47 protein-coding genes are annotated in these 52,995 nt (G+C 71.6%); 22 read left to right on the plus strand and 25 right to left on the minus strand.

Annotated elements, in window-relative coordinates:
- Positions 1-215: 215 nt before the first annotated feature.
- Both fabI and fabG read right to left on the minus strand, forming a co-directional pair.
- Positions 216-986: an enoyl-ACP reductase FabI gene (gene fabI, locus ABH928_RS33530; protein ID WP_370072483.1), complete on the minus strand. Its 771-nt coding sequence runs from the start codon at positions 984-986 to the stop codon at positions 216-218.
- A gap of 5 nt (positions 987-991) precedes the next feature.
- On the minus strand, positions 992-1,696 hold the full coding sequence (gene fabG / locus ABH928_RS33535) for a 3-oxoacyl-[acyl-carrier-protein] reductase (protein WP_370072484.1): 705 nt from the start codon (positions 1,694-1,696) through the stop codon (positions 992-994).
- A gap of 198 nt (positions 1,697-1,894) precedes the next feature.
- On the opposite strand from fabG, the gene ABH928_RS33540 reads away from it, so the two are divergent.
- From ABH928_RS33540 to ABH928_RS33555, 4 genes are all read left to right on the plus strand, one after another.
- Positions 1,895-3,418, plus strand: a complete 1,524-nt coding sequence (locus ABH928_RS33540) for a TldD/PmbA family protein (RefSeq protein WP_370072485.1) — start codon at positions 1,895-1,897, stop codon at positions 3,416-3,418.
- Positions 3,418-4,842, plus strand: coding sequence for a metallopeptidase TldD-related protein (locus tag ABH928_RS33545; RefSeq protein ID WP_370072486.1), 1,425 nt, complete (start codon positions 3,418-3,420; stop codon positions 4,840-4,842). The genes ABH928_RS33540 and ABH928_RS33545 overlap by 1 nt, the downstream gene beginning before the upstream one ends.
- A gap of 133 nt (positions 4,843-4,975) precedes the next feature.
- Positions 4,976-5,296: a DUF3099 domain-containing protein gene (locus tag ABH928_RS33550; RefSeq protein WP_370072487.1), complete on the plus strand. Its 321-nt coding sequence runs from the start codon at positions 4,976-4,978 to the stop codon at positions 5,294-5,296.
- 213 nt (positions 5,297-5,509) lie between these two features.
- On the plus strand, positions 5,510-5,722 hold the full coding sequence (locus ABH928_RS33555; RefSeq protein ID WP_370072488.1) for a hypothetical protein: 213 nt from the start codon (positions 5,510-5,512) through the stop codon (positions 5,720-5,722).
- Positions 5,723-5,768: 46 nt separating this feature from the next.
- Here ABH928_RS33555 and moaA read toward each other — a convergent pair whose 3' ends face one another.
- A complete protein-coding gene (gene moaA / locus ABH928_RS33560; RefSeq protein WP_370072489.1) occupies positions 5,769-6,776 on the minus strand; it encodes a GTP 3',8-cyclase MoaA in 1,008 nt (335 codons plus the stop codon).
- 236 nt (positions 6,777-7,012) lie between these two features.
- Between moaA and ABH928_RS33565 the strand changes: the two genes are divergently transcribed.
- Positions 7,013-8,197: a CaiB/BaiF CoA transferase family protein gene (locus ABH928_RS33565; protein WP_370072490.1), complete on the plus strand. Its 1,185-nt coding sequence runs from the start codon at positions 7,013-7,015 to the stop codon at positions 8,195-8,197.
- Entirely contained in the window at positions 8,194-9,381 is a 1,188-nt protein-coding gene (locus ABH928_RS33570) for an acyl-CoA dehydrogenase family protein (RefSeq protein ID WP_370072491.1), read from the plus strand. The genes ABH928_RS33565 and ABH928_RS33570 overlap by 4 nt, the downstream gene beginning before the upstream one ends.
- Positions 9,382-9,458: 77 nt before the next feature.
- On the opposite strand, the gene ABH928_RS33575 is transcribed toward ABH928_RS33570, so the two are convergent.
- Both ABH928_RS33575 and ABH928_RS33580 read right to left on the minus strand, forming a co-directional pair.
- Entirely contained in the window at positions 9,459-10,028 is a 570-nt protein-coding gene (locus tag ABH928_RS33575) for a Uma2 family endonuclease (RefSeq protein ID WP_370072492.1), read from the minus strand.
- 39 nt (positions 10,029-10,067) lie between these two features.
- Entirely contained in the window at positions 10,068-11,111 is a 1,044-nt protein-coding gene (locus ABH928_RS33580; RefSeq protein ID WP_370072493.1) for a zinc-dependent alcohol dehydrogenase family protein, read from the minus strand.
- Positions 11,112-11,208: 97 nt separating this feature from the next.
- On the opposite strand from ABH928_RS33580, the gene ABH928_RS33585 reads away from it, so the two are divergent.
- The 4 genes from ABH928_RS33585 to ABH928_RS33600 are packed head-to-tail and all read left to right on the plus strand — an operon-like array spanning position 11,209 to position 15,615.
- The gene (locus ABH928_RS33585) at positions 11,209-12,201 is read left to right on the plus strand and encodes a DEDDh family exonuclease (RefSeq protein ID WP_370072494.1); all 993 of its coding nucleotides are present in this window, start codon (positions 11,209-11,211) and stop codon (positions 12,199-12,201) included.
- A 25-nt stretch (positions 12,202-12,226) separates the two neighbouring features.
- Entirely contained in the window at positions 12,227-13,015 is a 789-nt protein-coding gene (locus ABH928_RS33590) for an SURF1 family protein (RefSeq protein WP_370072495.1), read from the plus strand.
- Between the two features lie 31 nt (positions 13,016-13,046).
- On the plus strand, positions 13,047-14,846 hold the full coding sequence (locus tag ABH928_RS33595) for a glycoside hydrolase family 15 protein (RefSeq protein WP_370072496.1): 1,800 nt from the start codon (positions 13,047-13,049) through the stop codon (positions 14,844-14,846).
- Between the two features lie 7 nt (positions 14,847-14,853).
- Positions 14,854-15,615 carry an SDR family oxidoreductase gene (locus tag ABH928_RS33600; RefSeq protein ID WP_370072497.1) on the plus strand — a complete coding sequence of 254 codons (762 nt, stop codon included), beginning with the start codon at positions 14,854-14,856 and terminating at the stop codon, positions 15,613-15,615.
- A 187-nt stretch (positions 15,616-15,802) separates the two neighbouring features.
- Here the strand turns inward: ABH928_RS33600 and ABH928_RS33605 are convergent, their stop codons facing one another.
- The 15 genes from ABH928_RS33605 to ABH928_RS33675 all read right to left on the minus strand — a co-directional run bounded on the left by ABH928_RS33605 (position 15,803) and on the right by ABH928_RS33675 (position 34,037).
- The gene (locus ABH928_RS33605) at positions 15,803-16,588 is read right to left on the minus strand and encodes an enoyl-CoA hydratase/isomerase family protein (protein ID WP_370072498.1); all 786 of its coding nucleotides are present in this window, start codon (positions 16,586-16,588) and stop codon (positions 15,803-15,805) included.
- Positions 16,589-16,735: 147 nt separating this feature from the next.
- Positions 16,736-16,963, minus strand: coding sequence for a helix-turn-helix domain-containing protein (locus ABH928_RS33610; RefSeq protein ID WP_370072499.1), 228 nt, complete (start codon positions 16,961-16,963; stop codon positions 16,736-16,738).
- 348 nt (positions 16,964-17,311) lie between these two features.
- Complete coding sequence (locus ABH928_RS33615; RefSeq protein WP_370072500.1) at positions 17,312-18,910, minus strand: ABC-F family ATP-binding cassette domain-containing protein; 1,599 nt, start codon at positions 18,908-18,910, stop codon at positions 17,312-17,314.
- A 93-nt stretch (positions 18,911-19,003) separates the two neighbouring features.
- Positions 19,004-19,867, minus strand: coding sequence for a hypothetical protein (locus tag ABH928_RS33620; protein ID WP_370072501.1), 864 nt, complete (start codon positions 19,865-19,867; stop codon positions 19,004-19,006).
- 36 nt (positions 19,868-19,903) lie between these two features.
- On the minus strand, positions 19,904-20,236 hold the full coding sequence (locus ABH928_RS33625) for a YnfA family protein (RefSeq protein WP_370072502.1): 333 nt from the start codon (positions 20,234-20,236) through the stop codon (positions 19,904-19,906).
- Positions 20,237-20,425: 189 nt separating this feature from the next.
- Positions 20,426-21,604 (minus strand): GNAT family N-acetyltransferase, encoded by a 1,179-nt coding sequence (locus tag ABH928_RS33630; RefSeq protein ID WP_370072503.1) that lies wholly within the window; start codon positions 21,602-21,604, stop codon positions 20,426-20,428.
- Positions 21,601-22,302 (minus strand): lipopolysaccharide biosynthesis protein, encoded by a 702-nt coding sequence (locus ABH928_RS33635; RefSeq protein ID WP_370072504.1) that lies wholly within the window; start codon positions 22,300-22,302, stop codon positions 21,601-21,603. Before ABH928_RS33635 ends, ABH928_RS33630 begins: the two co-directional genes overlap by 4 nt.
- Positions 22,295-23,695 carry a glycosyltransferase gene (locus ABH928_RS33640; protein ID WP_370072528.1) on the minus strand — a complete coding sequence of 467 codons (1,401 nt, stop codon included), beginning with the start codon at positions 23,693-23,695 and terminating at the stop codon, positions 22,295-22,297. The genes ABH928_RS33635 and ABH928_RS33640 overlap by 8 nt, the downstream gene beginning before the upstream one ends.
- 2 nt (positions 23,696-23,697) lie before the next feature.
- Positions 23,698-24,522, minus strand: coding sequence for a polysaccharide deacetylase family protein (locus ABH928_RS33645; protein WP_370072505.1), 825 nt, complete (start codon positions 24,520-24,522; stop codon positions 23,698-23,700).
- Positions 24,512-26,314: a murein biosynthesis integral membrane protein MurJ gene (gene murJ / locus ABH928_RS33650; protein WP_370072506.1), complete on the minus strand. Its 1,803-nt coding sequence runs from the start codon at positions 26,312-26,314 to the stop codon at positions 24,512-24,514. The genes ABH928_RS33645 and murJ overlap by 11 nt, the downstream gene beginning before the upstream one ends.
- The gene (locus ABH928_RS33655; RefSeq protein ID WP_370072507.1) at positions 26,311-27,624 is read right to left on the minus strand and encodes an O-antigen ligase family protein; all 1,314 of its coding nucleotides are present in this window, start codon (positions 27,622-27,624) and stop codon (positions 26,311-26,313) included. Before ABH928_RS33655 ends, murJ begins: the two co-directional genes overlap by 4 nt.
- Positions 27,625-27,734: 110 nt before the next feature.
- Complete coding sequence (locus ABH928_RS33660; protein ID WP_370072508.1) at positions 27,735-29,234, minus strand: sugar transferase; 1,500 nt, start codon at positions 29,232-29,234, stop codon at positions 27,735-27,737.
- A gap of 153 nt (positions 29,235-29,387) precedes the next feature.
- Entirely contained in the window at positions 29,388-30,578 is a 1,191-nt protein-coding gene (locus ABH928_RS33665; protein ID WP_370072509.1) for a glycosyltransferase, read from the minus strand.
- Between the two features lie 420 nt (positions 30,579-30,998).
- Positions 30,999-33,404, minus strand: a complete 2,406-nt coding sequence (locus tag ABH928_RS33670; RefSeq protein ID WP_370072510.1) for an MFS transporter — start codon at positions 33,402-33,404, stop codon at positions 30,999-31,001.
- A 195-nt stretch (positions 33,405-33,599) separates the two neighbouring features.
- Positions 33,600-34,037, minus strand: a complete 438-nt coding sequence (locus ABH928_RS33675) for an SRPBCC family protein (protein WP_370072511.1) — start codon at positions 34,035-34,037, stop codon at positions 33,600-33,602.
- A gap of 140 nt (positions 34,038-34,177) precedes the next feature.
- On the opposite strand from ABH928_RS33675, the gene ABH928_RS33680 reads away from it, so the two are divergent.
- Positions 34,178-35,245 (plus strand): acetamidase/formamidase family protein, encoded by a 1,068-nt coding sequence (locus ABH928_RS33680; RefSeq protein ID WP_370072512.1) that lies wholly within the window; start codon positions 34,178-34,180, stop codon positions 35,243-35,245.
- Between the two features lie 20 nt (positions 35,246-35,265).
- Positions 35,266-35,793 carry an NUDIX hydrolase gene (locus ABH928_RS33685; protein WP_370072513.1) on the plus strand — a complete coding sequence of 176 codons (528 nt, stop codon included), beginning with the start codon at positions 35,266-35,268 and terminating at the stop codon, positions 35,791-35,793.
- Positions 35,794-35,833: 40 nt separating this feature from the next.
- Here ABH928_RS33685 and ABH928_RS33690 read toward each other — a convergent pair whose 3' ends face one another.
- Positions 35,834-37,057 (minus strand): hypothetical protein, encoded by a 1,224-nt coding sequence (locus tag ABH928_RS33690; RefSeq protein WP_370072514.1) that lies wholly within the window; start codon positions 37,055-37,057, stop codon positions 35,834-35,836.
- 325 nt (positions 37,058-37,382) lie between these two features.
- Here ABH928_RS33690 and ABH928_RS33695 point away from each other — a divergent pair, with 325 nt between their 5' ends.
- The 9 genes from ABH928_RS33695 (at position 37,383) to pssA (ending at position 48,688) form a co-directional block, all read left to right on the plus strand.
- Entirely contained in the window at positions 37,383-39,179 is a 1,797-nt protein-coding gene (locus tag ABH928_RS33695; protein ID WP_370072515.1) for a 3-hydroxyacyl-CoA dehydrogenase family protein, read from the plus strand.
- A 20-nt stretch (positions 39,180-39,199) separates the two neighbouring features.
- Positions 39,200-40,042, plus strand: coding sequence for a TetR family transcriptional regulator (locus ABH928_RS33700; RefSeq protein ID WP_370072516.1), 843 nt, complete (start codon positions 39,200-39,202; stop codon positions 40,040-40,042).
- A 466-nt stretch (positions 40,043-40,508) separates the two neighbouring features.
- Positions 40,509-41,846 (plus strand): crotonyl-CoA carboxylase/reductase, encoded by a 1,338-nt coding sequence (ccrA, locus tag ABH928_RS33705; RefSeq protein WP_370072517.1) that lies wholly within the window; start codon positions 40,509-40,511, stop codon positions 41,844-41,846.
- An 11-nt stretch (positions 41,847-41,857) separates the two neighbouring features.
- A complete protein-coding gene (locus ABH928_RS33710) occupies positions 41,858-43,912 on the plus strand; it encodes a protein meaA (protein ID WP_370072518.1) in 2,055 nt (684 codons plus the stop codon).
- Positions 43,909-44,871 carry a CoA ester lyase gene (locus ABH928_RS33715; RefSeq protein ID WP_370072519.1) on the plus strand — a complete coding sequence of 321 codons (963 nt, stop codon included), beginning with the start codon at positions 43,909-43,911 and terminating at the stop codon, positions 44,869-44,871. The genes ABH928_RS33710 and ABH928_RS33715 overlap by 4 nt, the downstream gene beginning before the upstream one ends.
- A gap of 11 nt (positions 44,872-44,882) precedes the next feature.
- On the plus strand, positions 44,883-45,386 hold the full coding sequence (locus ABH928_RS33720; protein ID WP_370072520.1) for a MaoC family dehydratase: 504 nt from the start codon (positions 44,883-44,885) through the stop codon (positions 45,384-45,386).
- Positions 45,387-45,477: 91 nt separating this feature from the next.
- Positions 45,478-46,686: an acyl-CoA dehydrogenase family protein gene (locus tag ABH928_RS33725; protein WP_370072521.1), complete on the plus strand. Its 1,209-nt coding sequence runs from the start codon at positions 45,478-45,480 to the stop codon at positions 46,684-46,686.
- A 366-nt stretch (positions 46,687-47,052) separates the two neighbouring features.
- Positions 47,053-47,715 (plus strand): phosphatidylserine decarboxylase, encoded by a 663-nt coding sequence (locus tag ABH928_RS33730; protein WP_370072522.1) that lies wholly within the window; start codon positions 47,053-47,055, stop codon positions 47,713-47,715.
- Positions 47,716-47,902: 187 nt separating this feature from the next.
- Positions 47,903-48,688 (plus strand): CDP-diacylglycerol--serine O-phosphatidyltransferase, encoded by a 786-nt coding sequence (gene pssA / locus ABH928_RS33735; protein WP_370072529.1) that lies wholly within the window; start codon positions 47,903-47,905, stop codon positions 48,686-48,688.
- A gap of 114 nt (positions 48,689-48,802) precedes the next feature.
- On the opposite strand, the gene ABH928_RS33740 is transcribed toward pssA, so the two are convergent.
- Together ABH928_RS33740 and ABH928_RS33745 are read right to left on the minus strand one after the other, a co-directional pair.
- The gene (locus tag ABH928_RS33740) at positions 48,803-49,657 is read right to left on the minus strand and encodes an ABC transporter permease (RefSeq protein WP_370072523.1); all 855 of its coding nucleotides are present in this window, start codon (positions 49,655-49,657) and stop codon (positions 48,803-48,805) included.
- Complete coding sequence (locus tag ABH928_RS33745) at positions 49,654-50,643, minus strand: ATP-binding cassette domain-containing protein (RefSeq protein ID WP_370072524.1); 990 nt, start codon at positions 50,641-50,643, stop codon at positions 49,654-49,656. Before ABH928_RS33745 ends, ABH928_RS33740 begins: the two co-directional genes overlap by 4 nt.
- 125 nt (positions 50,644-50,768) lie before the next feature.
- Between ABH928_RS33745 and ABH928_RS33750 the strand changes: the two genes are divergently transcribed.
- On the plus strand, positions 50,769-51,512 hold the full coding sequence (locus ABH928_RS33750; RefSeq protein WP_370072525.1) for a TetR/AcrR family transcriptional regulator: 744 nt from the start codon (positions 50,769-50,771) through the stop codon (positions 51,510-51,512).
- A 41-nt stretch (positions 51,513-51,553) separates the two neighbouring features.
- On the opposite strand, the gene ABH928_RS33755 is transcribed toward ABH928_RS33750, so the two are convergent.
- Positions 51,554-52,042, minus strand: coding sequence for a MarR family winged helix-turn-helix transcriptional regulator (locus tag ABH928_RS33755; RefSeq protein WP_370072526.1), 489 nt, complete (start codon positions 52,040-52,042; stop codon positions 51,554-51,556).
- 69 nt (positions 52,043-52,111) lie between these two features.
- Entirely contained in the window at positions 52,112-52,765 is a 654-nt protein-coding gene (locus ABH928_RS33760; protein WP_370072527.1) for an NAD(P)-dependent oxidoreductase, read from the minus strand.
- Positions 52,766-52,995 lie beyond the last annotated feature (230 nt).

The following is a 52,995-nucleotide window of genomic DNA, read 5'->3' on the forward strand; positions in this document are numbered from 1 at the left end:
CGCGCCCCTTGGTAGTGCAGCTACCTGCGGCAGCACGGGCACGGCTTGTCGCGCCCACGCGGCGGAGCCGCAAATCGGCAGAGCCCCGCGCCCCTTGGTAGTGCAGCTACCTGCGGCAGCACGGGCACGGCTTGTCGCGCCCACGCGGCGGAGCCGCAAATCGGCAGAGCCCCGCGCCCCTAAAGTGCAACTACCTCGCGTGCCGAGCGCAGCGCTTACGCGCCGATGGCGTGGAGGCCGCCGTCGACGTGGATGATCTCGCCGGTGGTCTTCGGGAACCAGTCCGAGAGCAGGGCGACGATCCCGCGGCCGGCCGGCTCCGGGTCGGACATGTCCCAGGTCATCGGGGAGCGGGTGTCCCAGGTCTTCGCCAGGTCGGCGAAGCCGGGGATGGACTTCGCCGCCATCGAGCCGATCGGCCCGGCCGAGATCAGGTTGCAGCGGATGTCCTGCTTGCCGAGCTCCTTGGCCAGGTACCGCGAGGTCGCCTCGAGCGCGGCCTTCGCCGGGCCCATCCAGTCGTACTGCGGCCACGCGAACTGCGCGTCGAAGGTGAGGCCGACGACCGAGCCGCCCTCGGTCATCAGCGGAAGCAGCGCCGTGGTCAGCGACTTCAGCGAGAAGGCCGAGACCTGCATCGCGGTGGCGACGGACTCCCACGGCGTGTTCAGGAAGTTGCCGCCCAGGGCGTCCTGCGGCGCGAAGCCGATGGAGTGGACGACACCGTCCAGCCGGTCGCCGAGCTCGGCGCGGACCTTCTCGGCCAGGCCGGCCAGCTGCTCGTCGTTGGAGACGTCCAGCTCGAGGACCTTCGCCGGCTTCGGCAGCTTCTTGGCGATGCGCTCGGTCAGGCTGGGACGCGGGAACGCGGTCAGGATGATCTCGGCGCCCTGCTCCTGGGCCAACTTGGCGGCGTGAAACGCGATGGAGGACTCCATCAGCACGCCGGTGATCAGGATGCGCTTGCCGTCGAGGATTCCACTCATGGTGTTCAGTGACCCATTCCCAATCCACCGTCCACGGGGATGACGGCTCCGGTGATGTATGCGGCGTCGTCGGAGGAGAGGAAGCGCACCGCGGCGGCGATCTCCTCCGGCTGGGCGTAACGGGCCAGCGGCACCTGCGAGACGATCTCGGCGCGGCGTTCCTCGCCCAGCACCGCCGTCATGTCGGTGTCCACGAAGCCCGGGGCGACGACGTTGACAGTGATGTTGCGCGAGCCCAGCTCGCGGGCGAGCGAACGGGCGAAGCCGACCAGACCGGCCTTGGAGGCGGCGTAGTTGGCCTGGCCCGCCGAACCCAGCAGGCCGACGACCGAGGAGATCAGCACGACCCGGCCCTTGCGGGCGCGGAGCATGGCCCTGCTGGCGCGCTTCACCACCCGGAAGGTGCCGGTGAGGTTGGTGTCCAGGACGGAGGTGAAGTCGTCCTCGGACATGCGCAGCAGCAGCGTGTCGCGGGTGATGCCGGCGTTGGCGACCAGGACCTCGACCGGGCCGTGGGCGGCCTCGATCTCCTTGAACGCCTGGTCGACCTGCTCGCCGTCGGTGATGTCGCACTTGACGCCCAGCAGGCCCTCCGGCGGCTCGCCGGAGCGGTAGGTGACGGCGACCTTGTCGCCCGCCTCGGCGAAAGCCCGGGCGATGGCGAGGCCGATGCCCCGATTGCCTCCGGTGACCAGAACCGACCGGCTCACAGGCGTACCTCTCTCAACTGCGGGGACGTTCTCAGGGGCGGACAGTGCGACGCTATCCGCTGATCGCAGGCAGGAGCGAATCGACCCTCCACAGCACGGCGTGCGGGTATCTGTCGGCTTCTGACAGTTATGCGCGCACCCAGCGGGATTCAGGGCAGGATGCTGCCAGCGGATGATCCCACCTCACCGAGGAGACCCATGTCGCAAACTCCGACCCCGCCGGGCGTGGACGGCGCGTTCCTCTCGCTGCCTCTGCGGCGGCTCGCCGAGGCGGCCCTGACCAGGGCCCAGGCGCTGGGCGCCGCCCACGCGGACTTCCGCCTGGAGCGGGTCCGCAGCGCCTCGCTGCGGCTGCGGGACGCGCGGCCCGCGGGCGGCTCGGACGCGCTGCAGCTCGGCTACGCGGTGCGCGTGGTCGTCGACGGCGCCTGGGGCTTCGCGGCGGGCGTGGACCTGACGCCCGAGGCGGCGGCGCGGGTCGCGGAGCAGGCGGTCGCCGTGGCGCGGCTGTCGGGCGGGCTCAGCGAGGAGACCGTGGAGCTGGCCGAGGAGCCGTCCTACGGCGACGTCACCTGGGTCTCCTCCTACCAGGAGAACCCGTTCGACGTCCCGGACCCGGAGAAGTCGGCGCTGCTGGCCGACTGGAGCCGCAGGCTGCTGGACGCCAAGGGCGTCTCGCATGTGACGGCGTCTCTGCTGGCCGTCCAGGAGAACAAGTTCTACGCGGACACCGCCGGGACCACCACCACCCAGCAGCGCGTCCGGCTGCACCCCGAGCTGGAGGCGGTCTCGGTCGACGAGACCTCCGGAGCGTTCGACTCGATGCGGACGCTGGCCCCGCCGGTCGGCCGCGGCTTCGAGTACCTGCGCGGCACCGGCTGGGACTGGGACGCCGAACTCGCCCAACTGCCGGAGCTGCTGGCCGAGAAGATGAAGGCCCCGGGCATCGAGGCGGGCCGCTACGACCTGGTCGTCGACCCGTCCAACCTGTGGCTGACCATCCACGAGTCGATCGGCCACGCCACCGAGCTGGACCGGGCGCTCGGCTACGAGGCCGCCTACGCGGGCACCTCCTTCGCCACCTTCGACAAGCTCGGCTCGCTGCGCTACGGCTCCGACGTCATGCACGTCACCGGCGACCGCACCGTGGAGCACGGCCTGGCCACCGTCGGCTACGACGACGAGGGCGTGCGGACCCAGCAGTGGGACCTGGTCAAGGACGGCACCCTGGTCGGCTACCAGCTGGACCGGCGGATGGCGCTGATGAAGGGCCTCGGCCGGTCCAACGGCTGCGCCTTCGCCGACTCCCCCGCGCACGTCCCGGTGCAGCGGATGGCCAACGTCTCGCTCCGGCCCGCCGAGGGCGGCCCGGACACCGCGGGCCTGATCGCGGGCGTCGAGGACGGCATCTACATCGTCGGCGACCGCTCCTGGTCGATCGACATGCAGCGCTACAACTTCCAGTTCACCGGGCAGCGGTTCTTCAGGATCCGCGGCGGAAAGCTGGCCGGGCAGGTCAAGGACGTCGCCTACCAGGCCACCACCACCGACTTCTGGGGCTCGATGGAGGCCGTCGGCGGTCCGCAGACGTACGTCCTGGGCGGTGCCTTCAACTGCGGCAAGGCGCAGCCGGGCCAGGTGGCGGCGGTCTCGCACGGCTGCCCGTCCGCCCTGTTCCGCTCCGTCAACGTGCTCAACACCCAGCAGGAGGCCGGACGCTGATGCCCAGTCAGAACACTGTCCAGGCGGGCGCCGTCAAGCCGCACGAGCTGGTCGAGCGCGCGCTGGAGTTGTCCCGCGCCGACGGCTGCGTGGTCATCGCCGACGAGGAGTCCACCGCCAACCTGCGCTGGGCCGGGAACAGCCTGACCACCAACGGCGTCACCCGGGGCCGGACGGTCACCGTGATCGCCACCGTCGACGGCCGGGAGGGCACCGCCGCGGGCGTCGTCTCCCGCGAGGCGGTCACCGCCGACGAGCTGGAGCCGCTGGTCCGCGCCGCCGAGGACGCCGCGCGGGCGGCCGGTCCGGCCGAGGACGCGCAGCCACTGCTCGCACCGGCCGGTCCCGCGTCGGCCGACTTCACCGGGGCCCCGGCCGAGACGTCCATCGACGTCTTCGCCGAGTTCGCGCCCGCGCTCGGCGAGGCGTTCGCGCTCTCCCGCAAGAGCGGCCGGCTGCTGTACGGCTTCGCCCACCACACCGTCACTTCGACGTATCTGGGCACCTCCACCGGCATCCGGCTCCGTCACGACCAGCCGAGCGGCACGCTGGAGCTCAACGCCAAGACCGCCGACCTCTCGGCCTCCGCCTGGACCGGCGCGGCGACCCGGGACTTCCGCGACGTGGATGTGGAGGCCCTGGAGCAGCGCTTGGCGCAGCGGCTCGGCTGGGCCGAGCGGACCGTCGACCTTCCGGCGGGTCGCTACGAGACGCTGCTGCCGCCGTCTGCGCTGGCCGATCTGATGATCTATCTGACCTGGTCGGCGGGCGGTCGGGACGCCCACGAGGGCCGCACCGTCTTCTCCAAGCCGGGCGGGAAGACCCGCCTCGGCGAGCGGCTGTCCCGGCTGCCGCTGACCCTGCGCAGCGACCCGACCTACGCCGGGCTGGAGGCGGCGCCGTTCGTGGTCGCGCACGCCTCGGGCGGCGACACCTCGGCGTTCGACAACGGCCTGCCGCTGACGGCCACCGACTGGATCCGCGACGGCGAGCTGGCCAACCTGATCACCACCCGCCACTCGGCCGGTATGACGGGTCTTCCGGTCCGGCCCGCGATCGACAACCTGGTCTTCGAGGGCCCCGACCCGCGCGGCGGCGCGACGCTGGACGAGATGATCGCCCGCACCGAGCGTGGCCTGCTGCTCACCTGCCTCTGGTACATCCGCGAGGTGGACCCGGCGACGCTGCTGCTCACGGGCCTCACCCGGGACGGCGTCTACCTCGTCGAGAACGGCGAGGTGAAGGGGGCGGTGAACAACTTCCGCTTCAACGAGTCCCCGGTGGACCTGCTCGGCCGGATCACCGAGGTCGGCCGCACGGAGCAGTGCCTGCCGCGCGAGTGGAGCGACTGGTTCACGCGGGCGGCGATGCCGCCGGTGCGGGTCGGCGACTTCCACATGAGCTCGGTGAGCCAGGCGTCGTAGACCGTCCGGCCTCGCCCCTGGGCCGACACGCGACGTTTCGGGCACCCCCCTCTCCTCGGCGGGGTGCCCGAAGCGTACGGTGGACGGGAAGGGCCGCGAGAGGGGTCGGCCGGGCGTGGGCGGGTGAGTCAGGGTGGGTAAGTCGAAAGCGGTCCGTATCACCGGTGCGCGGTCGAGCCTGACCGAGGACGTCAAGGGCCGCCAGCGCAAGTACATGGTCTCGATGGCCGTCCGCACGATCTGCGTCATCCTTGCGGTCGTGCTCTGGTCCGAGTCGCGGATAGCGGCGATCATCGCGCTCGTCGGCGGCACGGTCATCCCCTACTTCGCCGTCCTGTTCGCCAACGCCGGTCGCGAGGGCCCGCCGAAGACGCCGGAGACGTTCGTGGGTTACCAGCCCCCGCCGATGCTGGGCGCCGGGTCGGCGGCTCCGACCGACGGTGAGGGGTCGTGAGGGCGTCCCTCGCGTCCGGGCTTGAGCGCGGGCTTGAGCGCGGGCTTGAGCGCGGACTCCGGCCCGGCTCAAGCGGAATGGCCTGATCCCGGGTCCGGAGCCCAGAGTTACGTGCCATACTGCTCACGCGCTCCGCGTCCCCCGTCGGAGCGACGGACCGATGCCGGGCGGCTCCCCCCGTGGCTGCCCGGCATCGCCATTAGGGTTTGGGGCATGAGCACCACCGACGCCCCCATCTGCTCCGCCAAGGGCTGCCGCGCCGCCGCGGTCTGGGTCCTGGCCTGGAACAACCCCAAGCTGCACACGCCCGACCGCAGGAAGACGTGGCTCGCGTGCGAGGAGCACCGCGAGCACCTGACGCAGTTCCTGGACCTCCGCGGGTTCCTCAAGGACGTTGTCCCGCTAGCGGAGTGGACTCAGGAGTGAGTTGCACGACCTAGTGCCGCGCCCCATGAGCACCGTGCAACCGGCCCTATCCGCCGATGGCCGACATCGGCCGCTCGGGCTGGTGGAAGGAGGGGTCGTCGATGCCGGCGGCAGCCTTCTTGCCCCACATCGCCTTGCGCCACAGCTCCGCGATCTCCGCGTTCCCCGCTCCCGCGCGCAGCGCGCCTCGCAGATCCGTTTCCTCCGTCGCGAACAGGCAGTTGCGGATCTGACCGTCGGCGGTGAGCCGCGTGCGGTCGCACGCCCGGCAGAACGGGCGGGTGACGCTGGCGATCACGCCGACGCGTGCCGGGCCGCCGTCGACCAGCCAGCGTTCGGCGGGGGCCGCACCGCGCCGCTCGTCCGGCTCGGGGGTCAGCGTGAAACGTGCGGACAGCCGCTCGAGGATCTCCTCCGCCGTGATCATCTTCGAGCGGTCCCAGCCGTGTTGGGCGTCCAGCGGCATCTGCTCGATGAAGCGCAACTCGTAGCCGTGCTCCAGCGCGTAGGCGAGCAGATCGGCTGCCTCGTGGTCGTTGACGCCGCGCATCAGCACCGCGTTGAGCTTGACCGGTCGCAGCCCCACCGCCTCCGCCGCGGCCAGGCCCGCGTGGACGTCGTCGAGGCGGTCGCGGCGGGTGAGCGTCTTGAAGGTGGCTGGGTCGAGGGTGTCGACGGAGACGTTGACCCGGTCCAGACCGGCGTCGCGCAGCGCCTGCGCGGTGCGCGACAAGGCGATGCCGTTGGTCGTCAGCGACAGCTCAGGGCGCGGCGTCAGCTGCGCGCAGGCCGCGACTATGCCGACGATCCCGGGACGCAGCAGCGGCTCACCGCCGGTGAAGCGGACCTCGCGCACGCCCAGCTCGCCGACGGCGATGCCGACCAGGCGGACGATCTCCTCGTCCGTCAGCAGCGTGTCCTTGGCGAGCCACTGCAGGCCCTCCTCGGGCATGCAGTAGGTGCAGCGCAGGTTGCAGCGGTCGGTCAACGAGACACGCAGGTCAACCGCGCGACGCCCGAAGGTGTCGAGCAGACCGGTTTCGACTGCGGTCACGATGCCACACACCTTTCTCTCCGCCTCACAGCCAGCGTAGTGCCCCGCACCGACACACGAGTCGACCGTCCACGGCTCCGCGTCCACCCGACCGGGCCGGAAGAGGCGCGTCCCCGGCCTGTCCCCGGCCTGCGCCCGTCCCATCCCCAGCTATGGACACGCAGGCGTGTCCAGGTGGCGCTTCTCACCACCCAGGCCTATTCCTCGGTCCGTTTGGATCTTGCAAGCATGGCCGCATGACAACGCCGACAGCACCCGCACCGCTCGACGGCGTGCTCGTGGCCGACTTCAGCCGGGTGCTGGCCGGTCCGCTCGCCGCAGCGACCCTCGCCGACCTGGGCGCGACCGTGGTCAAGGTGGAGCGCCCCGGCGCCGGGGACGACACCCGCGCCTGGGGACCGCCGTTCGTCGACGGCACCGCCGCCTACTTCGACGCCGCCAACCGCACCAAGCGCGGCATCACCCTGGACCTCGGCGACCCGGACGACGCCGCACTCGCCCGAGAGCTGGCGGCCCGCGCCGACATCCTGATCGAGAACTTCAAGCCCGGCTCCCTCGCCCGCTACGGGCTGGACCAGGCGTCCGCGCTGGCCGCCAACCCGGGGCTGGTCTACTGCTCGATCACCGGGTTCGGCACCGGCAGCCCGCTCCCCGGCTACGACTTCGTGGTCCAGGCCGTCGGCGGCCTGATGAGCATCACCGGCCCGGCCGACGGTGAGCCGCACAAGGTCGGCGTCGCCCTCGTCGACGTGCTGACCTCCAAGGACGCGGTCGCCGCGATCCTGGCCGCGCTGCGGCACCGGGACCGGACCGGCCAGGGCCAGCACGTGGAGGTCAACCTGCTCTCCAGTCTGCTCGGTTCGCTGGCCAACCAGGCGTCCGGCTTCCTCGCCACCGGCCGCGCACCCGGCCGGATGGGCAACCAGCACCCCAGCATCGCGCCCTACGAGACGCTGCACTGCGCGAACGGCGAGCTCCTCGCCGTCGCGTGCGGCAACGACGGCCAGTTCCGCGCGTTCGCCAGGACGCTGGGCGTGCCCGGCCTGGCCGAGGACCCGCGGTTCGCGACCAACGCGGAGCGGGTCCGCAACCGTCCGGAGCTGGTCTCGCTGCTGGAGGCGGCGCTGACGGCGCACGGCACGGCCGAGTGGCAGGCGCTGCTCACCGGGGCCGGGATCCCGTGCGGCCCGGTCAACGACCTGGCCGGCGCGTTCGCGCTCGCCGACGAGCTGGGCCTCGCGCCGGTGGCGGACGTCGGCGAGGGCCGCGTCCCGCAGGTCCGCAGTCCGCTCACCCTGACCGCGACACCCGTCCGTCAACCCGTCGCCCCGCCGCGTCTCGGCGAGCACAATGACGCCGTACGCGCCTGGCTCACCGCCCCGCGTTCCGAACCGCTCTCGACCACCGAGGAATCAGCATGAGCCCTGCTCTGGACCCCCGTGACCCGCTCGGTTTCGACGACCTGCTCAGTGCCGAGGACCTCGCCGTCCGCGACACCGTGCGGGAGTGGTGCGCGGACCGGGTGCTGCCGCACATCGCCGACTGGTACGAGGCGGGCGAGCTGCCCACGGTGCGCGAACTGGCCCGCGAGCTGGGCTCGATCGGCGCGCTGGGCATGCACCTGCACGGCTACGGCTGTGCGGGCGCCAGTGCCGTGCAGTACGGCCTCGCCTGTCTGGAGTTGGAGGCGGCCGACTCCGGGCTGCGGTCGCTGGTCTCGGTGCAGGGCTCGCTGGCCATGTACGGGATCCACCGTTGGGGCAGTGAGGAGCAGAAGCAGCAGTGGCTGCCGGGCATGGCGGCCGGCGAGATCATCGGCTGCTTCGGCCTGACCGAGCCGGATCACGGCTCCGACCCGGCGTCGATGCGCACCGCCGCGAAGCGCGACGGCTCGTCCGACGGGGCAGACTGGATCCTCAACGGCCGCAAGATGTGGATCACCAACGGCTCGGTGGCCGGCGTCGCGGTGGTCTGGGCGCAGACCGAGGACGGCATCCGGGGGTTCGTCGTACCGACGGACACGCCGGGCTTCTCCGCTCCGGAGATCAAGCACAAGGGCTCGCTGCGCGCCTCGGTCACCAGCGAGCTGGTGCTGGACAACGTGCGGCTGCCCGCCGACGCCGTCTTTCCGGAGGTGCGGGGCCTGAAGGGCCCGCTGTCCTGCCTGAACCAGGCCCGCTACGGCATCGTCTGGGGCGCGCTGGGCGCTGCGCGCAGCTGCCTGGAGACGGCGCGGGAGTACAGCATCACCCGCGAGCAGTTCGGCAAGCCGCTGGGCGCTTTCCAGCTCACCCAGGCCAAGCTGGCGGACATGTCCCTGGAACTCAACAAGGGCCTGCTGCTCGCCCTGCACCTCGGCAACCGCATGGACGCAGGCACGCTGCGCCCGGAGCAGGTCAGCTACGGCAAGCTCAACAACGTCCGCGAGGCGATCGAGATCGCCCGCACCGCGCGGACCATTCTGGGCGCGAACGGCATCAGCTACGAGTACCCGATCATGCGGCACGCCAACAACCTCGAATCCGTGCTCACTTACGAGGGCACGGTGGAAATGCACCAGCTGGTCATCGGCAAGGTCCTCACCGGCCAGGACGCCTTCCGGTAGGAGCCGCACCGAAGACTCCCGGGGCGGTCGCCGGCTTCCCTCCCGGCCGCCCAGGGAGTCCTGGTGGTGCCGCGAGCCTACGACGGGTAACGGATCAGGCTCGTGGTAGCCAGGTCGAAGTCGAAAGGCGCCGGGATCGGGACGGTGTCACCGAACTTCCCGATCCACCGCTGCCGGTAAGTGCCGTCGGCGGGCTCGGAGTAGAGGGTGACCGTGCCCTCGCGCGGGTCGACGAGGAGATAAAGCGGAACACCCATGCGCGGATAGTCCCGCACCTTGCCGACGAGATCGTTCTCCGGGTTCGACGGGGAGACGATCTCCACCGTGATCTCCGCGAGGTCCGCGGACACCTCGTTGCCGCCCAGTTCCACGACTGCCAGCGGGATGTAGGTCAGGTCCGGATTGCGCAGAGTGCCGGTGTGCGGCGAGGCAAGGTCGGTGTTCTCGCTGGGCATGAGCTCAGCCGGCCGGTGCCTGTCGAACTGCTCCCGCACCACCAGAAGGTTCCGCTGGTGGATCACCGAGGGCCCGGCCATCATGATGACCTCGTCGCCGGACACCTCGATCTTCCAGCCCGACGGCGGGGTCAGGCTGGACGCGTAAGCCAGCAGTTGGGCGTGGCGCTCAGGGATGACAGGACCGGTCATGTCGCCATCATCCCATTCCGGAGCCACCCGGCGAACGACTCAGAAGGTGATCTTCACCTTCAGCGCCGTGCGCTCGTCCATCGACTTGTAGCCGTCCGGGACACCGTCCAGGCCGACCTCCGCGTCGAAGACCGGGGACGGGTCGATCGTGCCGTCGAGCACGTCGGCGAGCAGCTCAGGGATGTACGCCCGCGCCGGGGCCACACCGCCGCGGAGAGCGACGTTGCGGTTGAACATCTGGCTGATGTCCACGCCCGCGCTGCCGCCGTGCGGGACGCCGACGTAGCCGACGGCGCCGCCGTCGCGGGCGATGGAGATCGCGGTCTTCATGGACTGCTCGGTGCCGACGGCCTCCAGAACCGCGTGGGCGCCCACGCCGCCGGTCAGCTCGCGGACGGCCTCGATCGCCTCGTCGCCCCGCTCCGCGACGATGTCCGTCGCGCCGAAGGTGCGGGCGATGGCCGTGCGGGTCTCGTGGCGGCCCATGGCGATGATCCGCTCCGCGCCGAGCCGCTTCGCGGCGAGGACGCCGCAGAGGCCGACCGCGCCGTCGCCGACGACGGCGACCGTCGCGCCGGGACGGACGCCCGCCGCGAGCGCGGCGTGGTGGCCGGTCGCCATGACGTCGGACAGCGCCAGCATCGCGGTGAGCAGCCTCGGATCCGACTGGGCGTCAGTCGGCAGCTTGACCAGCGTGCCGTCGGCGAACGGGACGCGGACCGCCTCGCCCTGGCCGCCGTCGGAGCCGGGCGTGCCCCAGAAGCCGCCATGCGGGCAGGAGGTGGTAAGTCCTTCGGCGCAGAACTCGCAGACGCCGTCGGACCAGACGAACGGCGCGACGACCAGGTCGCCCGGCTTCACGTCGCGGACGTCAGCGCCGACGGCCTCGACCACGCCCAGGAACTCGTGCCCGATCCGCTGTCCCGGCTCGCGTGCGGCGACGCCGCGGTAGGCCCACAGGTCGCTGCCGCAGATGCAGGCGAGGACGGTCCGCACCACCGCGTCGGTGGACTTGCGTACCACCGGGTCGGGGACCTCCTCGATCCGGATGTCGTTCGGTCCGTGGATGACTGTGGCGCGCATGGTGCTTCTCTCTGGTGGTTCCGAGCCCGTGGTCACGGGCTTCGCCCGACAGTGCGGCGGTCGGCGCTGTCAGGCTCTCACCGTATTGTGGTCCACCATGCTTGCAGGGAGCGACACAGAGGCCATCTGGCCCGCGGAGTACCCGGACGCCGGCTGGGCGGTGGTGGACGTCGAGACCACCGGGCTCGGACGGACCGACCGGGTGATCTCCGTCGGCGTGTACCAACTGGACGCGCGCGGCGGCGTGCAGGACCACTGGTACGCCACGGTCAACCCGGAGCGCGATCCCGGACCGGTCTGGATCCACGGCCTGACCTCCGACGTGCTGGAGGGTTCGCCCACGTTCCCCGGCATCGCCGACGAGCTGTCGCGGCGGCTTGCGGGCCGGGTGCTGGTGGCCCACAACGCCCTGTTCGACTGGTCGATGATCTCCCGTGAGTACGCCCGGATGGACGGGCGCGCGCCGATCGAGCAGCGCCTCTGCACCATCGTGCTCTCCCGGGACCTGCGCCTGCCGCTGCCCAACCACAAACTCGGCACGCTGGCCGCGCACTTCGGCGTGGAGACCCGGCAGGCGCACCACGCGCTGGACGACGCCCGCGTGCTGGCGGAGGTGTTCCGGCCCAGCCTGCGGCTGGCCGCGGACGCGGGGCTGCGGCTGCCGCTGGTCCCGTGCGTGCCGATAAGCGACCTCGGGCCGAGCATGAGCACGGGGGCGACCGCGCCGGTGCCCTCGCAGACGATCCGCCGTCAGGGGTCCTGGGGCGGGTACCGGCCCGCCAAGCGGCGTCCGGCCTGCCCGTACCCGAACCCGGGCCGGTGGCAGCAGGACGGACCGCTGGTGCAGGGCATGCGCGTGGCGATCACCGGCGACACCGCGACCGACCGCGAGGTGCTGGAGGACCGGCTCACCGAGGCCGGGCTGCACGTCGCGACCTCCGTCAGCAGCCGGACCAGCCTGCTGGTCACCAACGACCCGGACGGCTGGACGGGCAAGGCGCGCAAGGCCCGCGAGGTCGGCACGCCGGTGGTCGACGAGGCCGCTTTCCTCCAACTCCTCCAACGGGTGGCACCCCAGCGCAAGGACTGACGGGGAGCGGAGGTAACGTCGTGGAGTGCTCCGCATCTTCCTCACCCGGCGCTGGCTGATCCTGACCCTGGTGTTCCTCGCCCTCATCCCGGCCATGGCGTGGCTGGGCCAGTGGCAGTACCACCGGTACCAGCAGACCAACCGCAGCAACGCGACGATCAACGCGAACCTGGCCGCGCGCCCGGTCGCGATGGAGACGCTGTCGAAGCCCGGTGTGACCGTCCCGTTGAGTGAGATGTATCGCACCGTCACCGCGATGGGACACTTCGACGCGGCGAAGGAGGTCGTGATCCGGAACCGGACCGACGCCTCCGGTGACCAGCCCGGCTTCTACCTGGTCACCCCGCTGGTCACCGACGACGGCAAGGTGGTCCTGGTCAACCGCGGCTGGATCGCGCCCGGCAACGCCACCGGCGCCCAGCTGCCTCCGCTGCCGACCACGCCGAGCGGCGAGATCACCGTCACCGGCCGGCTGCGGCCCGACGAGACGGCCGCGCTGACCGGCATCCACAACCCGGGCGGGCTGCCGAACCGGCAGTACATGCTGATCAACAGTCAGGAACAGGCCAAGAACTTCAGTCAGCCCGTGCTGGCCGGCTATCTGGAGATGACCGGGTCCTCTCCTGCCCTGTCGTCCTCCGCCCAGGCCGAGATGGTGCCCAACCCGAACGACACCAACTCCAACTCCCTGGCCGTGGTGGGCAAGGGCGTGCACCTGCCCTACGCCGTCCAGTGGTGGCTCTTCGCGGTGATGATCCCCATCGCCTGGTTCTTCCTCTTCCGACGCGACGTGAGGCTGGCCGCAAAGGCCTGACTTCGGGTGCCCCACCGGGCAGGATGGCCCCATGCCCGGACGCATCGAGGACTACGCGCTCATCGGAGACCTGCAGACCGCCGCGCTGGTGGGCAGGGACGGTTCCATCGACTGGCTCTGCCTGCCGCGGTTCGACTCGCCCAGCTGCTTCGCCGCACTGCTGGGCGGCGACGAGCACGGCCACTGGCGGCTCGCCCCCACCTCCGACGGCCAGGCGCCCCGCCGCTCCTACGTCGGCGACACCCTGGTGCTGCAGACCGAGTGGACCACGGCCACGGGCACGGTCCGGGTGATCGACTTCATGCCGCAGCGCGACCGCACGCCGGACGTGATCCGGATCGTCGAGGGCGTCAGCGGCGAGGTGCACATGACCGGCGAGGTCCGGCTGCGCTTCGACTACGCCCGGATCATCCCGTGGATGCGCCGCACCAACCACCACCGGGTCGCGGTCGCCGGTCCCGACTCCGTCTGGCTGCACTGCGGCGACGGCGTGCGGACGGTCGGCAAGGACTTCGCCACCATCTCGACGTTCACCGTCCGCGCGGGCGACCGGGTGCCGTTCGTGCTCAGCTACGCGCCCTCGCACCAGCGGCAACCCCCGCGCCCGGACGCGGAGGCGGAGCTGAAGAGCACTCTCGCCGACTGGGAGACCTGGTCGGCGCGGTGCTCGACGGAGATGGCCGAGAGGGACCACGCGGCCGTCATCCGCTCCCTGATCACGCTCAAGGCGCTCACCTACGAGCCGACCGGCGGCATCGTCGCCGCCGCGACGGCGGGACTGCCCGAGCAGATCGGCGGCGCGCGCAACTGGGACTACCGCTTCTGCTGGCTGCGCGACTCCACGATGACCCTCTCCGCGCTGCTGAACGCCGGCTACCGGCGCGAGGCGGAGGCCTGGCACAACTGGCTGCTGCGCGCGATCGCGGGCGACCCGGCCGACCTGCAGACGATGTACGGGGTCGGCGGCGAGCGCCGGCTCCCGGAGACGGTCGCCGACTGGCTGCCCGGCTACGAGGGCTCGCACCCGGTCCGGTTCGGCAACGCGGCCGTGGACCAGCTCCAACTCGACGTCTACGGCGAGGTGGTGGACACCCTCTACCTGGCCCACCAGCACGGGATCCGGATAGAGCGTCATGTCTGGGGCCTGCTGCGCAAGCTGCTGGAGTTCCTGGAGGAGCACTGGTCCGACCCGGACGAGGGCCTGTGGGAGGTGCGCGGGCCGCGTCGCCAGTTCGTCCACTCCAAGATCATGTGCTGGGTCGCCTTCGACCGCGCGGTCAAGCTCGCCGACGAGACCGGCCTGCCCGGCCCCACCGAGCGCTGGCGCGAGCTGCGCGACAACATCCACGACGACGTCTGCGCACGCGGCGTCGACCCCAAGCGGGGCGTCTTCACCCAGTACTACGGCGGCCAGGCGCTGGACGCCGCCACCCTCTTCGTGGTCAAGACCGGCTTCCTGCCCGCGTACGACGCCCGGGTGGTCGCCACGGTCGAGGCGGTCCAGCGCGAACTGGACCACGACGGCTTCGTCCGCCGCTACTCGACGCCTGCGGGCTCCGACCAGACGGACGCGGTGGACGGCCTGGCGGGCACCGAGGGCGCGTTCCTGGCCTGCTCGTACTGGCTGGCCGACGCGCTGCTGGCGATCGGCCGCGTGGAGGAGGCGCGGGCCCTGTTCGACCGGGTCTCCGGCCTGGCCAACGACCTCGGCCTGATCTCGGAGGAGTGGGATCCGCTGACCGGACGCCAGCTCGGCAACACACCACAGGCGTTCACCCATGTCGCCCTGGTCAACACCGCGTTCGCGCTGGCCGCAGCGGAAGAGGAGTGAGACGGAGATGGATCTCGGACTCGGTGGTCGCGTCTACCTGGTGACCGCGGCGACGCGCGGACTGGGCTTCGCGACGGCACGGGAGCTGGTCGCCGACGGCGCGAAGGTCGTCGTCACCGGCCGCACCAAGGAGTCGCTCGCGGACGCGGTCGAGGCGCTGGGAGGACCGGAGGTCGCCGAGGGCGTCGTCGCCGACAACGGCGACCCGGACACCGCGACCCGCCTGATCGGCGCGGCGCTGGAGCGCTTCGGCCGCCTCGACGGCGTCCTGATCAGCGTCGGCGGCCCGGCTGCGGGCTCCGCGCTGGCCACGCCGGAGTCGGCGTGGCGGGACGCGTTCGAGTCGGTCTTCCTCGGCGCGCTCCGGATCGCCCGCGCGGCGGCGGACGTCCTGGGCGAGGGCGGCGCGATCGGCTTCGTCCTCTCCGCGTCGGTCCGCGAACCGATCCCCGGCCTGGCCGTCTCCAACGGCCTCCGGCCCGGTCTGGCGATGGCAGCGAAGACGCTCGCCACCGAGCTCGGCCCGGAGGGTATCCGGGTCTTCGGGCTGCTCCCCGCTCGGATCGAGACGGAACGGGTGACCCACCTCGACAGCCTGGCGGCTGATCCGGCGGCGGCCCGGAGCGCGGCGGAGGCGGGCATCCCGCTCAGGCGCTACGGCCGCCCGGAGGAGTTCGGCAAGGTCGCGGCGTTCGCGCTGTCGCCTGCGGCGTCGTACCTGACGGGAGTGATGATTCCGGTGGACGGCGGCGCGCTGCACGGCATTTGAGCACTTTGAGGTCGGCGGGGACCATGCAGTGACCTCAGGGGCGCGGTGCTCTGCTTGATCAACTGCGTGCGCGAGAAACCACCGGCATGCGGATGGTCCTCAACGCGCAGGACCATCCGCACAGGGTGGTTACTCGCGCAGAGCCCCGCGCCCCTTGGGTAGTTGCAACTACCTCACCCGCAAAGAGTTACTCCCCCACGCCTGCCAGGTCGCGCAGGCGACGGAGCTGGGCCGCCCGCTCAGCCGCGCGCTGCTCGTCGAGCGAGCGCCCGCCCACGCCCTGCAGCAGCGCCTTGGTCTCGATCAGCGCGGAGCGCGGCGCGGCCAACAGCGCAGCGGCCAGCTCCGACGCGGCGGCGTCCAGCTCCTCGGCCGGGACGACGAGGTTCGCGAGCCCGGTGCGGGCCGCCTCCTCCGCGCCGACCCAGCGGCCGGTCCCGCAGATCTCCAGGGCGCGGGCCGGGCCGACCAGGTCGACCAGCGGCTTGGTGCCGGTGAGGTCGGGGACCAGGCCGAGGGCGGTCTCCTTCATCGCGAACTGGACGTCCTCCGCGACCACGCGGAGGTCACAGGCGAGCGCCAGCTGGAAGCCCGCGCCGACGGCGTGGCCCTGGACGGCGGCGATGCTGACCAGGTCGGGGCGGCGCCACCAGAGGAAGCCCTCCTGGTACTCGGCGATGACCTCGTCCGCGTCCTCGCTCTTGGCCAGGTCGATGAAGGACCGCTCGCCGGGGATGCCCTCGGGGGTGAAGGCCTGCCGGTTGAGCCCGGCGGAGAAGGAGACGCCCTCGGCGCGCAGCAGCGCCACGCGGATGGTGCCGGGCAGCTCCCGGCCGATCGCGGCGAGCGCACGCCACATCGCGGGCGACTGCGCGTTGCGGCGCTCGGCGCGGCACAGCGTGACCGTGGCGAGCTCACCCGCCAGCTCCAGGCGGACGCCCGCCTCCGCCCACTCGGCTGCTTGATCGCTCACAGGGTCCCTCCGGCAGTAGCAGAAGCATTGCTACCGAAGAGTAACCTCTGGCGTACCGCACTGCCAGCGTCCCGTGACGTGACGAACGACGGCCGGGGGGAGGATACCCGGACCGCCGTTTCGTCGAAGTGCAGATGGGGCGGAGCGTCAGGAAGTCGCCGCGGCCTTGGCCTTACCGCGCGTGGCACCGCCACGGCCACGCAGGGAAACCCCGGACTCGCTGAGCATGCGGTGGACGAAGCCGTACGAACGACCCGTCTCCTCCGCCAGCGCGCGGATACTCGCACCGGAGTCGTACTTCTTCTTGAGCTCGGTCGCGAGCTTCTCCCGCGCGGCACCAGTCACCCGGCTGCCCTTTTTCAGAGTCTCGGCCACCCGTGCCTCCTCGTAGCAGTCTCTGTCGGAATCCCATGATCACCCATGGGGGGCCCGATGGCCACCCATTCGACAAGGTCGATACGGGGATTCCCCCACCGAAGTGGTGCTGGCGCGCACTCGGGGAGCGTGCAGTAGTGGGCTGCACGCCCCCGATCCGACTCACCCGATTCCGCGAAAATGCTGATCAGCAGCGGTAATTGAGCAGTGCACCGGAATCCGGATTCTCAGGAATCCCAGCAGACCCGGGAGAGGGAAGGACCAGAAGGCGATATGAACTCTTCTGGTCCAGATGCATGATCCCCGACTAGTCGAACAGTTCCGATACAGGGTTTTGCTACTGATAATTCACGCGAGGGACACGAGATCGGCGTATCCCTCGTTCCACAGGTCCTCCACACCGTCCGGAAGCATGATGATGCGCTCCGGCTCGAGCGCCTGGACGGCGCCCTCGTCGTGGGTCACCAGGACCACCGCACCGGCGAAGGAGTGGAGCGCGCCGAGGATCTCCTCGCGGCTGGCCGGGTCGAGGTTGTTGGTGGGCTCGTCGAGCAGCAGCACGTTGGCGCTGGAGACGACCAGGGTGGCCAGCGCCAGCCGGGTCTTCTCGCCGCCGGAGAGGACTCCCGCGGGCTTCTCCACGTCGTCGCCGGTGAAGAGGAACGAGCCGAGGATCTTGCGGACCTCGACCAGGTCCATGTCGGGCGCGGCCGAGCGCATGTTCTCCAGGATCGTCCGGTCCGGGTCCAGGGTCTCGTGCTCCTGGGCGTAGTAGCCGATCTTCAGGCCGTGGCCGGGGACGACCGAGCCGGTGTCGGGCTGCTCCACGCCCGCCAGCATCCGCAGCAGCGTGGTCTTGCCCGCGCCGTTGAGGCCGAGCACGACGACGCGCGAGCCCTTGTCGATGGCCAGGTCGACGTCGGTGAAGATCTCCAGCGAGCCGTAGGACTTGGACAGCCCCTCGGCCGTCAGCGGCGTCTTGCCGCAGGGGGCCGGCTCCGGGAAGCGCAGCCTGGCGACGCGGTCGTTCTGGCGCACCGCCTCCAGCCCGGAGAGCAGTCGCTCGGCGCGGCGGGCCATGTTCTGGGCGGCGACGGTCTTGGTGGCCTTGGCGCGCATCTTGTCGGCCTGCGAGTTGAGCTGCGCGGCCTTCTTCTCGGCGTTGGCACGCTCGCGCTTGCGGCGCTTCTCGTCGGCCTCGCGCTGCTGGAGGTAGAGCTTCCAGCCCATGTTGTAGACGTCGATGCAGGTGCGGTTGGCGTCCAGGTAGAACACCTTGTTGACGACCTCGTCGACCAGGTTCACGTCGTGGGAGATGACGATGAAGCCGCCCTTGTAGGTCTTCAGGTAGTCGCGCAGCCAGAGGATCGAGTCGGCGTCCAGGTGGTTGGTCGGCTCGTCCAGCAGCAGGATGTCGGAGTCCGAGAAGAGGATCCGGGCCAGCTCGACGCGGCGGCGCTGACCGCCGGAGAGGGTGTGCAGGGGCTGGCCGAGGATCCGGTCCGGAAGGCCCAGGCTGGCGGCGATGGTGGCGGCCTCGGCCTCGGCGGCGTAGCCGCCCTTGGTGAGGAACTCGGTCTCCAGCCGCGAGTACTTCTTCATGGCCTGATCGCGGGTCGCGCCCTTGCCGTTGGCCATCTTGTCCTCGTTGATGCGCATCTTGCGCAGGACCTCGTCGAGGCCGCGGGCGGAGAGCACGCGGTCGCGGGCGAGGACGTCGAGGTCGCCGGTGCGCGGGTCCTGCGGAAGGTAGCCGACCTCGCCGCTGCGGGTGACCGTGCCGCCCGCGGCCTGGCCTTCACCCGCGAGGACCTTGGTCAGCGTGGTCTTGCCCGCACCGTTGCGGCCCACCAGCCCGATCCGGTCACCGGCCGCGACGCGGAACGTCGCCGACTCGATCAGGATGCGCGCGCCCGCGCGCAGTTCGACGTCGTTGGCGGCGATCATGGCGAAGCGGCTCCGTAGCTGGGCCCGGGGTGCGGGACGGTAACTGGCTGCGGGACCGTCCGGACGGACCCATGCTGCAGATTTCAAGCAATTCTAACGGGCCGCGCAAATGCATTCCCGAGCCGCTCGGCCGGTGACGGGGTCCACGGCGAAGGACCGCAGCCAGGGCAGCGCCGTGACCTGGAGGGCCGTGCCGCCGACACCGCTCATCGAGACCGCGTCGTAGGGGCGTCCCCAGAGCCGTCCGTCGAGGTCGTAGCCCTCCAGCGAGACCCCGCCGCCCGCGCAGTCCCGGCGCACCACCAGCCAGTCCCCCACCTGAGCGGGCGCTGCCGCTCCGGTCAGCCGGTAGCGGCAGCCCTGGGGCGGCAGGGTCGAGGTGCGGATCGTCCCGTCGCCGGTGTTGTAGGTCATCACCAGCTCGGAGGTCAGCACCAGGAACGACGCTCCGGTGGGCACCGTCGGCGGAGGCAGCGGCCTCCCGCCCGCGTCGGCGCCGTCGCCCGGCTCGCTGCCGAGCGGCACGACCAGCAGCGGGCCGGTGGGCGTGATCCCGGGTACGAAGCGGTGCCAGCGCACGGCGGCGGCGCCGGGCTGCAGGCCGGTGAGCATCCCGTCGTCCCAGACGGCCACGCTGGTCCCCGTGCCGTCGCTTCCGTCCCCACGGGCGCTTCCGGTCAGCGGGACCAGGCGGATCGGGGTGCGTCCCGGCCTGCGGTAGCTCCATGCGGTGACGCCGGTACGCCGGTCGTAGGCCTGCACGGCGCCTCCTGCGGTCACCCGCAGCGCGTCGGCGGCGATCCCGCGCGCGTGCGGGTCGGACGAGTCGGCGACGGCGTCCCCGAACGGCGCGGGCCGCAGGGAGCGTGCGGTCGCGCCGAGGGCGACCAGCCCGCCGAGCAGCAGGGCCACCAGCGAGAGGAGCAGAAGCCGCGGTCGGAGGGTCGGCGAGCGCATGGACGTCACGGTAAGGGCGCGACCCCGGCCAGAACGTCAGGCGCGCGGCTGATAGATGATCAACCCCGCGCCGACCAGGCATACGCAGGCCCCGACGATGTCCCAGGGGGACGGCCGGAAGCCGTCCACCAGGACGCCCCAGGCGAGCGAGCCCGCGACGAAGACCCCGCCGTAGGCGGCCAGCACCCGCCCGAACGAGCCGTCCGGCTGCGCGGCGGCGACGAACCCGTACGCGCCGAGCGCGAGCACACCGCCGACGGCGAGCAGCCAACTGCGGTGCTCGCGCACGGCCTGCCAGATCAGCCAGCAGCCGCCGATCTCTGCGAAGGCGGCGAGGACGAAAAGCAGGAGGGAACGGGTGACGGCCATGGGAATGAGACTAAGAGATCGTCGATGCAGGTGGGGACGGGCTAAACGTCAGTGGCGCGGCGCTCCACCGATCTGCGGCGCCGCCGCGTGGGCGCGGCCAGGCGGTACTTCGCTCCCGTAGGACGTTGCACGGTCAGGGAGAGCCCCGCGCCCCTGAGGCGCGACTTCCCCAAATTGCCTCAGAAGTCGCTAACTGTCGCTCTGCGTCCCGCCGGAGAGGCGATGTGCCAGCACTCGCCGCCACGACCGGACGCTCGCCAGCCACGGCATGCGCTCGCGCGCAAAGCCCTTCACGCGCCCGCTCGCGCACGCCGCCATTGCGACGGCGGCGACGGCCGGGCGAGAGCCCAGGAGGACGCGTTCGTTGTGGGCAGGGTCGGGGCGCCAGCGTTGTTTGTAGGGCTCGTTGCCGCGAAGCAGGCTGAGTTCGGCGCGGCCGGCGGCGACGGTGTGGGCGAGGGCCTCGCCGAACAGCATGCCGGCGATGTCGACGCGCTCGCGGGCCTCCGGGTGGACGCCGTAGACGTAGAGCGCCGTCAGGGTCGGGCCCTGGAGCTGTAGGTCGCAGGCGATCAGGCGGCCGTCCAGGCGGTACTCGCGGAGGGTCGCCCGGTCTGTGGCGGCCATGCTGGTCGCCGCCGCGCGCAGGTGTGTGGCGAACCGGTCCCGCATGTGCTCGGGGGTCGCCCCGCGGTCGCGCCACTGGAGCGCGTGCAGGGCGAGCATGCGGTCGACCGCCTCGGGGGCCTCCCCCGGCAGGACGGTGCGGACCTCGATCCCCGCGGCGGCCAGCTTGCGCAGCTTGACCTTGGTGCGCTGGGCCGTGCGGCCCGGCAGGCGGGTCAGCAGTTCCTCCATCGGGACGCCGGGCAGGTGCTGGACCAGGGAGCCGGGCAGGCGGCGCAGCGTGCGCGGCCAGTGCGGGGCGAGGTGGTGGAGCGCCGCGTCGGCCCGTACCTCACCGAGGTCGAGGCGGGCCCAGGGGCCACGCAGCTCCGCCGCCAGCGCGGCGGCGAGCGCGCCGGCGGCCTCGTCCAGATGCTCGCCGTCGAGCAGCACGTCGTGGAAGTCGGTGATCTCCCCGCCGAGCGGACGCAGCGCCGCGCCGTCGCGGTGGAGCGGGGCCACGGCGATCAGCCTGTCGTCCCGACGGACCGTCACCAGCCGGAGCCGTCCCGGGCGTCCGTAGCTGTGCCACCACGAGGAGAGCCAGGCGTGGCTCTGGAACGGCGTGGCACCGGGACTGCGGTCCTGCAGCTCGTCCCACTCCGCCGCCAGGGCGTCCAGCGCGCGCTCGTCGCGCAGCACGACGGTCTCCAGCAGCGGAGCGGGCCCCGAGGCCGCCGACTCGGGGGCGAGCGTGGTCATGCCCCGGCCCCGGCCGACTCCCGCTGTTGCTCGGGCACCGGCGCGGCGTCGGACTCCGTGGGCTCCACGCTCCCGGTCACCGCGTCCGCCGTCCCGGGCAGGTCCTCCGGGCGACGGCCGGTGCCGCCGGTGCGGGCCAGCAGGGCGAGGCTGCCGAGCAGCGCACCCGCCGCGCCGCCCACCGCGACGTCCAGGCTGCGCGAGGGTGAGGACGGGGTGGCGGGCTCGGCGGCTGTGGCGAAGGTCATCAACCGGATGTGGGTCTGCTTGGCCGTGGTGTCGCCGAAGGCGACCATGGAGCGGGCGACCGCGTTGGCCTCGCGAGCCGCCTGGTGGGCGCTCGCCGCGGAGCCGGTGATCTCGATCACCGGCGCGTCCGGGGAGGTCTGCGCCTGGATCTGGGTGGTCAGTTGACGGACCGTCGCGCCGGTCGTGGCGGCGGCCGGGGCGAGGATCTCCGGCTGGCCCACGACGCGGCCGTAGGCCTGGGCGAAGTTCACCGCCGTCGAGCTGTCCGAGCCGGGGTCGGCGACCGCCATGACGTAGGCGTTCGCCTGGTACTGCGGGGTGGCCACCAGGGCGTAGCCGCCGCCCGCGACCGCTCCGGCGGGGACGGCCACCAGCAGTGGCCACCACCTGCGCAGCGCGGCCCGCAGCACGGGGTGCGCCTTGGCTGTCTGCTTCTCGCTCTCAGGCACGGGTCATCTCCTTGGGTGAGGCTTCGCGGTCTTGCGGTGCGGCGGGGTGTGCGGCGGAGTCCGGGTCGGGATGCGGGAGGGGGTGAGGGACGGGGTGAGGGTCCGACGACGGGCGGCCGGGTTCGCCGAGTGCCTCGGCGTAGACGGCGGCGACGCGCGGGGCCAGCCGGGCGATGTCGTAGCGGGTGACGACCGCGCGGGGCGGGTCCGGTCGGTCCGAGCTCCCCTGTCCGGGTTCCGTGCCGCGCAGGCGCAGTCGCTCCACGGCCGCCGCATACGCCTCGGGCGTCGGCTGGGTGCGGGCCGATCCCTGGCGGTCCAGGGCGCGTTGGTCCATGACCGGCAGCTCCGTAAGGGCCGGGCCGGAGGACCAGAGCACGGGCAGCCCGGCGGCCAGCGCCTCGACCAGCGCCAGCCCGAAGGTCTCCCCCTCGGACGGCGCGGCCAGCACGTCCATCGCGCCCAACAGCGCGGGCACGTCGTCGCGTTCGCCGGTGAGGACCACCCGGTCGGCGACGCCGCGCGCTCGGGCCAGGTCGAGCAGCTCCGCCCGTGCGGGGCCCGCGCCGACCAGCAGCAGCCGGACGGCGTCCGGCAGCAGCGGCATCGCGTCGAGAAGGACGTCGAAGCGCTTACCCGGCACCAACCGGCCCACGCCGCCGACGACGTACGCCTCCTCGGGCAGCCCGAGCGCGGCACGGCATGCGGCACGGGACGTGTCGGGGGACGCGGCTCGGGACGCAGCCGGGGGCGCGGCTCGGGGCACCGCGGGACACGCGGCGGGGAGGTGGTAGGCGTCCGGCTCGATCCCGTTGGGGACGATCCGGATCCGGCCCGGCCTGACGCCCCAGGCGCGGAGCTGCTCGGCGACCGCCTCGGAGACGGCGATGGTGGTGGTTCCCAGCCGCTCAGCGGCCAGGTAGAGCCGCCGCACGCCGAAGCCGGTGCGCCGTCCCTCCAGCACGCCGGGCTGGAGCGAGTGCTCGGTGGCGACGACGGCCCTGACCCCGGCCAGCCGGGCGGCCAACCGGCCGTAGAGACAGGCCCGGTAGAGGTGGCAGTGCACCACGTCGTAGCGGCCGTCGCGGATCAGCCGGACCAGGCGCGGCAGCGCGGCCAGGTCGCGGTTGCCGCGCATCCCGAGCTCGTGGACGGTGATCCCGTCGGCGCGCAGGCCGACGGCGACCGTGCCGGGGTCCGGTCCCGATGCGCAGAGCTGGACCACCTCGCAGTGGACCGCGCCCGGCCCGGCGGTGGGCAGGTGCCGCAGCAGCAGCCGCAGTTGCTGCTCGGCGCCGCCTGCCCGCAGGCCGGTGATCACATGGAGCACCCGGAGCGGGCGCTCGGCACGGACCCGCTCGGGGCCGGGCTGATCCGCACCGGCCTGACGCATCGTCACCATCCGATACCCCGCACCGCGTGGCGTACGCGCTTGGCACGCAGGCGCAGACCGCCGTCCCGCTGGCCGACGTAGCAGCGCGGCAGCGCCCAGCGGCTGGTCCCGGCGTGGTGGCCGATGCCGACGCCGTAGCCGTACCCGGCCTCGCGGACCGCGCCGATCGCTGCGTCGTCGAACAGACCGTACGGGTAGCAGAAACCGGCGACCGGGGCCTCCACCACCGACTCCAGCAGTTCCTTGCTGCGGCGGGTCTCCAGGGCCAGCTCCTCGGCGGGCAGGCCCTTCATCCGGCGGTGGCTGAGCGAGTGCGAGCCGATCTCCACCCCGGCCGAGGCCATGGCCCGGACCTGCGCGATCGTCACCAGCGGCTTGCGCGGGGCGTCCGCGTCCCAGGCGTTGTGGCCGCCCATCCGTCCGGCGACGACGTAGGCGGTCGCGGTGAAGCCGTGGCGGCGCAGTACCGGCACCACCTCGCGCGGGAAGTCCGCGTAGCCGTCGTCGAAGGTCAGTCCGACCAACCCGGCGGCGGCGCCTTCGGCGTGGGCGCGGAGCAGCTCGCTCATCGCGACGCCGCGCAGCTTGCGCCGGTGCAGCCAGTCCATCTGCCGGGCGAATCGTTCCGGGGAGACGGTCAGCAGGTACGGGTCCTGCTCGTCCGAGTCGACCGAGTGGTACATCAGCGTCCACGGCGGCCTGCCGGCGAAACCCTCCGCGCGCTCGACGCCTTCGGTGCCCTCGACATCTTCGGTGCGCTCAGCCTGGACCACGTTCCCCCTCTGCTGCGCCAACGGCCGTTCGTCCTGCAGCGGTTCAGCAACCATCAGACTCTCCCGTCGCATGTTCGATCTCTGCGCCGCGCGGGCGCACGACGGTCGGCCGCGAGGCCAGCCGTCCGCGCAGTCCGGCCAGCACGTCGCTCACGCCGGGAGCGCGCAGCGCCCCCGCCAGAGCGAGGAAGAAAAGCAAGCCCGTGACCGCTCCGAGCAGCAGCGGCGGCAGGTTCCCGAACGCGTCCACGCCGGGGATGTTGGCGGCCAGCCAAGCCGGGACGGTGGCCCCGGCGGCGGCCAGGACGAGCCGCAGCTGGCCGCCCAGAACGGTGTGCGTCCGCACCGGAATGCCGCGCGTGCGCAGCGCGTGCAGCAGCAGCACGGCAGTGAGGCTGATCCCGGCGGCGTTGCCCGCGGCCAGGCCGAGGGCGCCGACGAAGGGGGTTGCCCCGACGGCGACCACGATGTTGACCAGCAGCCCGAGGGCCATCGCGGCGATCGGGTACCAGTCGGTGCGGTCCAACGGCCGTGCGGTGTGCCGCTGCGTCCCGTCGACCGCGACGCCCGGGCCGAAGCCGACGGCCGGACGAGCGGCGAGAAACGGTCGGATCAGCGCGCCGACCAGGCCCTGCGCCAGCAGTCCGAGGCTGTAGACGCGCATCAGCGACGCCGTCGCCGCGGCGTCCTGTGCGGTGAACGCGCCGCGCTCGAACAGCACACCGACCACCTGCGGCGCGCAGGCCACCAACACCACCGTCCCGGCCAGCACCACCGCGCCGACCACGGACAGGTCGGCCTCGACGCGCTGGCGCGCGCGCTGGACGTCGCCCTCGGCCAGCGCCCTGGCGATCATCGGGAAGGTGACCGTGCAGACCAGGATCCCGATGATCATGACGTTCTGGGCGACCTTCTCGGCGTAGTTGAGCTCCGAGATGGTGCCCGGCGGCAGCGTGGAGCCGATGAACCGCTCGACGAAGATCTGCGACTGCCGGGTCAGCGTGAACAGCACGATCGGCAGCAGCGCCATCGGGCTGAGCACCGGCCCGCCGGACGTCGCCGCCCCGGCCGCGCCCGCTCCGCGCGGCCGACGCCACGTCAACCGGCTGACGTGCCGGGCGAACGGCGGCAGCAGCACCGCCGTCATCAGCAGGCTGCCGAGCGCCACGCCGCCCGCCGCGGCGCGAACTCCGAGGCTGCCGTGGAGCAGCAGCATCACGCCGAGGATCCCGGAGTTGTACGCGATGTAGACCGCGCCGGGCCCGGTGAAGCGGTGGTGCGAGCGGAGTCCGGCGCTGAGGTAGCCGGTGAGGCCGAACGGCAGCACGGTGACGGCGGTCAGCCGGGTGCAGACGACGGCGAGCTGCGGATCGGCCAGCCCGGGCGCGAGCAGGCGCACCAGCACCGGCGCGCCGATCGCGGTCACCGCGGAGAGCAGCGCCAGCGCGAGCGCCAGCGGCGGCAGCGTCGCCGCGACCAACGCCCGGACCTGGTCGACCTCCTGGGCTTCGGCGGCGGCCTCCCCGGACACCGCCTGCTCACCCTGCTTCCCGCGGGCGGCCAGCGCGGCGCTGAAGGCGGGGACGGTCAGGAACGCCATCCCGTCCTCGATCAGCAGCGGCGCGGCCGTCTCCGGCACGGTCCAGGCGACCAGGAAGGCGTCCGTGGCAGAGCCCGCGCCGTAGAAGCGGGCCAGCAGCAGGTCGCGCAGCAGCCCCAGGATCGAGCCGAGCGCGCTGAACAGCGCGGTGACGCCGAACGCCCGGGCGACGAAGGAGCGCGTCGGTGCGGGGGCCGGTGCGTCGGGTGCCGGTGCGGGCGGCGGGGCTTCGGTAGCCGTGGTCATCGGGCCGACGCCTCCCTTCGGGTCAGGGCGGAGCGCGGCGACGGGATCGCCAGCGGTCCGGGCCGTGTGCCCACCCCGGCGCAGAGGCCCAGCAGCACGGAGATCAGCACGGTGGTGGTGCCGCCGATGTCGGCGTAGAGGAAGTCGACCAACTGCCAGACCAGCAGCCCGAGCACGGCCGGATTGCGCCAGCAGCCGAGAGCGGTGCCGAGCAGCAGCGCGCCGAAGCAGGTCAGCCCGAGAAGGCCCTGCTCGCTCAGCACCAGCAGGTACATGTTGTGCGGCGACAGCAGCGGCTCGCGCGAGTACGCCGCGCCCGCGCCGCCGGTGTCGGAGCCGGACGAGAGCCGCAGCGGCGCGGAGGCGTCGCGGAAGGCGGGGAACTCCTTCGGCCCGACGCCGGTGACCGGGTGCGCCCGCCAGATGCGTTCGGCGGTGGTCCACAGGTCGTAGCGGTCGGTCACCGAGTGGTCGGCGGCCCCGGTGACCGAGCCGATGCTGGCCAGACGGGCCGTCACCGAGGCCTGGCCGCCGTCCGGTCCCCCCATCTTCACCACACCGCCCGCGGCCAGCCCGCCGAGCAGCACCACGCCCGCCGCCGTCGCCACGACCACGCAGCGCAGCAGCAGCCGGACGTCGGTGAGCAGCAGCACCACGGTCACCGCCACGCCGGTGGCGATCCAGCTGCCACGGCTGAACGACAGTGCCAGCGGAACGCTCAACGCCAGTGCGGTCAGCGACCACCAGCGCATCGGCACGGTCCGCTGCTCCCGACGGGCCTCCAGGGCCAGCCCGAGCGCGGCGAGCAGCCCGAAGCTGACCACCACGGACATCGCCATCACGTCCTGCGCCCCGAAGGTGCCGACCGCCCGCTGGTCGCCGCCCGCGTAGGAGGCGCCGGTGCCGGTCAGGTACTGCGAGACGCCGAGCGCGCCCTCCAGCAGCGCCGCCGCCGCGAACGCGCCGAAGACCAGCCGCAGGTCGCGCCGGTCGCGGACGGCGTAGAGCACGGCCGCGGGCACCACCACGAAGATCTGGACGAACCGGACGAAGCCGGAGAGGCTGGTGTGCGGGTCCTGCGAGGCGGCCGTCGCCACCCCGACGCCGACCAGCGTCGCCGCGCTCAACACGGCGGCCCGGAGCGGCATGAACCGGGTGCGCCGCCACAGCGCCCACGGCAGCGTGATCGCGACCAGCGCGAGCGAGCCGACGTCCGCCGGGGTCACGTGGACCTGTGCGGTCACGTCCTGGTTGCCCGGCGGTACGCAGACCAGGACCACGGTCAGGGCGACCAGGTGGGCCGGCCGCACGGCGCCCCACCGTAGGGCGAGTCCCCGCAGGGTGAACCCCCGGAAGGTACTCCCGCACAAACCGAAGCCCCGCACCGTGAGACCCTGCACCCTCTCAGCCAGGTGCACTCTCAGCTCCCGTCCGTCCGCAGCACCGCGAGCACCGTGCGGAGCAGGATCTTGACGTCCTGCCACAGGCTCCAGCTGTCGATGTAGTAGTTGTCGAACCGGGTCCGGTCCTCGATGGAGGTGTCCCCGCGCAGCCCGTTGACCTGGGCGAACCCGGTCAGCCCGACGGGGACGCGGTGCCGCTCGCGGTAGCGCGGGTAGGCCTGGGCGAACCGCATGACGAAGTAGGGGCGCTCGGGACGCGGGCCGACCAGACTCATCTCGCCGCGCACCACGTTCCACAGCTGCGGCAGTTCGTCGAGCGAGGTGCGGCGGAGGAACCGCCCGACGGGGCCGAGCCGGTCGTCGTGGGCGATGTTCCAGCGCGTCGAGGACTCGTGCTCGTCCACCGGCCGCAGGGTGCGGAACTTGAACAGGGTGAAGGTCCGCCCGTCCAGGCCGACGCGTTCCTGACGGAAGATCACTCCCGGTCCGCCCTCGGCCCGCACGGCGATCGCGCAGGCCAGCAGGACCAGGGAGGACAACAGCAGCCCGACGCCCGCGAAGCAGAGGTCGGCGGCGCGCTTCAGCGCCCAACTGGGCCGGTGCATCGGGCTGCTGCCGAGCCGCAGGCAAGGGAACCCCCAGAGGTGGTCCCCGACGGCCGTGCGCCGTCCGCCGTGCTCGAACGCCCCGTAGTCGGGGAAGCCCGGCACGAACCAGACGTCGCAGCCGAAGTCGGTGCTGGTCCGCAGCATCTGCGCGGACCGCTCGTCGTCCATGCCGCCGCTGGTGAGGATCACGTCGCGGATGCCGCGCAGGGGCAGCTCGCGCACCAGTGCGTCCGGGCCGCCCAGGACCGGCATGGTGGAGTCGGCGGGCAGGAAGATCGGGTCCGGGTCGATGAAGCCGACCGGACGCAGCCCGTACTCGGGGTGCTCCAGCAGCGCCCCCGCGATCCGCTGGCCGACGTGCCCCGCGCCCGCGATCAGCGTCGGTCGGGGGGAGCGACGGCGATGCGTGCGCACGGCGCGGTAGACGAGGGCGCGGCCGACCGAGTCGAGCACCAGGTGGCACAGCAGCAGCGCGCCCAGCACCCGGGCGTCGGCCGGGATGGAGGTCGGCAGCGCGAACGGCAGCAGGTAGGTCTGCAGACAGCGTTCGAGGGTCAACGCGAACGAGAGGGCGATGGCCGCCCGCCCGGCCAGGCCGGGCAGTTCGTCCAGTACCGAGGGGGCCAGCCGGAGCCGGTACTGCCCACCGGAGGAGTACATCAGCACGAGCACCGGAAGCAGCCCGCAGGCGGCCCGCAGAGTGGCGGCCGCGTCGCCCGGCAGCACCAGCGCCAGCGCCCCCAGAGCAGCCACGACGTCGACGGCGAGCAACGCGGCGGGGATGCCGGTTCCACCCCGGACGGCCGGGGAGCTCGCCGCGGAGGAGACTCCCGGACCCTGCCGACGGGCGGGGGCCAGGCCGACAGCCCCCATGCCCGCAGGCAGTTCCTCGTTGTCGATGGTGGTCATCCGCGCACGTACTCCCCTGACGGAGGTAGCACCTGCCGCCGCGAGCGGCACCCATGCCGTCTCACGGAGAAAGGAATGAAGCAGGCAAATAGGACATTACAGAATTTCTGCTGGAATACTCACAGCGGCGGGCGGTCTTCACACCGTTGACGATTAGTCAGACTTTCCGATCCGTCGACCGACGGCTGTCGCGGCCGTCCCGACCGGACCGGCGGGCGCCGGAACGCGACGCGACTGGAGCACGGCGTCGTACGTCTGCGCCATCAACATCCGTGTGGCACGCAGATCATGACGCTCCGCCGTCCGCACGCGGGACCGACGCCCGAGCTCCGCGCAGAGCGACTGGTCGGAGAGCAGCCGGGTGAGCGACGTGGCGAGCGTTCGGGTGTCGCCGACGGGAACGGGGAATTGCTGTTCGCCCAGACATTCGCGTGCGCCCGCCACATCCGAGAGCACCACCGGGCGGCCACAGGCCATCGCCTCCAGCGGAGCCAGCGCCATGCCCTCCCACCGCGAGGGCAGCACCATCACGTCACCCGCCATGTACCAGGGGCGCGGATCGTCCACCCGACCCGCGAAGACGACACTCTCCGGCACCGGAAGCGTCGCCGCGCAGTCCTCCAGCGCGCCCCGGTCCGGCCCGTCCCCGACCAGCGCGAGCCGCGCGTGCGGCAGCTCGGCCAGCACCTCGCCCCAGGCCCGGAGCAGCAGGTCCTGCCCCTTCTGCCGGCAGAGCCGCCCGACGCACACCGCCAGCGGCGCGTGCTGGGTCAGCCCCAGCGCCCGACGGGCGCGCTGCCGGGAGGGCAGGCCCTTGGGGTCGTACCGCTCCAGGTCGATGCCGTTGGGCACCAGCGCCCACCGTCCGCCGAGCCCCACGGCCTGGCCGCGGGCCCGCTCCTCGGCGCTGACGCAGACCAGCCGGTCGCTCCAGCGCGTCGCCCAGCGCTCCCACCGCTCGGTCATGCGGGCCGTGGGCCCCGACACCGCCTCGAACGACCAGGCGTGCGGCTGGAACACGGTGGCGATCCGCCCGCGGATCGCCAGTCGGCCGGCGAGGCCGGCCTTGGAGCTGTGCAGATGGACCAGGTCCGGCCGCGCCTCGCCAACGACCTTGCGCAGCGCGGCGATCTCCTGCGGCAGCCCCGGCCCCGGACCGCGCTCGGCGCTCCACGGCACGAGCCGCGCGCCGGCCGCCACGGCCTCCCGCCCGAGTCGACCACCCTCCGGACACGGGCACGTCACCACCACGTCGTGCCCGTCGGCGACCTGACCCCGCACCAGGTCGGCCACGACCTGGGCGACGCCGCCGTCGACGGGCTGCGATACATGAAGGATCGTCAAGGGTTCACAACTGGGCACGTCGCGCAACATATGCCGGTGGACAGGAGGTTTTCTCCGACGCTCACCCGGACGGAGGATTCTTGTACCTGCTTGGGTGAGCAGGCGTCACTTCGGTGACTCCGACGGCGTTGGACCGCCGGGGACCGTCACAGGATCTTCACGGACCGTTACGCCGACCGGGTCCGTTGCACTACCAGGAGCCCGGGGCTGTGCTGATCTGCGGCTCCGCCGCGTGGGCGCGACAAGCCACTGCTTTCGCTGCCGCAGGTAGTTGCAACACCCAGGGGCGCGGGGAACTGCGCGAGAATCCACCCGGTGCGGATGGCCCTGCGCGTTCGGGGTTCTACCTGCGTGGGTGGCTTGTCGCGTAGTTCCCCGCGCCCCTGGTAGTGCAACGTCCCCTTGTCCCCGACTTGCCCGCTAGTCGTCCAGGCGGTGGGAGAGGTGCAGGTCGCGTTCCGTGTGGCCGTCCTCCAAGCGGAGCGCCGTGGCGACCGGCGGGTAGCCCGCCGCGATCACGGTGTACTCGCCCGGTTCCAGGTCCGTGAAACGGAACAATCCGTCCTCGCCCGTCGTCGCGGCAGCGACCACCGCGCCGGAGGCGTCCATCAGCGTGACGCGGGCGTCGGCCACCGCGCGGCCGAGCGACGTGCGGACGGTGCCGCGCAGCGTCCCGCTGCCCGCGAGGGTGACGTCCTGCCGGGTCTCGCCGCTCGGCGCGACGTCGACGGCGAGCGCGGCAGGGCGGTAGGCCCGCGCGCTGACGGTCAGTGTGTAGACGCCCGAGACCAGGTCCCGGAACGCGTACGCGCCGTCCGCGTCGGCGTGCGCGCTGGCGACGACCTCGCCGTGCGGGTCGGTCAGCGTGACCGACGCCTCCGCGACGGGCGCCCCCTCCGCGCTGCGGATCGCGCCGCTCAGGCGTCCCGTGCCGCCGAGGACGACGTCGACCTCCACCGGTCGGCCGCCGACGCTCACCGTCACCGCCTGCGGCTGGTGGCCGGGGGCCGCGGCGATCAGCACGTAGTTGCCGTTGCGCGGAGCGGCCAGCACCCAGCGGCCGTCGCCGCCGCTGCTGGTGCGGGCGATCTGCCGCCCGTCCATGTCCACCAGCGTCAGCACGGCACGCGCGACCCCGACCCGGTCGGGCTGCAGCACCGAGCCGGTGACGGGGGTGCCCGTCAACGGCATCGAAGCCGACTGCTGCGGAACGGACTCGGGCGTGAAGCTCTCCGAGCCGAAATCCTCCGGTGCGGCGTGGGTGACCAAGGGTTTCTCCTTCAGCAGGAAGGCCAGGACGAAGCCCAGCGCCAGCACCGGCGCCAGGTAGAGGAAGACGCGCGGCATCGCCGCCGCGAAGGCGTCCACGTAGCCGCTGCGCAGCGGCGCGGGCAGGGCGTGGACGAGGGCCGGGGTGATCGAGTCGTTGCGCGGCAGGCCGCGCTGCGCCAACTGGTGGTCGAAGCGGGACGCGAAGATCGTGCCGAAGACCGCCGCGCCGATCGAACCGCCGATCTGCCGCAGGTAGTTGTTGGCCGAGGTGGCCGCGCCGATGTCCCTCGGCTCGACCGAGTTCTGCACCGCGAGGACCAGCACCGCCAGCACCAGGCCGACGCCGAGCCCCAGCACGGCCATGGCCAGGCTCTGCACCGCGAAGGAGCTGTGGGCGCTGAGCCGGCCGAGCAGCACCATGCCGACCGTGGAGAGCGCGCCGCCGGCCAGCGGGTAGATCTTGTAGCGCCCGTACCGGCTGATCAGCTGGCCGGAGGCGATCGACGCCACCACGATGCCGCCCATCATCGGCAGCATCTTCAGTCCCGAGTCGGTGGCGCTGGCGTCGTCCACCATCTGCAGGAAGCTGGGCAGGTAGCTGGCCGCGCCGAAGAGCGCGACGCCGACGACCACGCTGATCAGGCCGGAGACGGTGAAGACGTTGTCCCGGAACAGCCGCAGCGGAATGACGGGCGCACCGCCGCGTCGCTCCACCCACAGTTCGACGGGCGCGAACAGCACCAGGCCCAGCGCCGAGCCGCCGATCAGCCCCAGGATCGTCGGCGAACCCCAGGCGTAGGTGCTGCCGCCCCAACTGGTCGCCAGCACCAGGCAGGTGCCGACGGCGGCGAGCAACAGCGCCCCGAGCCAGTCGAGTTCGCGGTACCGAGCACCTGATGTGCTCTGTCCGAGGGCGCGCGGCAGCACCAGGGTGACCACCAGCAGCGCCAGCGCTCCCAACGGGAGGTTGACCCAGAAGCACCAGCGCCAGCCGGGCCCGTCGGTGAACCAGCCGCCGAGCAGCGGACCGGCGACCGAGGAGAGCCCGAAGACCGCGCCGATCAGGCCCATGTAGCGGCCCCGCTCACGCGGGCTGACGACGTCGGCGATGATCGCCTGGACGCCGATCATCAGCCCGCCGCCGCCGATGCCCTGGACCGTGCGGGAGACGATCAGGTCGGTCATGCTGTGCGCGGAGCCGGACAGCGCGGAGCCGACCAGGAAGACCACGATGGCGAACTGGAAGACCGGCTTGCGGCCGATGAGGTCGCCGAGCCTGCCGTAGACCGGCAGGCCGACCGTGGACGCCAGCAGATAGGCGGTGACCACCCAGGACATCCTGCTCAGTCCGTGGAGGTCGCCGACGATCCGCGGCAGCGCGGTGGCGACGATGGTCTGGTCGAGCGCGGCCAGCAGCAGGGCCAGCATCAGCCCGACGAAGACCAGCCGGACCCGCACCGCGGGGACCGGCGCCGGTCCGCCCGACACCCGCTCGACAGACACGAATTCGGGTGCGGTTTCGGCCCGTTCGGGTGCTGCTTCGATCACGGACATGCCGGAATCCTTGCAGCTTGCACCGATTGACCGGACCGGCACGATCATCACATCAACCGCGCCGGTCCGGCGTCACCTGCACGGATGTGACGCCAAGTCGACATGTCCGCTCACCGATCAGGCGTCAGATTCACCCTCAGGGGCGAGCAGCTTGGAGCGCGCTCGCAGAGCCGTGCAGAACGGTGGGACAGGGCCTCAGACGGCCGCGGCGAGACGGTTCAGGACCTCGTCGTGGATCCGGTTCAGACCCTTGGGCGCGAAGGTGCGCTCGAAGAAGCCGCCGATGCCGCCCGCGCCCTGCCAGGTGGTCTCGATGACGACCTTCGACTTGCCCTCGCCCGCCGGGGTGACCGTCCAGGTGATGACCATGGAGGAGTTGGCGTCCGTCTCCACCAGGCGGCCGGAGGACGGCTCGGTGACGGTGAAGAGGCAGTCGCGCACGCGCTTCTCGGTCGCCTGGAGCTTCCAGTGCACGACCGTGCCCGCGCCACGGCCGCCCTCGCGGACCTGGTACTCGCTGTACTGCTGCGGCAGCAGGGTGGGCCGGACCTTCTCGTAGTCGGCGACGGCGTCGAAGACCTGCTCGGGCGACGCGTCCACCACGCGCTCGGTGACGGCGTAGACCTGACCCATGACGTGCTCCTGACGGGGGTGTACTGGTGCTTGGGATTGCGGGGGAACCGATGCAGGAATGCTGCGCGCCAAGCCAACCACATCGACCGATCGCCTCCGCCCTCTGGTGGCCGGGCGCGCGGCACTGCCATCTTGGCGACATGACCGATGGAGCGACGAAATGGACCACCGACGGATCGCGCGAGCGCCGGATCCTGACGGTGCGTCCCAAACCCGACGAGTACGCGTGGACCTTCGGCGGCGCCGCGCCGGTGGCGCGGATCGCGCCCGGGACGGTGCTGGACCTGACGACCGAGGACTGCTTCGCCGGACGGGTGACCTCCGAGCGGACGCTGGTGTCGGAGGTGTGCGAGTTCCCCTTCCTCAACCCGCAGACCGGGCCGTTCTGGGTCGAGGGCGCGGAACCCGGCGACACGGTCGCGGTGCACTTCGTCTCCGTCGAGCCGTCCCGCGACTGGGCGGCGTCCACCACGGTCCCGCTCTTCGGAGCGCTGACCTCCACCCACGCCACCGCCACGCTCCAGGACCCGCTGCCGGAGCGGGTCTGGATCTGGGAGCTGGACCGTGCCGCCCGCCTCTGCCGGTTCACCGCGCACGACAGCGACCTGGTCCTCGACCTGCCGATGGATCCCATGCACGGCACCGTCGGTGTGGCCCCCGCCAACCTGGAGGTCCGCTCGGCCCTCGTGCCCGACGCCCACGGCGGCAACCTCGACACTCCGGAGATGCGTGCGGGCGTCACCTGCTATCTCGGCGTCAACGTCGACGGCGCGCTGCTGAGCCTGGGCGACGGCCATGCCCGCCAGGGCGAGGGCGAGACCTGCGGCGTGGCGGTCGAGTGCGCGATGAACACGGTCGTGCTCGTCGAACTGTTGAAGGGTGTGGCGACGCCCTGGCCGCGCATCGAATCCGACACCCACCTGATCTCCACCGGCTCGGCCCGCCCGCTGGAGGACGCCTTCCGGATCGCCCAACTCGACCTGGTGCAGTGGCTGGTACGGGACTACGGCTTCTCGTCGATGGACGCGTACCAGTTCCTCAGCCAGGCGGTGGAGTCGCCGCTGGCCAACGTCTGCGACACCAACTACACCGCCGTGGCGAAGGTCAGGAAGGAGTGGCTGCCGGGCGCGGCCGAGTCGCCGTACCGCGGTCTGCACACGCATCTGCGCGAGGTCGCGCGCGAGATCGGCGGGGCCCTGCCGGCATGACGCCTGGCATGATCCCTGGCATGACCGAGAACCAGGCCCCTCTCAACGAGGACGAGATCCTCGACGTCGTGGACGCCGAGGACAACGTCGTCGGTCAGGCCACCCGCCGCGAGGTGATGGACCGCAGGCTGCGCCACCGCTGCGTCTTCATCCTCGCCACGGACGACGACGGCCGGATCTTCGTGCACCGGCGCACGCCGCAGAAGATCGTCTTCCCGTCGATGTACGACGTCTTCGTGGGCGGCGTGGTGGACGCGGGCGAGTCCTACGACGCGGCGGCGAAGCGCGAGGCCGAGGAGGAGCTCGGGGTCACCGGCATCCGGCCGGAGCACCTCTTCACCTTCCTCTACGAGAGCCCGGACCACAGCTGGTTCTCCGCCGTCTACCGCGCCCGCACCCCGGTCGAGGTCGCCCCGCAGGTCGAGGAGGTCGCCTGGCACGCCTTCCTGACACCGGATCAGCTCGCCGCCACACTGCCCGGCTGGGACGTCGTCCCGGACGGTCTGGAGGCCTGGCACCGCCTCCAGGCCTGGGCGGCTACTCGGTGACGACGGCCTCGACCCGGCCGAAGAGGCGCACGGCGAGGTCCTAGTCGCCCAGGCCGAGGTTGACGCGAAGGGTCAGCAGGTCGCTCGGGACCCCGTCGTCCTGCAGCAGCTTCATCGCCGCCGTCCAGTCCTGCTCAGAGGCGGCGCGAGCCAGGACCTGGGCGTCGGATGCCTCGACCCTGTCGTCCTGGGCCAGTTCGAGGGCCGCCTGCTGCCGGAACTGTCCGGTGAAGACGGTCTGCGTGGCGCTCGGACCGGTGACCTGCTGCGACTCGGCCCGGTCCGCGGCGGCCAGTTGGGCGGCGACGGCACGCCCCTGAGCCCAGTCGAGAGAAGAGATGTCGTTCACCTCGGCGCGGAGCACGGCGGTCGGGCGGACCAGATCCAGGAAGGCGAGCTGCGGTGCGGTGAAGTGGGACTTCAGCGGCTCCAAGTCACCGGTGAGCGGACCGCTTCCGCCGTACCCGGCAATGGTGCACCAGATCTCGGGCACGCCCGTCCACTGGGACTCGTCGGGGTAGTAGGACCAGATGACCGCGCTCTGGGCCGCCAGGCCCATCGGGTCGACCAGATCGGCGTACGCGAGCCGGTCACAGTCCAGCGTGCTCTGCAGCTTGTCCGCGTCCAGCCCGGGATACGGGCCGCTCATGACGTCCCGCGCGAAGAGCTGCCGGTCGTGCTGCCCACTGCAGGGCACGGGGTTCACCAGGTACGTCGATCCGTCGATGCCGTTGGGCACGTCGAAGCACGTGCCGAGCGGGAGTTGGTCGACCGGGACGCCGGCGGCCGGTGCGGCCGCGCCCGAGGAGCTGGGGTACCGGACCGGCGCCGACTGGTACAGGAGGACCAGCAGGACCACGATCCCGACGGCCACGGTCTGCAGGCTCGACAGGATCACGCCCGCGATCGCCAGCCCCTTGCCCCGCCGCCGGGTGCGGCCGACGCCGACCAGGGCGAGGATTCCGAAGATCATGCTGAGCGGGAACACACCGAGCACTCCGAGGACGAAGGAGGCGATCGCCTTCCCGTCCCAACCGGAGACCGGCTCCGGCTGGTACCCGACTGCCCACGGGTAGATCAACGGGCCGTGGGTCTGGCCCTGCACCGGCTGTAGCTGCGGCTGCGGCCACGGTTGTTGCACCGGCTGCGCCACGACGGGCTCGGGCGGCGCCTCCGGCATCCCGGACGCGGCCGGCACCTCAGGTGCCGCGGGCGCGGGCGGAACGGGTGGAACAGGTGGGACCGGTGGCGGTGTCTCGGTCATCAAACCCCCCTTGTCATCTAGTCGGCCCGGACAGTACCGAATCCCCGTCGAGGTCATCACCTCCGTTCAGCGCCCACTCTTCCTACCGCGGGGTAACCGGGGTATCGTGGCTGCACCACCTCCGTCGGCGTTGGGAGCCGCCGCGACGGAGCGTTCGGGTGTCACAGCACGCTGAGCCTGCGCCCTCGGCGTAGACGCCTCACGATGTTCTTGACCACGGTCCTTCAGTCGCGCCGTGGGTGTTCTTCAACGTCTTCACTTTCTTCAGCCGCCGCGTCGGAGCGGAACGACTGCGGCGTACTCCCTGCTTCCCAGGAGTCACGCCATGACTGAGAACGTCCCCGCCAACAGCTCTGTCTTCCCCACCGTCGCCGTCGTCGGCCTCGGCACTATGGGTGCCGGGATCGCCGAGATCGTCGCCCGCAGCGGACGGCAGGTGATCGGGATCGAGGCCTCCCCCGCCGAGGCGCACGCCGCCCGGGTGCGGATCGAGGAGGCCACCGCCCACCACGTCCGTCGCGAGCACCTGACCGAGGACGAGCGCACCGGGCTGCTGTCCCGGATCCGGGTCACCGACGACCTGACCGCCGCCGCCGAGGCGCAGCTGGTGATCGAGGAGGTGCCCGAGCAGCTGGAGCTGAAGCGGGACCTGTTCGCGCAGCTGGACAAGATCTGCCCGCCGGAGACCGTGCTCGCCACCGGCACCACCGCCCTCTCCGTCACCCGGATCGCGGCCGCCACCGCCCGCCCCGAGCGCGTGCTGGGCCTGCACTTCTTCAACCCCGCGCCGGTGATGCAGCTGGTCGAGGTGGTCCGCACGGTGCTGACGGGCGCGCAGACCGCCGAGGACGCCGCCGAGTTCGCCCGTTCGCTGGGCAAGTCGCCGGTGGCCGCCGGGGACCGGGCCGGGTTCATCGTCAACGGCCTGCTCTTCGCCTACCTCAACCAGGCCGCCGCGATGTTCGAGTCGCGCTACGCCAGCCGCGAGGACATCGACGCGGCCATGCGCTTCGGCTGCGGCCTGCCGATGGGCCCGCTGGCGCTGCTTGACCTGATCGGCATCGACACCGCGCGCACCGTGCTGGAGGCGATGTACGCGCAGTCGCACGACCGTCTGCACGCGCCCGCGCCGATCCTGGGTCAGCTGACCGCCGCCGGGCTGCTCGGCCGCAAGTCCGGTCGCGGCTTCTACACCTACGCGGCGCCCGGCAGCTCGCAGATCGTCGCCGAGGAGAACGCCGCCGCCACGGTCCGCGTCGCCGGGCGCGAGGTGCGCAGCGTCGGCGTCTGCGGCTCCGGCACCATGGCGACCGGCATCGCCGAGGTCTTCGCCAAGTCCGGCTACGACGTCACCCTCGTCGCCCGCACCCAGGAGAAGGCCGACAAGGCCAAGGCCGCGATCCAGAAGTCGCTGGACCGCATGGTCAGCAAGGGCCGCCTCGCCGAGGACGACCGCGACGCGGCGCTGGCCCGGGTCACGGCGAGCGGCAGCTACGAGGACCTGCACAGCGTCGACCTGGCCATGGAGGCCGTCGCCGAGGACCTGACCGTCAAGCGCGAGCTCTTCGCCACGCTGGACAAGATCTGCAAGCCGGGCGCGGTGCTGGCGACCACCACCTCCTCGCTGCCGGTGATCCAGTGCGCGACGGCCACCGGCCGTCCGCAGGACGTGATCGGCATGCACTTCTTCAACCCCGCCCCGGCGATGAAGCTGGTCGAGGTGGTCTCCACGGTGCTGACCGCCGAGGACGTCACCGCGACCGTGCTCGACCTCTGCACCAAGGTGCGCAAGCACCCGGTGGAGTGCGGCGACCGGGCCGGGTTCATCGTCAACGCGCTGCTCTTCCCGTACCTGAACGACGCGGTGCGGATGATCGAGGAGCACTACGCCTCCGTCGACGATGTCGACACCGCGATGAAGCTGGGCTGCGGCTACCCGATGGGCCCGTTCGAGCTGCTGGACGTGGTCGGTCTGGACGTCTCGCTGACGATCGAGAAGGTGCTGCACACCGAGTTCCGCGAGCCGGGCCTGGCGCCCGCGCCGCTGCTGGAGCACCTGGTGACGGCGGGCTGCCTCGGCCGCAAGACCGGCCGCGGCTTCCGCGACCACGCGCGTCGATGAGGGCAGGTAGCCTTCCCGTCATGAGCACCGAAGAGCAGCAGCTGGCGCAGGCGGGACCGCAGAGCACGGGCGGGACTGTCCAAGCCAACGGCGGCAGCCCGGTGCGCCGGGCGGCGACCGCCCAGCGGCAGCTGATGCGTCAGGAGCTGGCCGCCGCGGCCATGGAGCTGTTCGCGAGCCAGGGCTACGAGGAGACGACGGTCGACCAGATCGCCGCCGCGGCGGGCGTGGCCCGGCGCACCTTCTTCCGGTACTTCCGGTCCAAGGAGGAGGCGATCTTCCCGGACCACGACGACACCCTGGTCCAGGTGGCCGACCTGCTGGCCAGCGCGGAGCCGACGGAGCATCCGCTGGACGTGGTCTGCCGGGGCATCAAGGAGGTGCTGCGGATGTACGCGGCGACCCCCTCGGTCTCGGTGGCCCGCTACCGGCTGATCCGCCAGGTGCCGACGCTGCGCGAGCGGGAGATCGCCGTGGTCGCCCGCTACGAGCGGCTCTTCACCCGCTACCTGCTGGGCCGGTTCGACACCGACCAGGGCGACGACGCGATGCTGGCCGAGGTCTCGGCGGCGGCCGTGGTCGCCGCCCACAACCACGTGCTGCGGCGCTGGTTGCGGGCCGGCGGGCGGGGCGAGGTGGAACCCCAGTTGGACCACGCCTTCGAGGCGATCCGGCGGACCTTCTGGGGCGATCTCAGCACCAAGCGGGCGACACCGTCAGTGGCACCCAGTGCCATCGGCTCGGTCAGCACGCCCAGCACCGGGTCCGGCGAGATCGTCATCACGGTCACCCGCACGGACGCCCCGCTGGACGAGGTGGTGGCCAGCATCCGCACCGCGCTCACCCAGTCGACGGGCCAGTAGCAGCAGAAATAATCGCAGGCCGGAGCCGGTAAACGGCTTCAAAGACAAGGTCAACGAAGGGCCCCGCGCCGCACTCGGCACGGGGCCCTTCCGTCGTGTTGCCGTCGTGTTGCAACGTGACGACACTCACGTGACACTCGATGCAAATGTTGGCACGCAGTGTCTTTACGAGTGGCACAGGGTGCCAGTACGTTGTTACTCACTGGTCGCGGCGCCGTGGCTCCCCACCCGGCGCGCCGTGACCACCGCCCGCGCGCCACCCCTGCGCAGGCCGCAAGCTCGAAGCACAGCTCACAGCTCGCGACAGCCAGCTCCAACTGAACTGCCGACCACCCCAGCTCAGCGACTGAACCCCGCCCCTGGACCAGCCGGTGTCCGCTCCCGGCGACCTCCACGCACCGCCCAGACCGCCCGTTCCCCAGACGCACCCTGCTTCCCTCAGCAGGTACGCCGCCGGAGGCCAGCCATGAAGGAAATCCTCGACGCGATCCTCAACGAGGGGACCAGCGCCGCCGAATACGCAGCGCTGAAGCTCCCCGAGTCGTATCGCGCGATCACGCTCCACAAGGACGAGCAGGAGATGTTCGCGGGCCAGGACAGCCGCGACAAGGACCCGCGCAAGTCCCTGCACCTGGACGAGATCGCCCTCCCCGAGCTCGGCCCGGGTGAGGCTCTGGTCGCAGTGATGGCGAGCGCGGTCAACTACAACACCGTGTGGAGCTCGATCTTCGAGCCGGTCTCCACCTTCTCCTTCCTGGAGCGCTATGGCCGCGTCAGCCCCGAGGCCTCCCGCCACGACCAGCCGTTCCACGTGGTCGGCTCCGACCTGGCCGGTGTGGTGCTGCGCACCGGGCCGGGCGTGCACGCCTGGAAGGCCGGCGACCAGGTGGTCGCCCACTGTCTCAGCGTCGAGCTGGAGAGCGCCGACGGCCACAACGACACCATGCTCGACCCCGAGCAGCGGATCTGGGGCTTCGAGACCAACTACGGCGGCCTCGCCGAGGTCGCGCTGGTCAAGTCCAACCAGCTGATGCCGAAGCCCAAGCACCTCACCTGGGAGGAGGCGGCGGCGCCGGGCCTGGTCAACTCCACCGCCTACCGCCAGCTGGTCTCCCGCAACGGCGCCGGCATGAAGCAGGGCGACAACGTGCTGATCTGGGGCGCCAGCGGCGGCCTCGGCTCCTACGCCACCCAGTACGCGCTGGCCGGCGGCGCCACCCCGATCTGCGTGGTCTCCAGCGAGGCCAAGGCCAAGATCTGCGAGGCGATGGGCGCCGAGGCGATCATCGACCGCAACGCCGAGGACTACAAGTTCTGGAAGGACGAGAACAACCAGAACCCGCGCGAGTGGAAGCGGTTCGGCGGCAGGATCCGGGAACTGACGGGTGGTGAGGACGTCGACATCGTCTTCGAGCACCCGGGCCGCGAGACCTTCGGCGCGTCCGTCTACGTGACCCGCAAGGGCGGCACGATCGTCACCTGCGCCTCCACCTCCGGCTACATGCACCAGTACGACAACCGCTACCTGTGGATGTCGCTCAAGCGCATCGTCGGCTCGCACTTCGCCAACTACCGCGAGGCGTGGGAGGCCAACCGCCTGATCGCCAAGGGCAAGATCCACCCGACGCTGTCGAAGACCTACGCGCTGGCCGACACCGGCCAGGCCGCGCTGGACGTGCACCACAACAAGCACCAGGGCAAGGTCGGCGTGCTCTGCCTCTCCCCCGAGGAGGGCCTCGGTGTCACCGACCACGAGCTGCGCGCCAAGCACATCGACGCCATCAATCGCTTCCGTGGTGAATGAGAGCAGTTGAGATGACGACTCATCGGGACCGGCCCTGGCTGATGCGGACCTACGCGGGGCACTCCTCCGCGGCCGCGTCGAACGAGCTGTACCGGAAGAACCTGGCGAAGGGTCAGACGGGCCTCTCCGTCGCCTTCGACCTGCCGACGCAGACCGGTTACAACCCCGACCACGTCCTCGCCCGCGGCGAGGTCGGCCGGGTCGGGGTGCCGGTCAGCCACCTCGGTGACATGCGGACGCTCTTCGAGGGCATCCCGCTTGAGCGCACCAACACCTCGATGACCATCAACGCCACGGCCATGTGGCTGCTGGCGATGTACCAGGTGGTCGCCGAGGAGCAGGGCGCGGACATCGCCAAGCTCACCGGGACGACGCAGAACGACATCGTCAAGGAGTACCTGTCGCGCGGGACGCACGTCTTCCCGCCCGGTCCGTCGATCCGGCTGACCACCGACATGATCGCCTACACGGTCGCCAACATCCCCAAGTGGAACCCGATCAACATCTGCAGCTACCACCTGCAGGAGGCCGGGGCCACGCCGGTGCAGGAGCTGGCGTTCGCGATGTGCACGGCCATCGCCGTGCTCGACGCGGTCCGTGACGGCGGCCAGGTCAAGCCGGAGCAGATGGGCGAGGTCGTCGCCCGGATCTCCTTCTTCGTCAACGCGGGCGTCCGCTTCGTCGAGGAGATGTGCAAGCTGCGGGCCTTCTCCCAGCTCTGGGAGAAGGTGACGCTGGAGCGCTACGGCGTCACCGACCCGAAGCAGCGCCGGTTCCGGTACGGCGTCCAGGTCAACTCGCTCGGCCTGACCGAGGCCCAGCCGGAGAACAACGTCCAGCGCATCGTGCTGGAGATGCTCGCCGTCACGCTGTCCAAGGACGCCCGCGCACGCGCCGTGCAGCTTCCGGCCTGGAACGAGGCGCTGGGCCTGCCCCGGCCCTGGGACCAGCAGTGGTCGCTGCGGATCCAGCAGGTGCTGGCCTTCGAGTCGGACCTGCTGGAGTACGGCGACCTGTTCACCGGCAGCGTCGTCGTCGAGGGCAAGGTGGCGGAGCTGGTCGAGGGCGCCGAGGCGGAGATCGCCAAGGTGCTGGAGATGGGCGGCGCGATCCCGGCCGTCGAGTCCGGCTACATGAAGGCCGCACTGGTCGGCTCGCACGCCGAGCGACGCGCCCGGATCGAGTCGGGCGAGGACAAGGTCGTCGGTGTCAACTGCTACGAGACCACCGAGCCCAGCCCGCTGACCGCCGACCTGGACACCGCGATCATGGTGGTGGACGGCGACGCCGAGCGGTCCGTGACCGAGGCCTTCGCGGGCTGGGTCGCCGGTCGCGACGAGGCCGCCGCCCAGGCGGCGCTGGCCGAGCTCAAGGCGCAGGCCGTCACCGACGCCAACCTGATGCCGGCCACCCTGGCGTGCGTCCGGGCCGGCGTCACCACCGGCGAGTGGTCGCAGGCGCTGCGCGACGTCTTCGGCGAGTACCGCGCGCCCACCGGTGTCGGCGGCGCGCCGATCACCGGCACGATCGACCCGGAGTCCGGCGGCGAGCTGCTGACCGTCCGTCAGGCCGTTGCCCGTACCGCCGAGGAGCTGGGCAGCGGCAGGCTGCGGCTGCTGGTCGGCAAGCCGGGCCTGGACGGCCACTCCAACGGCGCCGAGCAGATCGCCGTCCGGGCCCGCGACGCCGGGTTCGAGGTGGTCTACCAGGGCATCCGGCTGACGCCGGAACAGATCACCGCCGCGGCCGTCGCCGAGGACGTCCACTGCGTGGGCCTGTCGATCCTCTCCGGTGCGCACGCCGAGCTCGTCCCGGACGTGCTGCGGCGCCTTGCCCGCGCCGGTGTCACCGACGTTCCGGTCGTGGTCGGCGGCATCATCCCGGCCGCCGACGAGCAGGCACTGCTTGCCCAGGGCGTGGCGGCGGTGTTCACTCCGAAGGACTTCGGGATCACCACGATCATCGGCCGTATCGTCGACGAGATCCGTCGGGCCCACGGGCTGGACACGATCTTCGCCCAGACCGCTCCGACCTCGGACAACAAGGAAGAGACCCTCGCCTCATGAGCAACGTCAACCGGTTGCGTCCGCGCCGCTCCTGCCTGGCCGTCCCGGGCTCGAACCCGCGCTTCCTGGAGAAGGCCCAGGGCCTGCCCGCCGACCAGGTCTTCCTGGACCTGGAGGACGCCTGCGCGCCGCTGGCCAAGGAGGGCGCCCGCCACACCATCGTCGAGTTCCTCAACAACGGCGACTGGACCGGCAAGACGCGCGTGGTCCGGGTGAACGACTGGACCACGCACTGGACCTACCGTGACGTCGTCACCGTCGTCGAGGGCGCGGGCCAGAACCTCGACTGCATCATGCTGCCCAAGGTCCAGGACGCCCAGCAGATCGTCGCGCTGGACCTGCTGCTGACGCAGATCGAGAAGACCATGGGCTTCGAGGTCGGCAAGATCGGCATCGAGGCGCAGATCGAGAACGCCAAGGGTCTGATCAACGTCGACGCGATCGCCGAGGCGAGCCCGCGTCTGGAGACCATCATCTTCGGCCCGGCCGACTTCATGGCCTCCATCAACATGAAGTCCCTGGTCGTCGGCGAGCAGCCGCCCGGCTACCCGGCGGACGCGTACCACTACATCCTGATGCGCATCCTGATGGCCGCGCGCGCCAACGACCTGCAGGCCATCGACGGTCCCTACCTGCAGATCAAGAACGTCGACGGCTACCGCGAGGTCGCCGGCCGTTCCGCTGCGCTGGGCTTCGACGGCAAGTGGGTGCTGCACCCCGGCCAGGTCGACGCCGCCAACGAGGTCTACTCCCCCTCGCAGGAGGACTACGACCACGCCGAGCTGATCCTGGACGCGTACGACTGGTGCACCAGCGAGGCGGGCGGCAAGAAGGGCTCGGCGATGCTCGGCGACGAGATGATCGACGAGGCCTCGCGCAAGATGGCCCTGGTCATCTCCGGCAAGGGCCGCGCCGCGGGCATGCAGCGCACCACCAAGTTCGAGATCCCTGAGAGCTGAGGGCCACGGCGATGCAGTTCGGACGCACCTACGAGGAGTTCGAGGTCGGTGCCATCTACAAGCACTGGCCCGGCAAGACGGTCACCGAGTACGACGACCACCTCTTCTGCCTGCTCACCATGAACCACCACCCGCTGCACATGGACGCCAACTACGCGACCACCACCGTGCAGGGCAAGAACGTCGTGGTGGGCAACTACATCTACTCGCTGCTGCTGGGCATGTCCGTCCCGGACGTCTCGGGCAAGGCGATCGCCAACCTGGAGATCGAGTCGCTGAAGCACGTGGCGCCGACCTTCCACGGCGACACCATCTACGGCGAGACGACCGTCCTCGACAAGCGGATGACGTCCAAGCCCGACCGCGGCATCGTCCACGTCGAGACCAAGGGCTACAACCAGGACGGCACGCTGGTCTGCGTCTTCCGCCGCAAGGTCATGGTCCCGACCGAGCAGTACATCAAGGAGCGCGGGGGCGAGCAGCCCGGCCGCCCTGAACTGCGCGAGCAGCCGTAACACCGAAACCGCTCTCCCCCACAGTGCTCGGGCGCTCCATGGTGTATGCCACGCCCGTGGAGCGCCCGGACAGAAGAGAAGGACACGACCCATGGGACGCCTCGCCCAGACCGAAGGTCTCAACGAGATCCAGCAGGAGATCCTCGCGACGGTTCGCAGCTTTGTCGACAAGGAGATCATTCCGGTCGCCACCGAGCTGGAGCACCGTGACGAGTACCCCGCCGAGATCGTCGAGGGCCTCAAGGAGATGGGGATCTTCGGCCTGATGATCCCGGAGGAGTACGGCGGCCTCGGCGAGTCGCTGCTCACCTACGCCCTGACCGTGGAGGAGATCGCCCGCGGCTGGATGTCGGTGTCGGGCATCATCAACACCCACTTCATAGTCGCCTACATGATCAACGCCCACGGCACCCAGGAGCAGAAGGACTACTTCCTGCCCCGGATGGCCACCGGCGAGATCCGCGGCGCCTTCTCGATGTCCGAGCCGGGTCTGGGCTCCGATGTCGCGGCCATCGCCACCAAGGCCGTCAAGGACGAGAGCGGCGAGTTCTACGTCCTCAACGGCCAGAAGATGTGGCTGACCAACGGCGGCACGTCCACCGTCATCGCCTGCCTGGTCAAGACGGACGAGGGCGCCTCCTCCCCGTACAAGAACCTGACCACCTTCCTGATCGAGAAGACGCCGGGCTTCGGCCCGAACAAGACGGTCCCCGGCCTGACCGTCCCCGGCAAGATCGAGAAGATGGGCTACAAGGGCGTCGACACCACCGAGCTGGTGCTGGAGGACGTCAAGCTGCCCGCGGACCGGATCCTGGGCGGCGTCCCTGGCCGCGGCTTCTACCAGATGATGGACGGCGTCGAGGTCGGCCGCGTCAACGTCGCGGCCCGTGGCTGCGGTGTCGCACAGCGCGCCTTCGAGCTGGGCATCCGCTACGCGCAGCAGCGGCAGACCTTCGGCAAGAAGATCGCCGAGCACCAGGCGATCCAGTTCAAGCTGGCCGAGATGGCCACCAAGGTCGAGGCCGCGCACCAGATGATGGTGATGGCCGCGCGCAAGAAGGATTCCGGCCAGCGCAACGACCTCGAGGCCGGCATGGCCAAGTACCTCGCCTCCGAGTACTGCAAGGAGGTCGTCGAGGACTCCTTCCGGATCCACGGCGGCTACGGCTTCTCCAAGGAGTACGAGATCGAGCGCCTCTACCGTGAGGCCCCGATGTTGCTGATCGGTGAAGGAACTGCGGAGATCCAGAAGATGATCGTGGGACGTCGTCTGCTGGAGGAGTACCGGCTCGCCGAGTAGCCGTCGGAGAGCGCAAGCAGGGGCGTGAACGCTTGGTTCACGCCCCTGTTCCTGTACGAATCCCGGCCGGACCCAGGGCGGATCCCGCCCGGAGCCCGGCCTGAGGGTTTCGTCACCGTTCGCCCACAGCCCTTGGCCTGCCCTGCTCCGGCGGCTTACCTTGGCGGGAGAGACAGAGAGACACACGGGAACAGCCCGCCCGGGCTCCCGGAGCTTGCTACGGCACCACCCGCTGCCGATAGCATCCCTTCGGATAGATAACTGTCGGCTACCGGCACCTGTCGTCAACGGCAATGTCGCACACGGCACTGTCGTCCCCGAACCCCTCGACTGCTGCGACCCTTTCGGTCGCCACAAAGGTCTTCGATGCCCCTTCGTCCGTCCCAACCGACCGACGCAAGCCCGGCCCGTCCGCGCGTGACGCTGGCCCGCGGCGCGTCACCCTGGCTGGTACCCACCGTGCTGACCGCTGCCGCGTGCTCCGCCCTCACCCGGCGCAACGGCAGATGGGCACTGGCGGCGGTGCCGGCCACCGCGCTCAGTGCGGGGATGCTGTGGTTCTTCCGCGACCCCGAGCGCGAGATCGGCGAGGGCCGGGTCATCTCGCCCGCGGACGGCGTGGTCCAGAGCATCGACGCCTGGCCGGACGGTCGGACGCGGGTGGCGATCTTCATGAGCCCGCTCAACGTGCACGTCAACCGCGCGCCGCTGCCCGGCGTGGTGCGCTCGGTCGAGCACGTGCCCGGCGGCTACGTCCCGGCGTTCAACAAGGACAGCGACCGCAACGAGCGGGTCGTCTGGCACTTCGACACCGAAATCGGCGACATCGAGATGGTGCAGATCGCAGGCGCGGTCGCCCGTCGCATCGTCCCCTACGTCACCACCGGTACCAAGGTCGACCAGGGCGAGCGGGTCGGCCTGATCCGCTTCGGCTCCCGCGTCGACACCTACCTGCCCGCCGGAGTCGAGCCCGGTGTCGAGGTGGGTCAGCGCACGACGGCAGGGGTGACACGTCTTGACCGTGACTGAACCCGAGGCCTACGCGGACCACGACGACGACGGCCTGCACCAGGCCGTGCGCCCGGCCCTGCACGGTGGTCTCCGCGACGAGCTGGACGACGAGTTGCTGGACGACGAGTTGGACGATGAACTGAACGACGCCGAGACCGAGCACGAGCGCGCCGTACGGCGGCTGCGCTGGGCGCGCGACCGCGAGATGCGACGCGAGTTCTCGCCGCAACACCTGTCCACGGCGGACCTGTTCACGCTGGGCAACGCGGTCTGCGGCTTCCTGGCCATCTACTGCACCACCACCGGCGTGCTGATCCCGCACCTGACCGGCGTCGCCACCAGCGGCGACCGGCGCAGCGCCGCGACCGCGGTGACGCTGCTGCTGATCGGCTCGATGTGCGACCTGTTCGACGGTCTGGTGGCGCGCAAGCTGCGCAGCTCGGCGCTGGGCGCGGAGTTGGACAACCTGGCCGACCTGATCAGCTTCGGCATCGCCCCGGCCTACTTCGTGGTCGTCTGGGGCATGACCGCGGGCGGCGCGCACCAGCGGATCGGCGCGGGCATCGCCATCGTGGTGCTGCTGGCCGTGGTGCTGCGGCTGGCCCGGTTCTCCTGCACGGAGGCGCGGCCCGGGGTCTTCCAGGGCATGCCGTCCCCGATGGGCGCGCTGACGGTCATCTCGATCGTGCTGCTCAACCCGCCGTTCGTGCTGGGCGCGCTCGGGATCGTGGCGGTCGCGGCCCTGATGGTCAGCCAGGTCGAGTACCCCAAGCCGCAGGGCAAGCTGGCGACAGCCACGCTCTGCTGGATCGCGGTCGCGATGGGCTGCCTCGCCGCCTGGGCCACCGGCCTGCCGGGCGGCGGGACGCTGCTGCAGATCGGCGCCTCGCTCCAGGTCGCCCTCGCCCTGATGGCGCCGATGATGGTCATCCGCCGCAAGGTCGGCGACGTCCGCGCCAAGCGGGCGGAGGCGCGCAGCGCGACGCACTGACGTCGGCGCCTGTCGGCGAAGCGAGAGGGCCCCGGGACCGCACATGCGGTCCCGGGGCCCTTCGGTTTGTACGCTGAAGCTGATGGCACATCCGCCGCCGGGCGGACCGCCGGCTCAGCGGCCGTGGCTGTTGAACTTCCGTACCGCCAGCGGGAAGAAGACCGCCAGCAGCAGGGCCACCCAGGCCAGCGTGGCCGGGATCGGGTGCTGGAGCGGCCACGGGTCGCCCGGCTGCAGTGGCACGGCGTTGCCGAAGAGCTGGCGGGCTGCCGCCGCGACCGCGCTGATCGGGTTCCAGTCGGCGAGGAAGCGGAGCCAGCCCGGCATGCCGCCGGTGGTGACGAAGACGTTGGTGACCATGCTGAGCGGGAAGACCAGCACCGACAGCTGTCCCGCCATGTCCTCGCGTCCGACCAGCAGACCCAGGTAGATGCCGATCCAGTTGGTGGTGAAGCGGAAGAGCAGCAGCAGCCCCATCGCGGCCAGCGCGTCTCCAAGGCCGTGGTGGGCCCGCCAGCCGAGGGCCAGGCCGACGCCGACCATCATGGTCAGCACCACGGTGCTCACCATCACGTCGGCCAGCGTCTGCCCGAGCAGCGCGGCGGAGCGGGAGATCGGCATGGACCGCAGCCGGTCGGCGACGCCGCGACCGACGTCGCGCGCAGCGCCGTTCATGGCGGGCATGATGCCGTTGACCGCGACCAGGATGAACATGCCCGGCATCAGGTAGTCGCGGTACTTGCCGCCGCCGGGCAGCGAGATGGCGCTGCCGAAGATGTAGCCGAAGACCAGCAGCATCGCCAGCGGTGCCAGCAGCGAGGCCGCGATCAGGCCGGGCGAGCGGCGGTAGTAGAGCAGGACACGCAGCGTCAGGGTCCGCGCGTCGGCCAGCGGGTGGCTCCCTGCGCGGGAGGAGGGCGGGGCGCCGGTCGGGCGCGGAGGCGCGGCAGGGGCGAGGGCGGCGGTCACGTGGTCACCGTCTCCTTGGGGACGTCGGACGAGGCGGGTACGGCGGCCGGTCGGCTGCCGGTGAGGGCGAGGAAGGCGTCGTCGAGCGAGGGATGGCCGAGCGCGACGTCCTGGGCGGCGACGCCCGCCGCGTCCAACTCGCGGACCAGCTGCGGCAGCAGGATCCGGCGGCCGGGTTCGCTGACGGCGCTGACGCTGCGGGTGTCGGGGTCCAGCACCGGCTCCCCGCCCGCGAGGGACGCCACCACCCGGGCCGCGTCGTCGAGTTGGCCGAGGTCGGCCAGGGTGACCTCGACGCGGGTGCCGATGGAGGACTTGAGCCGCTCCGGCGTCCCCGAGGCGATCACCCGGCCGTGGTCCACGACCACGACGTCGTCGGCGAGCTGGTCGGCCTCGTCCAGGTACTGCGTGGTCAGCAGCACGGTGGTGCCGTCCGAGACCAGCTCCCTGACGATGGCCCAGATGTCGTTGCGGCTGCGCGGGTCGAGCCCGGTGGTCGGCTCGTCCAGGAAGAGCACGGGCGGGCGGACCACCAGCGAGGCGATCAGGTCGAGCCGTCGCCGCATACCGCCGGAGTAGGTGCGGACCAGGCGGTCGGCCGCCTCGGTGAGGTCGAAGCGCTCCAGCAGCTCGGTGGCGCGCTGCCGGGCGCCGCTTGCGCCGAGGTGGTGCAGACGGCCGACCAGGTGCAGGTTGTCGCGGCCGGTCAGCCCCTCCTCGACGGCCGCGTGCTGACCGGCGAAGCCGATCCGGCTCCGCACCTCGTCCGCCTGGCGGACCACGTCGTAGCCGACGACCCGGGCCTGTCCCGAGTCGGGCGCGGCAAGGGTGGCCAGCACCCGGACAGCGGTGGTCTTGCCGGCTCCGTTGGGCCCGAGCAGGCCGCAGACGGTTCCGGGCGGAACACTCAGCTCCAGCCCGTCGAGGGCCTGGGTGGTACCGAAACGCTTGTGCAGATCCGTCACTTCGACGGCGGGCAGGCTCATGCGAACCCCTCTCTAGGTACACCGTACGTAGAAGCGCGCTGCGCTCACCGTACTACAACTACGTACGATGTACGTAGAGAGAAGAGGGATCGCTAAACTGCGGACGGAGGAAAGGTGATCCACTGATGCCACCTGCGACGGAACCCAAGACCGACGCCACGGCCGTGCCGGGGATGATCTGGCTGCGCCCGGAGCGCACCGGACGCGGCCCGGAGCCCGCGCACAGCCGCGCTGCGATCGCCGCGGCGGCGATCGAGCTCGCCGACGCGGAGGGGCTGGACGCGGTCTCCATGCGCAAGGTGGCGGCGGCACTGGGCGCGGGCACGATGTCGCTCTACAACTACGTGCCGAAGAAGGAGCACCTCTTCGACCTGATGCTGGACGCGACGGCCGGGGAGTTCGCGCTCCCCGACGAGCCCGGCGGCGACCCGTGGGCGGACCTGCGCCTGCTGGCCCACGAGGAGCTGGCCGCGATGCGGCGGCATCCGTGGCTGGCCGGACTCTGCCTGACGCGCCCCTCGATGGGCCCCAACGCGCTGCGCTGCACCGACTTCTTCCTCGCGGCGCTGGAGTCGTCACCCGTGGCCTCGGCGCTCCCCGGCGGGACCAGGATGGAGTTCTTCGCGCTGCTCAACGGCCACGTCTGCCAGTTCGCCGAGTGGGAACGCAATGTGACGGGTGGTCAGTCCGCCCGGTGGCAGGCCGAGCTGATCACCTACCTCGCCGCCCAGGTGGCCACCGGCCAGTACCCCCACCTCGCCGCCACCCTGGCCGGCGGCGCGGACACCGCGCCCCTGGAGCCGGACGTGATGTTCGCCAACTCCCTCGACCGACTGCTCTCGACGATGCTGGGCCCGCCTCCGGCGTGAGCCGAGGGGCTGTGCCCAGCCCAGAGGCCCACCCCAGCGGTCTACCCCAGCGGAGGCAGTGACTCCAGGGCGTGGCGGCCGAGTTCGTCCAGACCGGCGACGGTTGCGGCCAACTGGTCGGGAGTGAGCACCTGGAAGACGTGCCGGTCTATCGCCTCCGCGTGCCGCTGGGCCGCCTCGGCGAGCTTGTCCGCGCCCAGTTCGGTGATGGTGACCATCTGGATGCGCCGGTCCGAGCGCGAGCGCTCGCGGCGGACCAGCCCGGCCTCGACCATCCGGTCGACCAGCCGGGTGGCTCCGCCGCTGGTCAGCACGGCGTCGCGGGACAGATCCCCCATGGTCGCGCCCTCGGGCGCGGAGGCGAGCCGGAGCAGCACCTCGAACATCGGGTGCGAGATGCCGCTCTCCCGCTCCATCGCCGCACCCAGCAGGCGCTCCAGCCGCGCGGTCGCCGTCAGCAGCACACCGAACGCCTGCACGCGCTCGTCGGCGACGGCCTCGGCGGCGGTTCCTATGCTGATCGCGGTCATCGCGCGGCTCCTTCCCCAGGGGATCTTCCACACGTTACCGGCAGGCGCGCGTCACCGGGCCTCCGAAAGTCACCGGGCCACCGTGAAGCGACGGCCGAGGTGGGCCGGCTTCTCGATCTCGTCGAGCAGCGCCACGGCGTAGTCCTCGCACGTGATGTAGGACTTGCCGTCGGCGTCCACCACGAGCTGCTCAAGGCCCGTCCGGTAGGCACCGCTGCGCTCGCCCGGCTCGATCGTCCCGGCGGGGCTGAGCACGGTCCAGACGACGTCGTCGACGCCGTTGTAGTAGGCCTGGGCGTCGCCGTGGGCGTGCATGATCTGGAGCAGCCATTCGGGCAGGCCCGGGGTGTCCCAGACCTGCACGCCGGGCGCGGTCTCCAGGCTGCCCGCGCCGCCGACCGCGATCAGACGCGGAGCGGCCGCGCCGAGGCCGCGCAGGCCCTCGACGAGGGAACGTGCGGCGGGCTCGATGGTGGCGAGGTGCCCCGGCCCGTCCCCGCCACCGCCCCCCACCGCACTGACCAGCACGTCCTGCCCGGCGGCGACCTTCGCCACGGACGCGGGGTCCAGCACGTCCCCGGCGACGACCCGCACGCCCTGCGGCGCGGCGTAGCCCTCGGGCTCGCGCACCACCGCGGTCACCTGGTGCCCGCGGCGGAGCGCCTCGGTGACGATGCGGGTACCGATGGTGCCCTTGGCTCCGATGACGGCGATCTTGGCCATGATGCCTCTTCCATGTCCGGGGTGCGGGGTTCCGCGCTTCCACCCATGGAAACATCTGAGCAGTCAGGGATTATTTCGAGTCGGAGAGAAGATTTTTCGGGGCGGGGAAGTTGCAAACGTCAGGGGCGCGGGGGGGGGGGGGGCCCCCCCCCCCCCGGGGCCCCCCCCCCGGGGGGGGGGGGGGGGGGCGCGCCGCCCCCCCCGCCGGGGGGGCGGGGGCGGGGGGTTGT

The organism is Streptacidiphilus sp. MAP5-3 (assembly GCF_041262505.1).
GTDB lineage: Bacteria > Actinomycetota > Actinomycetes > Streptomycetales > Streptomycetaceae > Streptacidiphilus.

Coding starts and splice junctions, on each gene's coding strand:
- ABH928_RS33595 (WP_370072496.1), top strand. CDS start 13,047: ATGCCCGGACGCATCGAGGACTACGCGCTCATCGGAGACCTGCAGACC.
- ABH928_RS33690 (WP_370072514.1), bottom strand. CDS start 37,057: ATGACCGAGACACCGCCACCGGTCCCACCTGTTCCACCCGTTCCGCCC.
- pssA (WP_370072529.1), top strand. CDS start 47,903: ATGCGACGCGAGTTCTCGCCGCAACACCTGTCCACGGCGGACCTGTTC.
- ABH928_RS33580 (WP_370072493.1), bottom strand. CDS start 11,111: ATGCGCGCCACAGTCATCCACGGACCGAACGACATCCGGATCGAGGAG.
- ABH928_RS33600 (WP_370072497.1), top strand. CDS start 14,854: ATGGATCTCGGACTCGGTGGTCGCGTCTACCTGGTGACCGCGGCGACG.
- ABH928_RS33715 (WP_370072519.1), top strand. CDS start 43,909: ATGAGCAACGTCAACCGGTTGCGTCCGCGCCGCTCCTGCCTGGCCGTC.
- ABH928_RS33720 (WP_370072520.1), top strand. CDS start 44,883: ATGCAGTTCGGACGCACCTACGAGGAGTTCGAGGTCGGTGCCATCTAC.
- ABH928_RS33640 (WP_370072528.1), bottom strand. CDS start 23,695: ATGCGTCAGGCCGGTGCGGATCAGCCCGGCCCCGAGCGGGTCCGTGCC.
- ABH928_RS33680 (WP_370072512.1), top strand. CDS start 34,178: ATGACCGATGGAGCGACGAAATGGACCACCGACGGATCGCGCGAGCGC.
- fabI (WP_370072483.1), bottom strand. CDS start 986: ATGAGTGGAATCCTCGACGGCAAGCGCATCCTGATCACCGGCGTGCTG.
- ABH928_RS33540 (WP_370072485.1), top strand. CDS start 1,895: ATGTCGCAAACTCCGACCCCGCCGGGCGTGGACGGCGCGTTCCTCTCG.
- ABH928_RS33685 (WP_370072513.1), top strand. CDS start 35,266: ATGACCGAGAACCAGGCCCCTCTCAACGAGGACGAGATCCTCGACGTC.
- ABH928_RS33745 (WP_370072524.1), bottom strand. CDS start 50,643: ATGAGCCTGCCCGCCGTCGAAGTGACGGATCTGCACAAGCGTTTCGGT.
- ABH928_RS33575 (WP_370072492.1), bottom strand. CDS start 10,028: ATGACCGGTCCTGTCATCCCTGAGCGCCACGCCCAACTGCTGGCTTAC.
- ABH928_RS33760 (WP_370072527.1), bottom strand. CDS start 52,765: ATGGCCAAGATCGCCGTCATCGGAGCCAAGGGCACCATCGGTACCCGC.
- ABH928_RS33625 (WP_370072502.1), bottom strand. CDS start 20,236: ATGGCCGTCACCCGTTCCCTCCTGCTTTTCGTCCTCGCCGCCTTCGCA.
- ABH928_RS33565 (WP_370072490.1), top strand. CDS start 7,013: ATGACAACGCCGACAGCACCCGCACCGCTCGACGGCGTGCTCGTGGCC.
- ABH928_RS33660 (WP_370072508.1), bottom strand. CDS start 29,234: ATGACCACCATCGACAACGAGGAACTGCCTGCGGGCATGGGGGCTGTC.
- ccrA (WP_370072517.1), top strand. CDS start 40,509: ATGAAGGAAATCCTCGACGCGATCCTCAACGAGGGGACCAGCGCCGCC.
- ABH928_RS33620 (WP_370072501.1), bottom strand. CDS start 19,867: ATGCGCTCGCCGACCCTCCGACCGCGGCTTCTGCTCCTCTCGCTGGTG.
- ABH928_RS33570 (WP_370072491.1), top strand. CDS start 8,194: ATGAGCCCTGCTCTGGACCCCCGTGACCCGCTCGGTTTCGACGACCTG.
- ABH928_RS33750 (WP_370072525.1), top strand. CDS start 50,769: ATGCCACCTGCGACGGAACCCAAGACCGACGCCACGGCCGTGCCGGGG.
- ABH928_RS33710 (WP_370072518.1), top strand. CDS start 41,858: ATGACGACTCATCGGGACCGGCCCTGGCTGATGCGGACCTACGCGGGG.
- ABH928_RS33585 (WP_370072494.1), top strand. CDS start 11,209: ATGCTTGCAGGGAGCGACACAGAGGCCATCTGGCCCGCGGAGTACCCG.
- ABH928_RS33670 (WP_370072510.1), bottom strand. CDS start 33,404: ATGTCCGTGATCGAAGCAGCACCCGAACGGGCCGAAACCGCACCCGAA.
- ABH928_RS33725 (WP_370072521.1), top strand. CDS start 45,478: ATGGGACGCCTCGCCCAGACCGAAGGTCTCAACGAGATCCAGCAGGAG.
- ABH928_RS33615 (WP_370072500.1), bottom strand. CDS start 18,910: ATGATCGCCGCCAACGACGTCGAACTGCGCGCGGGCGCGCGCATCCTG.
- ABH928_RS33675 (WP_370072511.1), bottom strand. CDS start 34,037: ATGGGTCAGGTCTACGCCGTCACCGAGCGCGTGGTGGACGCGTCGCCC.
- ABH928_RS33555 (WP_370072488.1), top strand. CDS start 5,510: ATGAGCACCACCGACGCCCCCATCTGCTCCGCCAAGGGCTGCCGCGCC.
- ABH928_RS33545 (WP_370072486.1), top strand. CDS start 3,418: ATGCCCAGTCAGAACACTGTCCAGGCGGGCGCCGTCAAGCCGCACGAG.
- ABH928_RS33700 (WP_370072516.1), top strand. CDS start 39,200: ATGAGCACCGAAGAGCAGCAGCTGGCGCAGGCGGGACCGCAGAGCACG.
- ABH928_RS33645 (WP_370072505.1), bottom strand. CDS start 24,522: ATGGTTGCTGAACCGCTGCAGGACGAACGGCCGTTGGCGCAGCAGAGG.
- ABH928_RS33755 (WP_370072526.1), bottom strand. CDS start 52,042: ATGACCGCGATCAGCATAGGAACCGCCGCCGAGGCCGTCGCCGACGAG.
- ABH928_RS33630 (WP_370072503.1), bottom strand. CDS start 21,604: ATGACCACGCTCGCCCCCGAGTCGGCGGCCTCGGGGCCCGCTCCGCTG.
- murJ (WP_370072506.1), bottom strand. CDS start 26,314: ATGACCACGGCTACCGAAGCCCCGCCGCCCGCACCGGCACCCGACGCA.
- ABH928_RS33695 (WP_370072515.1), top strand. CDS start 37,383: ATGACTGAGAACGTCCCCGCCAACAGCTCTGTCTTCCCCACCGTCGCC.
- ABH928_RS33730 (WP_370072522.1), top strand. CDS start 47,053: ATGCCCCTTCGTCCGTCCCAACCGACCGACGCAAGCCCGGCCCGTCCG.